This window comes from Paracoccus marinaquae, assembly GCF_018860165.1.
Taxonomy (GTDB): domain Bacteria; phylum Pseudomonadota; class Alphaproteobacteria; order Rhodobacterales; family Rhodobacteraceae; genus Paracoccus; species Paracoccus marinaquae.
Window position 1 is genome coordinate 1 of record NZ_JAHKNG010000015.1, and the last position, 54,798, is coordinate 54,798.

The 54,798-nt window shown below is 66.5% G+C and carries 59 protein-coding genes, 2 tRNA genes and 1 pseudogene (1 of these 62 only partly in view); 39 read left to right on the forward strand and 23 right to left on the reverse strand.

All coding sequences use genetic code 11. From position 1 onward, the window contains the following. From tnpA to KNW02_RS10110, 3 genes are all read left to right on the forward strand, one after another. On the forward strand, positions 1-254 hold a 254-nt coding region (tnpA, locus tag KNW02_RS10100; RefSeq protein WP_216033151.1), incomplete at its 5' end, for an IS200/IS605 family transposase. Positions 255-381: 127 nt separating this feature from the next. Next, complete coding sequence (locus KNW02_RS10105; protein WP_216033225.1) at positions 382-1,731, forward strand: glutamine synthetase family protein; 1,350 nt, start codon at positions 382-384, stop codon at positions 1,729-1,731. Then, the gene (locus KNW02_RS10110) at positions 1,731-3,053 is read left to right on the forward strand and encodes an NAD(P)/FAD-dependent oxidoreductase (protein WP_252733669.1); all 1,323 of its coding nucleotides are present in this window, start codon (positions 1,731-1,733) and stop codon (positions 3,051-3,053) included. Before KNW02_RS10105 ends, KNW02_RS10110 begins: the two co-directional genes overlap by 1 nt. A 93-nt stretch (positions 3,054-3,146) precedes the next feature. Here KNW02_RS10110 and KNW02_RS10115 read toward each other — a convergent pair whose 3' ends face one another. Next, entirely contained in the window at positions 3,147-5,036 is a 1,890-nt protein-coding gene (locus KNW02_RS10115; protein WP_216033152.1) for an AMP-binding protein, read from the reverse strand. Positions 5,037-5,287: 251 nt separating this feature from the next. Beyond that, complete coding sequence (locus KNW02_RS10120; protein WP_216033153.1) at positions 5,288-7,567, reverse strand: NADP-dependent malic enzyme; 2,280 nt, start codon at positions 7,565-7,567, stop codon at positions 5,288-5,290. 102 nt (positions 7,568-7,669) lie between these two features. Between KNW02_RS10120 and KNW02_RS10125 the strand changes: the two genes are divergently transcribed. From KNW02_RS10125 to KNW02_RS10220, 20 genes and pseudogenes are all read left to right on the forward strand, one after another. Next, positions 7,670-8,119 (forward strand): cytidine deaminase, encoded by a 450-nt coding sequence (locus KNW02_RS10125; RefSeq protein WP_256447709.1) that lies wholly within the window; start codon positions 7,670-7,672, stop codon positions 8,117-8,119. Next, on the forward strand, positions 8,116-9,405 hold the full coding sequence (locus tag KNW02_RS10130) for a thymidine phosphorylase (protein ID WP_216033155.1): 1,290 nt from the start codon (positions 8,116-8,118) through the stop codon (positions 9,403-9,405). Before KNW02_RS10125 ends, KNW02_RS10130 begins: the two co-directional genes overlap by 4 nt. Next, positions 9,398-10,585 carry a phosphopentomutase gene (locus tag KNW02_RS10135; protein WP_216033156.1) on the forward strand — a complete coding sequence of 396 codons (1,188 nt, stop codon included), beginning with the start codon at positions 9,398-9,400 and terminating at the stop codon, positions 10,583-10,585. The genes KNW02_RS10130 and KNW02_RS10135 overlap by 8 nt, the downstream gene beginning before the upstream one ends. Further along, positions 10,582-11,541: an adenosine deaminase gene (locus KNW02_RS10140; protein ID WP_216033157.1), complete on the forward strand. Its 960-nt coding sequence runs from the start codon at positions 10,582-10,584 to the stop codon at positions 11,539-11,541. Before KNW02_RS10135 ends, KNW02_RS10140 begins: the two co-directional genes overlap by 4 nt. Then, positions 11,538-12,173 (forward strand): uracil phosphoribosyltransferase, encoded by a 636-nt coding sequence (gene upp, locus KNW02_RS10145; protein ID WP_216033158.1) that lies wholly within the window; start codon positions 11,538-11,540, stop codon positions 12,171-12,173. Before KNW02_RS10140 ends, upp begins: the two co-directional genes overlap by 4 nt. Before the next feature lie 72 nt (positions 12,174-12,245). Continuing rightward, on the forward strand, positions 12,246-13,253 hold the full coding sequence (locus KNW02_RS21210; RefSeq protein WP_216033159.1) for an SPOR domain-containing protein: 1,008 nt from the start codon (positions 12,246-12,248) through the stop codon (positions 13,251-13,253). 122 nt (positions 13,254-13,375) lie between these two features. After that, entirely contained in the window at positions 13,376-14,002 is a 627-nt protein-coding gene (locus tag KNW02_RS10155) for a histidine phosphatase family protein (RefSeq protein WP_252733671.1), read from the forward strand. 53 nt (positions 14,003-14,055) lie between these two features. Further along, positions 14,056-14,131 (forward strand) — tRNA-Val (locus tag KNW02_RS10160). Between the two features lie 185 nt (positions 14,132-14,316). Further along, positions 14,317-15,750, forward strand: coding sequence for a mannose-1-phosphate guanylyltransferase/mannose-6-phosphate isomerase (locus tag KNW02_RS10165; protein WP_216033160.1), 1,434 nt, complete (start codon positions 14,317-14,319; stop codon positions 15,748-15,750). A 352-nt stretch (positions 15,751-16,102) separates the two neighbouring features. Next, complete coding sequence (locus KNW02_RS10170) at positions 16,103-16,570, forward strand: RrF2 family transcriptional regulator (protein WP_216033161.1); 468 nt, start codon at positions 16,103-16,105, stop codon at positions 16,568-16,570. 182 nt (positions 16,571-16,752) lie between these two features. Continuing rightward, positions 16,753-17,934, forward strand: a complete 1,182-nt coding sequence (locus KNW02_RS10175) for a sulfate ABC transporter substrate-binding protein (protein ID WP_216033162.1) — start codon at positions 16,753-16,755, stop codon at positions 17,932-17,934. Between the two features lie 3 nt (positions 17,935-17,937). Further along, positions 17,938-18,777, forward strand: a complete 840-nt coding sequence (gene cysT, locus KNW02_RS10180; protein ID WP_216033163.1) for a sulfate ABC transporter permease subunit CysT — start codon at positions 17,938-17,940, stop codon at positions 18,775-18,777. Next, complete coding sequence (locus KNW02_RS10185) at positions 18,770-19,072, forward strand: hypothetical protein (protein WP_216033164.1); 303 nt, start codon at positions 18,770-18,772, stop codon at positions 19,070-19,072. The genes cysT and KNW02_RS10185 overlap by 8 nt, the downstream gene beginning before the upstream one ends. Next, a complete protein-coding gene (gene cysW / locus KNW02_RS10190; RefSeq protein ID WP_216033165.1) occupies positions 19,065-19,928 on the forward strand; it encodes a sulfate ABC transporter permease subunit CysW in 864 nt (287 codons plus the stop codon). Before KNW02_RS10185 ends, cysW begins: the two co-directional genes overlap by 8 nt. Positions 19,929-19,943: 15 nt before the next feature. After that, a complete protein-coding gene (locus KNW02_RS10195; RefSeq protein WP_216033166.1) occupies positions 19,944-20,663 on the forward strand; it encodes a sulfate/molybdate ABC transporter ATP-binding protein in 720 nt (239 codons plus the stop codon). A 145-nt stretch (positions 20,664-20,808) separates the two neighbouring features. Beyond that, on the forward strand, positions 20,809-20,910 hold the full coding sequence (locus KNW02_RS10200; protein ID WP_216033167.1) for an AsnC family transcriptional regulator: 102 nt from the start codon (positions 20,809-20,811) through the stop codon (positions 20,908-20,910). A gap of 256 nt (positions 20,911-21,166) precedes the next feature. Continuing rightward, a pseudogene (locus tag KNW02_RS10205) lies at positions 21,167-21,757 on the forward strand (RBBP9/YdeN family alpha/beta hydrolase). A gap of 132 nt (positions 21,758-21,889) precedes the next feature. Next, entirely contained in the window at positions 21,890-22,057 is a 168-nt protein-coding gene (locus KNW02_RS10210; protein WP_216033168.1) for a hypothetical protein, read from the forward strand. Beyond that, positions 22,057-22,971, forward strand: a complete 915-nt coding sequence (locus KNW02_RS10215; RefSeq protein ID WP_252733673.1) for an NtaA/DmoA family FMN-dependent monooxygenase — start codon at positions 22,057-22,059, stop codon at positions 22,969-22,971. Before KNW02_RS10210 ends, KNW02_RS10215 begins: the two co-directional genes overlap by 1 nt. 144 nt (positions 22,972-23,115) lie before the next feature. After that, positions 23,116-23,862: an ABC transporter ATP-binding protein gene (locus tag KNW02_RS10220; protein WP_216033169.1), complete on the forward strand. Its 747-nt coding sequence runs from the start codon at positions 23,116-23,118 to the stop codon at positions 23,860-23,862. A gap of 376 nt (positions 23,863-24,238) precedes the next feature. On the opposite strand, the gene lexA is transcribed toward KNW02_RS10220, so the two are convergent. From lexA to KNW02_RS10255, 7 genes are all read right to left on the reverse strand, one after another. Further along, positions 24,239-24,952: a transcriptional repressor LexA gene (gene lexA, locus KNW02_RS10225; RefSeq protein WP_216033170.1), complete on the reverse strand. Its 714-nt coding sequence runs from the start codon at positions 24,950-24,952 to the stop codon at positions 24,239-24,241. Positions 24,953-25,681: 729 nt separating this feature from the next. Then, a complete protein-coding gene (locus KNW02_RS10230; protein WP_216033171.1) occupies positions 25,682-26,860 on the reverse strand; it encodes a molybdopterin molybdotransferase MoeA in 1,179 nt (392 codons plus the stop codon). Continuing rightward, positions 26,857-27,330: a cyclic pyranopterin monophosphate synthase MoaC gene (moaC, locus tag KNW02_RS10235; RefSeq protein WP_216033172.1), complete on the reverse strand. Its 474-nt coding sequence runs from the start codon at positions 27,328-27,330 to the stop codon at positions 26,857-26,859. Before moaC ends, KNW02_RS10230 begins: the two co-directional genes overlap by 4 nt. Beyond that, on the reverse strand, positions 27,327-28,130 hold the full coding sequence (trpC, locus tag KNW02_RS10240; protein ID WP_216033173.1) for an indole-3-glycerol phosphate synthase TrpC: 804 nt from the start codon (positions 28,128-28,130) through the stop codon (positions 27,327-27,329). The genes moaC and trpC overlap by 4 nt, the downstream gene beginning before the upstream one ends. Positions 28,131-28,216: 86 nt before the next feature. Continuing rightward, positions 28,217-28,852 carry a uracil-DNA glycosylase gene (locus tag KNW02_RS10245; protein ID WP_216033174.1) on the reverse strand — a complete coding sequence of 212 codons (636 nt, stop codon included), beginning with the start codon at positions 28,850-28,852 and terminating at the stop codon, positions 28,217-28,219. Next, positions 28,849-29,877, reverse strand: coding sequence for an anthranilate phosphoribosyltransferase (gene trpD / locus KNW02_RS10250; RefSeq protein ID WP_216033175.1), 1,029 nt, complete (start codon positions 29,875-29,877; stop codon positions 28,849-28,851). Before trpD ends, KNW02_RS10245 begins: the two co-directional genes overlap by 4 nt. After that, the gene (locus KNW02_RS10255) at positions 29,874-30,464 is read right to left on the reverse strand and encodes an anthranilate synthase component II (RefSeq protein ID WP_216033176.1); all 591 of its coding nucleotides are present in this window, start codon (positions 30,462-30,464) and stop codon (positions 29,874-29,876) included. Before KNW02_RS10255 ends, trpD begins: the two co-directional genes overlap by 4 nt. A 105-nt stretch (positions 30,465-30,569) precedes the next feature. On the opposite strand from KNW02_RS10255, the gene KNW02_RS10260 reads away from it, so the two are divergent. From KNW02_RS10260 to trpE, 4 genes are all read left to right on the forward strand, one after another. Next, on the forward strand, positions 30,570-31,511 hold the full coding sequence (locus KNW02_RS10260) for a hypothetical protein (protein WP_216033177.1): 942 nt from the start codon (positions 30,570-30,572) through the stop codon (positions 31,509-31,511). A gap of 1 nt (position 31,512) precedes the next feature. Further along, positions 31,513-32,688: an aminotransferase gene (locus tag KNW02_RS10265; protein WP_216033178.1), complete on the forward strand. Its 1,176-nt coding sequence runs from the start codon at positions 31,513-31,515 to the stop codon at positions 32,686-32,688. 66 nt (positions 32,689-32,754) lie between these two features. Further along, the gene (locus KNW02_RS10270; protein WP_252733675.1) at positions 32,755-34,719 is read left to right on the forward strand and encodes a peptidylprolyl isomerase; all 1,965 of its coding nucleotides are present in this window, start codon (positions 32,755-32,757) and stop codon (positions 34,717-34,719) included. 2 nt (positions 34,720-34,721) lie between these two features. Continuing rightward, positions 34,722-36,227, forward strand: coding sequence for an anthranilate synthase component I (gene trpE, locus KNW02_RS10275; protein WP_216033179.1), 1,506 nt, complete (start codon positions 34,722-34,724; stop codon positions 36,225-36,227). A 66-nt stretch (positions 36,228-36,293) separates the two neighbouring features. Here trpE and KNW02_RS10280 read toward each other — a convergent pair whose 3' ends face one another. From KNW02_RS10280 to fabI, 4 genes are all read right to left on the reverse strand, one after another. Continuing rightward, positions 36,294-37,016 (reverse strand): PRC-barrel domain-containing protein, encoded by a 723-nt coding sequence (locus tag KNW02_RS10280; RefSeq protein ID WP_216033180.1) that lies wholly within the window; start codon positions 37,014-37,016, stop codon positions 36,294-36,296. Positions 37,017-37,265: 249 nt separating this feature from the next. Further along, positions 37,266-37,763, reverse strand: a complete 498-nt coding sequence (gene gpt / locus KNW02_RS10285) for a xanthine phosphoribosyltransferase (RefSeq protein ID WP_216033181.1) — start codon at positions 37,761-37,763, stop codon at positions 37,266-37,268. A gap of 18 nt (positions 37,764-37,781) precedes the next feature. Next, entirely contained in the window at positions 37,782-38,396 is a 615-nt protein-coding gene (locus KNW02_RS10290; protein ID WP_216033182.1) for a LysE family translocator, read from the reverse strand. A 41-nt stretch (positions 38,397-38,437) separates the two neighbouring features. Next, positions 38,438-39,265 carry an enoyl-ACP reductase FabI gene (gene fabI / locus KNW02_RS10295; protein ID WP_216033183.1) on the reverse strand — a complete coding sequence of 276 codons (828 nt, stop codon included), beginning with the start codon at positions 39,263-39,265 and terminating at the stop codon, positions 38,438-38,440. Between the two features lie 79 nt (positions 39,266-39,344). Between fabI and pdxH the strand changes: the two genes are divergently transcribed. The 4 genes from pdxH to KNW02_RS10315 all read left to right on the forward strand — a co-directional run bounded on the left by pdxH (position 39,345) and on the right by KNW02_RS10315 (position 41,392). After that, positions 39,345-39,959, forward strand: coding sequence for a pyridoxamine 5'-phosphate oxidase (gene pdxH / locus KNW02_RS10300; RefSeq protein WP_216033184.1), 615 nt, complete (start codon positions 39,345-39,347; stop codon positions 39,957-39,959). Between the two features lie 165 nt (positions 39,960-40,124). Then, positions 40,125-40,739 (forward strand): cold-shock protein, encoded by a 615-nt coding sequence (locus KNW02_RS10305; protein ID WP_216033229.1) that lies wholly within the window; start codon positions 40,125-40,127, stop codon positions 40,737-40,739. A 49-nt stretch (positions 40,740-40,788) separates the two neighbouring features. Beyond that, on the forward strand, positions 40,789-41,271 hold the full coding sequence (locus tag KNW02_RS10310) for a DUF192 domain-containing protein (protein ID WP_348524710.1): 483 nt from the start codon (positions 40,789-40,791) through the stop codon (positions 41,269-41,271). 44 nt (positions 41,272-41,315) lie between these two features. Further along, a tRNA-Pro gene (locus KNW02_RS10315) sits at positions 41,316-41,392 on the forward strand. Between the two features lie 41 nt (positions 41,393-41,433). Here KNW02_RS10315 and KNW02_RS10320 read toward each other — a convergent pair. From KNW02_RS10320 to KNW02_RS10345, 6 genes are all read right to left on the reverse strand, one after another. Continuing rightward, positions 41,434-41,673, reverse strand: coding sequence for a site-specific integrase (locus tag KNW02_RS10320; RefSeq protein ID WP_216033186.1), 240 nt, complete (start codon positions 41,671-41,673; stop codon positions 41,434-41,436). A gap of 196 nt (positions 41,674-41,869) precedes the next feature. Then, positions 41,870-42,106 carry a ribbon-helix-helix domain-containing protein gene (locus KNW02_RS10325; protein WP_348524711.1) on the reverse strand — a complete coding sequence of 79 codons (237 nt, stop codon included), beginning with the start codon at positions 42,104-42,106 and terminating at the stop codon, positions 41,870-41,872. 22 nt (positions 42,107-42,128) lie between these two features. Next, the gene (locus KNW02_RS10330; protein WP_216033188.1) at positions 42,129-42,308 is read right to left on the reverse strand and encodes a DUF4169 family protein; all 180 of its coding nucleotides are present in this window, start codon (positions 42,306-42,308) and stop codon (positions 42,129-42,131) included. Then, positions 42,305-42,688: a VOC family protein gene (locus tag KNW02_RS10335; RefSeq protein ID WP_216033189.1), complete on the reverse strand. Its 384-nt coding sequence runs from the start codon at positions 42,686-42,688 to the stop codon at positions 42,305-42,307. The genes KNW02_RS10330 and KNW02_RS10335 overlap by 4 nt, the downstream gene beginning before the upstream one ends. Further along, positions 42,685-44,079, reverse strand: coding sequence for a class II fumarate hydratase (gene fumC / locus KNW02_RS10340; RefSeq protein WP_216033190.1), 1,395 nt, complete (start codon positions 44,077-44,079; stop codon positions 42,685-42,687). The genes KNW02_RS10335 and fumC overlap by 4 nt, the downstream gene beginning before the upstream one ends. Before the next feature lie 136 nt (positions 44,080-44,215). Then, a complete protein-coding gene (locus KNW02_RS10345) occupies positions 44,216-44,950 on the reverse strand; it encodes a response regulator (RefSeq protein ID WP_216033191.1) in 735 nt (244 codons plus the stop codon). 130 nt (positions 44,951-45,080) lie between these two features. Here KNW02_RS10345 and mce point away from each other — a divergent pair, with 130 nt between their 5' ends. Together mce and KNW02_RS10355 are read left to right on the forward strand one after the other, a co-directional pair. After that, positions 45,081-45,485, forward strand: coding sequence for a methylmalonyl-CoA epimerase (gene mce, locus KNW02_RS10350; protein ID WP_216033192.1), 405 nt, complete (start codon positions 45,081-45,083; stop codon positions 45,483-45,485). Then, complete coding sequence (locus KNW02_RS10355; RefSeq protein WP_216033193.1) at positions 45,485-45,754, forward strand: DUF1467 family protein; 270 nt, start codon at positions 45,485-45,487, stop codon at positions 45,752-45,754. Before mce ends, KNW02_RS10355 begins: the two co-directional genes overlap by 1 nt. Here the strand turns inward: KNW02_RS10355 and KNW02_RS10360 are convergent. After that, positions 45,711-46,427, reverse strand: coding sequence for an EI24 domain-containing protein (locus KNW02_RS10360; RefSeq protein ID WP_252733678.1), 717 nt, complete (start codon positions 46,425-46,427; stop codon positions 45,711-45,713). The genes KNW02_RS10355 and KNW02_RS10360 overlap by 44 nt on opposite strands. Further along, a complete protein-coding gene (locus KNW02_RS10365) occupies positions 46,424-46,996 on the reverse strand; it encodes a nitroreductase family protein (RefSeq protein WP_216033194.1) in 573 nt (190 codons plus the stop codon). The genes KNW02_RS10360 and KNW02_RS10365 overlap by 4 nt, the downstream gene beginning before the upstream one ends. A gap of 117 nt (positions 46,997-47,113) precedes the next feature. Here KNW02_RS10365 and KNW02_RS10370 point away from each other — a divergent pair, with 117 nt between their 5' ends. Next, entirely contained in the window at positions 47,114-47,362 is a 249-nt protein-coding gene (locus KNW02_RS10370) for a DUF167 domain-containing protein (RefSeq protein ID WP_216033195.1), read from the forward strand. Here the strand turns inward: KNW02_RS10370 and KNW02_RS10375 are convergent. Continuing rightward, positions 47,359-47,607, reverse strand: a complete 249-nt coding sequence (locus KNW02_RS10375; RefSeq protein WP_216033196.1) for a DUF8831 family protein — start codon at positions 47,605-47,607, stop codon at positions 47,359-47,361. The genes KNW02_RS10370 and KNW02_RS10375 overlap by 4 nt on opposite strands. Before the next feature lie 142 nt (positions 47,608-47,749). On the opposite strand from KNW02_RS10375, the gene KNW02_RS10380 reads away from it, so the two are divergent. The 5 genes from KNW02_RS10380 (at position 47,750) to KNW02_RS10400 (ending at position 54,139) form a co-directional block, all read left to right on the forward strand. Continuing rightward, positions 47,750-48,517: a M48 family metalloprotease gene (locus KNW02_RS10380; RefSeq protein ID WP_252733680.1), complete on the forward strand. Its 768-nt coding sequence runs from the start codon at positions 47,750-47,752 to the stop codon at positions 48,515-48,517. 440 nt (positions 48,518-48,957) lie between these two features. Then, entirely contained in the window at positions 48,958-49,320 is a 363-nt protein-coding gene (locus KNW02_RS10385) for a hypothetical protein (RefSeq protein WP_216033197.1), read from the forward strand. A 265-nt stretch (positions 49,321-49,585) separates the two neighbouring features. Continuing rightward, positions 49,586-51,340: an acetolactate synthase 3 large subunit gene (locus KNW02_RS10390; RefSeq protein WP_216033198.1), complete on the forward strand. Its 1,755-nt coding sequence runs from the start codon at positions 49,586-49,588 to the stop codon at positions 51,338-51,340. Between the two features lie 70 nt (positions 51,341-51,410). After that, the gene (gene ilvN, locus KNW02_RS10395; protein WP_216033199.1) at positions 51,411-51,971 is read left to right on the forward strand and encodes an acetolactate synthase small subunit; all 561 of its coding nucleotides are present in this window, start codon (positions 51,411-51,413) and stop codon (positions 51,969-51,971) included. Positions 51,972-52,474: 503 nt separating this feature from the next. Continuing rightward, on the forward strand, positions 52,475-54,139 hold the full coding sequence (locus KNW02_RS10400; RefSeq protein ID WP_216033200.1) for an AAA family ATPase: 1,665 nt from the start codon (positions 52,475-52,477) through the stop codon (positions 54,137-54,139). Here the strand turns inward: KNW02_RS10400 and KNW02_RS10405 are convergent, their stop codons facing one another. Next, positions 54,140-54,798 carry the 3' portion of a TAXI family TRAP transporter solute-binding subunit gene (locus KNW02_RS10405; protein ID WP_216033201.1) on the reverse strand. Its footprint extends 388 nt past the window's final position, so only the last 659 of its 1,047 coding nucleotides appear in the window; its start codon lies off the right edge, out of view — the gene reads right to left on this strand; its stop codon occupies positions 54,140-54,142.

Consider the following 54,798-nt stretch of genomic DNA (forward strand, 5'->3'; position numbering starts at 1 on the left):
TGGCGCGTGACCATGTCCACATGTTCCTGTCGATCCCGCCGAAACTGTCGCTGTCGGATGTGATGCAGCGCATCAAGGGCCGGTCGTCACGCCGCATCCAGATGGAGTTCCCGGACCTGCGCAAACGATATTGGGGCAGGCGGTTCTGGGCCCGCGGATATTTCTCGACAACCTCGGGCAATGTCACCGACGACATCATACTTCAGTATCTGGAACTGCATGGAAAACGGGATGCTACCGGCGTCAGCCGGTAGTGGTTCACTTGAGGCAAAACTCTCTCAGGTGACAGGGCGGGCAGTCCCGATGATTGCTGTTCTCAGATTGACCCGGCGAAGAAAATATATCACAATACATGAAACGATATCACAAAATGGGTGCATGATGCGACTGGGCGATGCAGAGGACTGGCTTGCCGGCCGTCCCGAAATCGAGACGATCTTTGCCTGCATCTGCGATCTGAACGGGGTCATGCGGGGCAAGCGCGTGCCCGTGGACCAGTTGGAGAAGATCCTGAAGGGCGAGTTGCGCATGCCGCTGTCGCTTCTGGGCATGGATATCTGGGGCGAGGATATCGAGGGCAACGAACTGGTCTTCGATACCGGCGATGCGGACGGGTTGTGCGATTTCACCGGGCGGCCGCTGATCCCGGTCGACTGGATCACCCGCCCGGCGGCTTTCGCCCAGCTGTGGATGCGGCAGGAGGACGGAACCCCTTTCCCGGGCGACCCGCGCCGGGCGCTGGCTGCGGTGGCGGATCGATTTGCCACGCTGGGGCTGACCCCGGTCGTGGCCACCGAACTGGAATTCTATGTGGTGGATCCGTCCGAGGCGGCGCCGCAGCCGCCCCGCTCGCCGATCACCGGCAAGCGGCTTGATTCGGATGGCGCCCTGTCGCTGGACGAGTTGCAGCATTTCGATGCCTTCCTGAACGATGTCTATGATGGCTGCCGCGCCCAGGGGATCCCTGCGGATTCGGCGATCTCGGAGAACGGGGCAGGGCAGTTCGAGATCAACCTGCTGCATGTGGCGGACCCGCTGCGCGCGGCCGACGACGCGATTCTGTTCAAGCGGCTGGTGCGCGGCATCGCCCGTCGGCACGGTTTTGCCGCGACCTTCATGGCCAAGCCCTATGGCGACCGCGCCGGCTCGGGCATGCATGTGCATTTCTCGCTGGTCGATGCCGAGGGTCGCAATGTCTTCGATGATGGCGGCGATGCGGGGACCGATCTCCTGCGCCATGCGGTTTCCGGCCTGCTTGGAACCATGCAGGAAAACACGCTTGTCTTCGCGCCGCATGAAAACTCGTTTCGTCGGCTGCTGCCGGGGGCGCATGCCCCGGCCGCGGTCGCCTGGGGCTATGAAAACCGCACCGTAGCGATCCGCATCCCCGGCGGTTCGCCCAGGGCGCGCCGGATCGAACATCGCGTCGCCGGCGCGGATGCCAATCCCTATCTGGTTCTGGCCTCGATCCTGGGCGGTGCGCTTCTGGGCATCGAAGGCAAATGGCAGCCGCCCGAGCCGGTCGAAGGCGACGCCTATGCGCTGGCGCTGGATACGTTGCCGCCGGACTGGGCTTCGGCCATCGACGCCTTCTCGCGCGGCAGCCATGTCCAGCAGATCTACAGCAAGCGGCTGAGGCGGATGTTCGTGCAATGCAAGCTGCAGGAACTGCGCCGCTTTACCCGCCATGTCACCGATTTCGAATATCACAGCTATCTGGAGGCCGTGTGATGAACGCCATGTCCCCTGTCCATCCTCATCCCTATGCCGGCGACGGCCGGCATGTCGGCAGTTATTACGCCGCCTCGGCCAATCCGTCGCCGGATCGCCCGCAACTGCTGGGGGAATACGAGACCGATATCTGCGTCGTCGGCGCCGGCTATTCGGGCCTGTCGACGGCGCTGCATCTGGCCGAGAAGGGCTACAAGGTCGCCATCGTCGAGGGGGTGCGCGTCGGCTGGGGCGCCTCGGGCCGCAACGGCGGCCAGATCGTCAACGGCCTGAATGCCAGCCTCGAGACCATCGGTCGCCGCTATGGCGCGGATACGGCGCGTTTCGTGGCCGGGCTGGTGCAGGAGGGGGGCGAGATCATCCGCGAGCGGGTCAGGACCTATGACATCCGCTGCGACCTGAAGGATGGCAATGTCTTCGCCGCGCTGACCCCCGCGCATCTGCGCGAACTGGAGGCGCGCAAGGCGCTGTGGGAAAGCCATGGCCTTCATAACCAGCGCATGCTGTCCCGCGACGAGATGCGCGGGCATGTGAAGTCCGACCTCTATGTCGGCGGCATGATCGACGTCAGCGGCGGGCACATGCACCCGCTCAACCTCGCGCTTGGCGAGGCCGCGGCCTTGGAAAGCCTGGGCGGGGTGATCTTCGAGATGTCGCCGGTCCTGTCCGTCGATCACGCGGCAGAGCGGCCGGTGGTCCACACGGCGCAGGGACAGATCACCTGCAGAACGCTGGTTCTGTGCGGCAATGCCTATCTGGGTCATGTCGTGCCGACGCTGACCTCGCGCGTGATGCCGGTCTCGACTCAGGTCATGGCCACGCGCCCCCTGGGCGAAAAACTGGCCCGCGAGCTGATGCCCACGGATGTCTGCGTCGAGGATATCCGCTATATCCTGGACTATTACCGCATGTCGGCCGATTTCCGGCTGCTGTTCGGTGGCGGGACGGTCTATGGCGGCGCCGATCCGAAGGACATCAAGGCCAAGCTGCGCCGGAACCTCGACAAGGTCTTCCCGCAACTGGCCGGCACCGAGATCGACTTTGCCTGGTCGGGCAACTTCGCCCTGTCCTTCAGCCGGGTGCCGCAGATGGGCCGGATCGGCGCCAATACCTATTTCGCGCATGGCTATTCCGGCCATGGCGTGACCGGTTCGCACACCTTCGGTCGCATCCTGTCCGAGGCGATCAACGGCGATCTGACCCGCTTCGACAGCTTCGCCGCACTGCCCTGGATTCCCTTCCCCGGTGGCCGGACGTTCCGGGTGCCCTATTCGGTCATCGGCTCGTGGTGGTATGCCCTGCGCGACCGGTTCGGCGTCTGAGCGGGTTCATCGCGGGCATTGCCCCCGGGGCAGGAAAGTCACATGCCGCCCGTTCGACCGGGCGGCATGTTCATGTCGGGCGGGTCCCGCCGCTCAGCGCTGTGGGTAGCCGAGCCCCTGCAGGGCTGTGGTGATCTCGTCCAGGATCACCGGGTCGTCGATCGTGGCCGGGGTCTTGAAGGCTTCGCCATCGGCGATCTTGACCATGGTGGCGCGCAGGATCTTGCCCGAGCGGGTCTTGGGCAGCCGGTCGACGACGCAGGCCAGCTTGAAGGCCGCGACCGGGCCGATCTGGTCGCGGACGCGCTTGACCACCTCGCGCACGACCTGCTCGTCTGGCGTGGCGGTGCCTTTCTTCAGGCACAGAAAGCCGACCGGCATCTGCCCCTTCAGACTGTCGGCCACGCCGATCACCGCGCATTCCGCAACCGCCGGATGGCCGGCCAGCACCTCTTCCATGGCGCCGGTGGACAGGCGGTGGCCGGCGACGTTGATCACGTCATCGGTGCGCGCCATGATGTAGAGATAGCCGTCCTTGTCGACATAGCCGGCGTCGCCGGTCTCGTAATAGCCGGGGAAATGATCCAGATAGGATTTCCGGAACCGGTCCTCGGCATTCCACAGCGAGGGCAGGGTGCCCGGCGGCAGCGGCAGCCGGAGGGCGATGGCGCCCAGCGTGTCCGGCCCGACCGGCTGGCCGGCCTCGTCGAGGATCTGCACGTCATAGCCCGGCATCGGCACCGAGGGGCTGCCCTTCTTGACCGGCATCGGCTCGATCCCGAAGGGGTTGGCGACGATGCCCCAGCCGGTCTCGGTCTGCCACCAGTGGTCGATCACCGGCAGGTTCAGCTGGTCCTCCAGCCACTGGATCGTGTCGGGATCGGCGCGCTCGCCGGCCAGGAACACCGCCTGCAGGCTCGACAGGTTGTAGTCGCGGATCAGTTCGCCATTCGGGTCCTCGCGCTTGACGGCGCGGATCGCGGTCGGGGCGGTGAAGAAGGATTTGACCCTGTGGTTCTGGATCACCCGCCAGAAGGTGCCGGCATCCGGCGTGCCCACGGGCTTGCCCTCGAAGACGATGGTGGTGGCGCCGGCGATCAGCGGGCCATAGCAGATATAGCTGTGGCCGACGACCCAGCCGACATCCGAGGCGGCCCAGAACACGTCGCCCGCATCGATCCCGTAGATGTTCTTCATCGTCCAGTTCAGCGCCACCAGATGACCGGCGGTGTGCCGGATCACGCCCTTGGGCTGTCCGGTGGTGCCCGATGTATAGAGAACATAGGCCGGATGATTGCCCTCGACCGGGACGCAATCGGCGGGCTCGATGCCATACTGGAAGCCGTGCCAGTTGTAGTCGCGGCCGGGGATCAGTTCGGCGACCTCCTGCTCGCGCTGGAAGATGACGCAGAAATCGGGCTTGTGCCTCGCCTGGTCGACGGCCGCGTCCAGAAGCGGCTTGTAATGGACGACGCGGCCGGGCTCCAATCCGCAGGAGGCGGCGATGATCGCCTTGGGCGTGGCGTCGTCGATGCGCACGGCCAGTTCATGCGCGGCGAAACCGCCGAAGACGACCGAATGGATGGCGCCCAGGCGGGCGCAGGCCAGCATCGCCTCGAGCGCCTCGGGCACCATCGGCATGTAGATGATGACCCGGTCGCCCTTCTCGATGCCCTTGGCGCGCAGCGCGCCCGCGAGGCTGGCCACCCGGTCGCGCAGTTCGCGATAGGTGATGCCGCGATAGGAATGGGTGATCGGGCTGTCATGAATGATGGCCAGCTGATCGCCGCGGCCGGCCTCGACATGGCGGTCCACCGCGTTCCAGCAGGTATTGACCATGCCGTCGGCGAACCATTCGCCCGCCGGTCCCTGATCGAAATAGGCGCGGCTGGGCGCGCGGTCCCAGTCGATCTTCTCGGCGGCCCCCATCCAGAACCCTTCCGGGTCGGATTTCCAGCCTGCGTACACATCTTGGTATGCCATGGTATGCCCCTCCTCGACGGTGACATTCTGTTACCGAGGATAGGGGATATCGCGCAACAGTGTTAGCGGGAGCGGAGACGTTTCGTCGCAGAGATTTTGCGAAGATCGGGCGCTGAGAGCGGCAAGATTTTGCAAACAGAAAACTGCTGCAAAACGTCGGATGACGCGCGGTTAATTTTGCAAAATTCGGGCAAATGCCGTCGCGCGGGTGATTCGCGGCCCGCCCCCCGAAAGAGGGCGGGCCATCCGCATCAACTGTAATAGGCGACCGGCGTGCCGGCCAGCGCGCTCATGTTCAGCAACCCGCGCGCGGTGATCGAGGGGGTGACGATATGGGCGCGGTTGCCCATGCCCATCAGGATCGGCCCGACCTCCAGCCCGCTGGCCTTCTGTTTCAGCACATTGCGCACGCCCGAGGCGGCGTCGCTGCCGGCGAAGATCAGGACGTTGGCCGCGCCCTCGATGCGCGAATTGGGGAAGATGCGCGCGCGCAGGGCCGGATCCAGCGCCGAGTCGACCTGCATCTCGCCCTCGAAGGTGAAATCGACCTCATGCGCCTCAAGCAGTTCCATCGCCGCACGCATCTTGCGTCCGCCGGGCGTGTCGAGATTGCCGAACTGGGAATGGCTGCACAGCGCGATGCGCGGGGTGATGCCGAAGCGGCGCACATGGCGGGCGGCGCCGATCGCCGTCTCCATGACCTCTTCGGGCGAGGGGTCGTGATGGACCTGGGTGTCGGCGATGAAGACCGGCCCGTCCTCGAGGATGATCATCGACAGCGCGCCGGTCGGATGCAGCCCGTCGCGGGCCAGAACCTGACGGATATATTGCAGGTGCCAGCTGTATTGCCCGAAGGTGCCGCAGATCAGGCTGTCGGCCTCGTCACGATGGACCATGACCGCGCCGATTGCGGTGGTATTGGTGCGCATGATCGCCCGCGCGATGTCGGGGCTGACGCCGCGCCGCGCCATCAGGCCGTGATAGGTTTCCCAGTAGTCCCGGTAGCGGGGATCGTTCTCGGGGTTGACGATCTGGAAGTCCTTTTCCGGCCGGATCGGCAGGCCACAGCGTTCCGCGCGGGTCGAGATCACGTCCGGGCGGCCGATCAGGATCGGCACATCGGTGGTTTCCTCCAGCATCGCATTGGCGGCGCGCAGCACGCGCTCGTCCTCGCCCTCGGCAAAGACGATCCGGCGCCGTGCGGTCGCCGCGGCCTCGAAGACCGGGCGCATGATCAGCGCCGAGCGGAAGACCGAGCCGTCCAGCTTGCGCTTGTAGGCGTCCAGATCCTCGATCGGCCGCGTCGCCACGCCGGACTCCATCGCCGCGCGGGCCACGGCCGAGGAGACGATGCCGATCAGCCGCGGGTCGAAGGGCTTGGGGATCAGGTATTCGGGACCGAAGGTCAGCGTCTCGCCGCGATAGGCGGCCGCGGCCTCGGCGGCGGTGGTGGCGCGGGCCAGCGCCGCGATGCCCTCGACGCAGGCGACCTCCATCTCGTCATTGATGGTCGTGGCCCCGACATCCAGCGCGCCGCGGAAGATGAAGGGGAAGCACAGCACGTTGTTGACCTGGTTCGGGAAGTCGCTGCGCCCGGTGGCGATGATCGCGTCGGGCGAGACGCTGCGCACCTCGTCGGGCAGGATCTCGGGCGTCGGGTTGGCCAGCGCGAAGACGATCGGGCGCGCGGCCATCTTCTGCACCATCGCGGGCTTCAGCACGCCGGGGCCCGAAAGACCCAGGAACAGGTCGGCGCCCTCGATCACCTGATCCAGCGTCCGCAGCTCGCTGGGCTGGGCGAAGGCGGATTTCTGCGGGTTCATGTCCTCGGCCCGGCCCTCGTAGACCAGCCCGTGAATGTCGCAGAGCCAGACATTCTCGCGCCTGACGCCCAGTTTCAGCAGCATGTTCAGGCAGGCGATGCCCGCCGCACCCCCGCCGGTCGAGACGACCTTGATATCCTCGAATTTCTTGCCGGCGACGCGCAGCGCGTTGGTGGCGGCGGCGCCCACCACGATGGCGGTGCCGTGCTGGTCGTCGTGAAAGACCGGGATGTTCATCCGCTCGCGGCACAGTTTCTCGACGATGAAACAGTCGGGCGCCTTGATATCCTCGAGGTTGATGGCGCCGAAGGTCGGCTCCAGCGCGCAGACGATATCGGCCAGCTTTTCGGGGTCGTTTTCGTTCACCTCGATATCGAAGCAGTCGATATTGGCGAACTTCTTGAACAGGACCGCCTTGCCCTCCATCACCGGCTTGGAGGCGGCGGCGCCGATATTGCCCAGACCCAGAACGGCGGTGCCGTTCGAGACCACGGCGACCAGATTGCCGCGCGCGGTGTATCGGCTGGAGGTGGCGGGGTCGGCCTTGATTTCCAGGCAGGCCTCGGCCACGCCCGGCGAATAGGCGCGGCTGAGGTCGCGGCCGTTGGCCAGCGGCTTGGTCGCGCGAATCTCCAGTTTCCCGGGACGCGGGAATTCATGGTAATCCAAAGCCGCCTGGCGCGCGGTGTCCTGTCTGCGTTCTTCCATCTTCACCCCTCCGGTCACGCAATTAGTTCAGCGTTAAACCATTTCTGCGGCGGGGAACAGGCGGGTTCTGCTGCGGCGGGGAACGGGAGGCTTCGGCTTGCGTTGTCATGGCACGAGGCGCAAGACTGCCGAGAGACGAAGAAAAGGGGGCAAGCCATGTCACTTCTGGATGCGGCGCGCGAGGTGCGCGAGGCGGCCTATGTGCCCTATTCGCATTTCAAGGTGGGGGCTGCGGTCAGGGGCGTGTCGGGCGCCATCTATCGCGGCTGCAATGTCGAGAACGTCGCCTATCCCGAGGGCACCTGCGCCGAGGCCGGGGCCATCGCCGCCATGGTCGCGGCCGGCGAAACCGAACTGATCGAGGTCGCGGTGATCGCCGACGCCCCCGCACCCTGTCCGCCCTGCGGCGGCTGCCGCCAGAAGCTGGCCGAGTTCGGCCGCCACGACACGCCGGTCCTGCTGGCCACGGTCGAGGGCGCGACCTATGCCACGACTATCGGGGAATTGCTGCCCGGACGCTTTGACATCAGCCATATGAGCCGGGCGGAATGACCGATCCGCGCCCTGTCATCGCCGCCGTGCGCGACGGTCGGGGACTGGATGGTCCGGGCGCCGCGCTGATCGCGCAGGGGCTGGCGGACGGATCGGTCAGCGATGCCCAGGCCGGGGCCTTCGCCATGGCGGTGCTGACCCGCGGCGTGGGCGAGGCGGGGCGGGTGGCACTGACCCGGGCGATGCGCGATTCGGGCCATGTGATGCAGTGGGATCTGCCGGGGCCGGTGGTGGACAAGCATTCGACCGGCGGCATCGGCGATACCGTCAGCCTGATCCTGGCGCCGCTTCTGGCTGCCTCGGGCGTGTTCGTGCCGATGATCTCGGGTCGTGGCCTCGGCCATACCGGCGGGACGCTGGACAAGCTGGAGGCGATTCCCGGCTATATTTGCGACCAGACCGAGGAACAGTTTCTTCGGATCGTAAAGAATACTGGCTGTGCCATCGTCGCCGCGACCGGGGATTTCGCACCCGCCGACCGGCGCCTCTACGCGATCCGCGACGAATCGGGCACGGTCGAATCGATCGACCTGATTACCGCCTCGATCCTGTCGAAGAAGCTGGCGGCGGGGCTGGACGGGCTGGTGCTGGACGTGAAGGCTGGATCGGGGGCGTTCCTGAAGACGGCCGAGGCGTCCGAGCGGCTGGCGCGGGCGCTGGTGCAGACGGCGAATGGCGCCGGCTGCCGGACCTCTGCGCTGATCACCGACATGGACCAGCCGCTGGCCCGGTCGGCGGGCAATGCGCTTGAGGTGGCCGAGGCGATCCGCGTTCTGCGGGGCGAAAGGGGCGCGCTGCGCGACCTGACGCTGGCACTGTCCGCCGAATGCCTGCGGCTGGTCGGGCGGGCCGGCGAGGGGCTGGCCGCGACGCTGGATTCGGGGGCCGCCGCCGAGGCCTTTGCCCGCATGGTCAAGGCCCAGGGCGGGCCGGCGGATCTGATCGACCGGCCCGAGGCGCATCTGACGGCGGCGCCGGTGATCCGGCCGGTGCCCGCGCCCGAGGGGGCGGTGGCACAGATCGATGTGACCGCATTGGGGCACACCGTCGTCGCGCTTGGTGGCGGACGCGCGCGCGCGGGCGAGAGGATCGACCATCGGGTCGGGCTGGACCGGCTGGCCCGGCTGGGTGAGGCGGTCGGCCCGGACGCGCCGCTGGCCATGGTTCACGCCGCCGACGACACCGCCGCCGAGGTTGCCATCGCCGCCGTGCAGGCGGCCTATCGGATCGGTGCGGCCGCCACGCCCGGTCCGCTGGTCCGCGACAGGATCACGGCCGATGGCTGAGAACCGCGCCTTCCTGATTGTCATGGACAGTGTGGGCATCGGCGGCGCGCCCGATGCCGACCGCTTCTTCAATGACGGCCTGCCCGATACCGGCGCCAATACCGTCGGCCATATCGCGCAGGCCCGCCCGCTGGCCATGCCGCATCTGGACCGGCTGGGGCTGGGCGCGGCGGTGCGGCTGGCCTCTGGTCTTGAGGCCCCCGGCCTTGGCGCCGAGCCTCGCGGGCTGTGGGGCGCGGCCACCGAGGTCTCGCCCGGCAAGGACACGCCCTCGGGTCATTGGGAGATCGCGGGCGTGCCGGTGCCGTGGCAATGGCACTATTTCCCCGACACCGTTCCGGCCTTCCCGTCCGAGATCACCGCCCGCATCTGCGCCCTGGCCGGCACTGATGGTATCCTTGGCGACTGTCACGCCTCGGGGACGCAGGTGATCGAGGATCTTGGCGCCGAACATATCCGTACAGGCCGGCCGATTTGTTACACCTCGGCCGACAGCGTGCTGCAGATCGCCGCGCATGAGACGCATTTCGGCCTCGACCGGCTGATCGGGCTTTGCGAAGGACTGGCGCCCGAATTGCATGCGATGCGCGTGGGCCGGGTCATCGCGCGGCCATTCCTGGGCGAGCGCCCCGGCGAATTCAGGCGCACCCCGAACCGCCGCGATTTCGCCATCGCCCCGCCCGGGGACACGATCCTCGACATCGCGGCGGGGGCCGGGCGCGTGACCCATGCCATCGGCAAGATCGGCGATATCTTTTCTCATCGCGGCATCACCCATCTGCACAAGGGCAAATCCGATGCCGACCTGGCCGACCACCTGATCTGTCTGGCGGCCGAGGCCGAGCCGGGGAGCCTGACCTTCGCCAATTTCGTCGAGTTCGACACCAATTTCGGGCATCGCCGCGACATTCCCGGCTATGCCGCGCAGCTTGAGTGGTTCGACGGCATCGCAGGCCGCTTTCTCGCGGCGCTGCGTCCGGGCGATCTGGCCATCTTCACCGCCGATCACGGTAACGATCCCAGCTGGCACGGCACCGACCACACGCGCGAGCGGGTGCCGGTTCTGGGCCACGGGCTGGGGGCGCGGGCCATCGGGCAGGTCGGGTTCAGCGATATCGGCGCCTCGGTCATGGCGCATCTGGGCCTGCCCGCGCCGCGTCATGGAAAGTCCCTGATTTGAAAAAGATAGAACTTCATCTTCATCTTGAGGGCGCGGCACCGCCCGGCTTCATCCGAGGCCTTGCCGCAGAAAAAGGGGTGGATCTGTCTGGCATATTCGATGCGCGGGGCCACTATGCCTATTCCGGGTTCGATCATTTCCTGCGCGTCTACGAGGCGGCGACCGGGGTGCTGGAAACCCCGCGGGACTATGCCCGCCTGCTGGCCGAGGTATTGGAGCGCAGCGCCGAAGAGGGCGTGATCTATACCGAGCTGTTCGTGTCGCCCGAATTCTGCGGCGGCGGCGATCTGGCCGCCTGGCGCGACTATCTGGCCGCCATGGCCGAGGTCGCGGCGCGCATGCGCGGCCAGGGCATCGACAGCCGCGGCCTCGTTACCTGCATCCGCCATTTCGGCCCCGACCGGGCGCGGGCCTCGGCGCGGTGCGCGGCCGAGACGGCGGGCGACTGGATCACCGGGTTCGGGATGGGCGGCGCCGAGGCGATGGGCCGCGCCACCGACTTCGCCTGGAGCTTTGATTGCGCGCGCGAGGCCGGGCTGGGCCTGACCTGCCATGCCGGCGAATGGGGCGGCCCGGACAGCATCCGGCAGGCGCTGTCGCTGGGCGTCAGCCGCCTCGGACACGGTGTCCGCGCCATCGACGATCCGGCCCTGATCCGCGATCTGGCCGAGGCCGGCACCGTGCTGGAGGTCTGTCCCGGCTCGAACATCGCCCTGGGAATCTGGCCCGACTGGCCCGCCCATCCGATCGCGCGGCTGGCCGAGGCGGGGGTGAAGGTCACCGTCTCGACCGACGATCCGCCCTTCTTCCACACCAGCATGCGCCGCGAATATGACCGCCTGGCCGAGGCCTTCGGCTGGGGCGAGACCGAGTTCCGGCAGATCAATCTCTGGGCCGCCGAGGCGGCATTCTGCGACGCGGACACGCGCGCGCGGCTGAGAAAGGAGTTTTCGTGAGCCAACCCCATCTGACCGTCATCACCCACCCGCTGGTCCAGCACAAGCTGACGATCATGCGCCAGAAGGATGTCTCGACCGCCGGGTTCCGCCGGCTTCTGCGCGAGATCAGCCTGCTTCTGGCCTATGAGGTCACGCGCGAACTGGAACTGACCACCATGCGCATCGAGACGCCGCTTTGTGCGATGGACGCGCCGACGCTCGAGGGCAAGAAGCTGGCGCTGATCTCGATCCTGCGGGCGGGCAACGGGCTTCTGGACGGGATCCTCGAGATGATCCCCTCGGCCCGGGTTGGCTTCGTCGGGCTGTACCGCGATCCCGAAACCCTGCAGCCGGTGGAATATTACTGCAAGGTGCCCAGCCTGCTGGATCAGCGCATGACCATCGTCGTCGATCCGATGCTGGCGACGGGCAATTCATCGGTCGCCGCCATCGACATGCTGAAGGCGCGGGGCGCAAGGAACCTGCGCTTCCTGTGCCTGCTGGCCGCGCCCGAGGGGGTCGATCGGATGCGGCAGGCCCATCCCGACGTGCCGATCTTCACCGCGGCGCTGGACGATCGTCTGGATGATCACGGCTATATCGTGCCCGGGCTGGGCGATGCCGGCGACCGGATGTTCGGAACCAAATAGCCGCTTAACCCCTGCTTCAGTCTTTTCGCCTATCTCTGGGCGAAAGGGTCGATTCGCGGGGGAAGGATGCGGGTGTTCTGGGCTGCCCTCGGGGTGTTGTCGGTTGCTGCCGTCGCCGGACATGCGGGGCCGGTGCCGCCGCCGCCCGAGGATTATGGCAGCACGCAATATGTCGATGGAAACGGCTGCGTCTATCGCCACGAGGACGGGGCTTGGGTGGGCCTCGTCGATGCGACCGGCGCGGCCGTCTGCGGCTTTCCCCCGACCGTCTCGCTGCGCGCGGCCACGACCGGCGCCGAGTTTCCGCGCGACCCCGCCGATCTCTTGGCCGAGACCCTGGCCGCGGGGCTGCGGCAGGGCGAATATCTGGGCGATCCGCGTCCGGTCGAGACGAAGACCTCGCCCGACCTCGCCGCGCCTGCCGACCCGATATCCGAGGAACTGGCGGCGCTCGCGCGGAACGAGGCCGCTTTGCGCAGCGCCCTGATCGGCGGCGGTGGGGGTTCGGATCTATGCCGGTTGCTGGGCTATCGGCCGGACCCGGAACCGCGGCCGGTGCTGGGGCAGGATGTCACCCGGGGCCTGTGCCCCGGAATGCGCGCACCGCTGCCCGAGGAACGGATCTCGGCCGCTGAGGCGGCGATGCCCGCGACGGCACCGGCGCCGGCGGCGGTGCTACAGCCGGCAGCGTCCGCGGAGGCCCGCGTCACGAGGCCGCAGACACGGCCCGTTACGGCAAAGCAGGGTGCGGACACCGGCAAGGCCGCGATGTCCCTGGCAAAGGCGCCGTCCCTTGTCCGGCGCGGTCCGACGGATCCGGCGCCGGAGGATCCGAGCGTCGAGATGATCCCCGCTTCGGCGCGCTTCGTGCAGGTCGGCGCCTTCGCTGACGACGCGAACGCAACCATCGTGATACGCCGCCTGTCCGAGATGGGATACCGGGTCGGGCAGACCCGATCACGGCATGACGGCAAGCCGGTCCGCGTGATCCTTGCCGGGCCGTTCACCGACCGCCGCTCACTGGTCGCGGCCCTGAACCGATTGCGGGCGCAGGGCTATCCGGGGGCGGTGGCCCGCTGACGGGCGCCGGGGAAGCCGTGGCCGGGTATCAGTTTGAAGCCCTGGCCCATGCATGACGGCGCTTGCCTGCAACAACTCATCCCTGTTGCGTCCCTTTAGGGGTGGCCTGGTCCGGATCGCCCATGGACATCCGAGGTGGCGCGGGCCAGGAACGGCAGGGCGGCGCAGGGCGGGAATGGCCAGGGATGTATTGCGATCTCTATCTGATGCGACACGGGCAGACGCTCTGGAATGCCGAGGGGCGGATGCAGGGGCGCCTCGATTCCGCATTGACGGATCTCGGGCGCCGGCAGGCACGGCAGCAGGCCGCGCTGGTCCGCGGGATCGATGCGATCCGGATCAGCAGCCCGCTTGGGCGCGCGGTCGAAACGGCAGAAATCGTTTTCGGCGGGGCCTCGTTCCTGACCGACGACCGTCTTGCAGAGATCGATATCGGCCGGTTTTCGGGGCATCTGATCGACGATCTGCGCCGGCAGGAGCCAGAGTTCTTCCGGGGCGATCGTCTGGCCTGGTACGATTCTGCGCCGGGCGGCGAGCATTTTCGGGGATTGCAGCACAGGGTCGGCGCGTTTCTTGCCGAACTGAGCCAGCCGGCGCTGATCGTGACCCATGGCATCACCCTGCGCATGCTGCGCGTTCTGGCGATGGGAACGGGCGCTGACCGGCTTGGCGAACTGACGGTCGAGCAGGGGGCGGTCCATGTCGTCCGCGGCGCCCGGCACGAGGTCTGGCGCCCGCGCGATCCGTGATCCTGGCGGCGGGGCTGGCATATGCGCGCGCCGCAGGCTAGAAGCGGCGGCAAGGGCGGTTAGCTCAGTTGGTAGAGCGCTTCGTTTACACCGAAGATGCCGGGGGTTCGAGTCCCTCACCGCCCACCAGGACCGCAGAGGGTGCGCAGATCAGTCGCGGCGTGGCGGCGTGGCGTTTACTCATTGCTTTCTTTGGCTCTAATTCGCGCGATCCCCGGCTTGGCGCGGCGTCGATCGTGGGCTATCCCTTGCGTAATCGGCCATGAGCGGCGCATCCGTGCCGCCAGAAGATGCCAAACGCGAGGAGGCTCGGAATGGGCAGGATAACACCGGTTCTGATGGCGGGCGGTTCCGGCACGCGGCTCTGGCCGGTCTCGCGCAAAAGCTTTCCAAAGCAGTTCGCGCCCCTGATCGGCGCCGAATCGCTGTTTCAGGCCTCGGCCCGGCGCCTGTCGGGCGAGGGCTATTCCGATCCGGTGGTGATGACCAATGCGGATTTCCGCTTCATCGTCGCCGAACAGCTGGACCAGATCGGCATCCGGCCCGGCGCCATCGCCATCGAGCCGGCCGGTCGCAATACCGCCCCCGCAATCCTGGCCGCGGCGCTGATGGCCGCGCAGGAGGATCCCGCTCGCCTGCTGCTGGTGGCGCCGTCCGACCATGTGATCCCCGATGCCGAGGCCTTCGCCCGCGCGGTGGAGGCCGGAGCCGAGGCGGCGGCTGCGGGACGGATCGTCACCTTCGGCATTACACCGGATCGCCCGGAAACCGGATACGGTTACCTGGAACTGGCCGGGCAGGGCGAGGGGCCGCAGCCATTGGCCCGGTTCGTCGAAAAGCCGGACGCGGCCCGTGCCGCCGAGATGCTGGCGCAAGGCAATTTCCTCTGGAACGCGGGCATCTTCCTGTTCGGCGCCGGAACCATGATCGAGGCCTTCCGTGCCCATGCCCCGGACTATCTGGCGCCGGTGCAGGCGGCGCTGGACGGGGCACGAACCGATATCGGCTTCCTGCGACTGGCCCGTGAACCGTGGGAGCGGCTGGCCGACAATTCCATCGATTATGCGGTGATGGAAAAGGCCGAGAACCTGACCGTCGTGCGCTATTCGGGCCGCTGGTCGGATCTGGGCGGATGGGATGCCGTCTGGCGCGAGGAACTGGACCGGGCGCCGGCGGCCGACGGGGTGGTCGCGGATGCGAATTCGACCGCGATCGACTGCGCGGATGTGTTGCTGCGCTCGGACAGCGAGGATTTGCAGGTCGTCGGCATCGGGCTGAAGGACGTGATGGTCGTGGCGACGCATGACGCGGTCCTGGTGGCCGAAAAATCCCGGTCGCAGGATGTGCGGCAGGCGGTCGTGGCGCTGAAGAAGAAGAACCGCAAGCAGGCCGTGGCCTTTCCCCGTGACCACCGCCCCTGGGGCTGGTTCGAGACGCTGGCGCTGGCCGACCGGTTTCAGGTCAAGCGGATCGTCGTGAAGCCCGGCGCCGCACTGTCGCTGCAAAGCCACGTGCACCGGTCCGAGCATTGGATCGTGGTCAGCGGCACGGCCCGGGTGACCGTGGATGAGACGGTGACGCTGGTGACCGAGAACCAGTCGATCTATGTGCCCCTTGGCGCCGTGCACCGGATGGAAAATCCAGGCAAGGTGCCGATGGTTCTGATCGAGGTGCAGACCGGCGCCTATCTGGGCGAGGACGACATCATCCGATACGAGGATGTCTATGCCCGCAGCAGCGGGGATTAGGAAATCCGTGGGCGGGACGACCGTAGACCGATGTCTTCGACCGTGATTCCCTGATTCCGGCAAGGGTCAGGAGGACGACAGGCCCGGGCGATTACGGTCAGGACCGGCACGCAGGTTGATGCGACGATCAGCACCCCGGTCAGCGAGGGCGATGGCAAGGTGCGCTGGCTCAGGCACAAGGGCAGGACGGGCATTGCCGCCTGTCCGAAAAGCGCGAGAGTAGTTTGCGGCTCGCAGTCAGTTCGCCATAAAGCTCAGCGAGCGCTTCGGCGCTCAATCAAAACTCCCTTTGCCGCTCGGTTCCTGCTAATGTTTATCGGAACAGTCGTAATATCTGCATGGCAACCTTGGAATGATCACCCAGAAGACGAAATACGCGCTCAAGTCGCTCATGGTCATGGCAGATGAACAGGCGAACGATGGTGCGGCCTTGCGGATCGAGGAAATCGCGGAACGATCGGGGGCGCCGAAGCGGTTTCTGGAACACATCCTTCTGGATCTGAAGCGTGCGGGGCTGATCGGCAGCCGGCGGGGCCGGAAGGGCGGCTATGAACTCATCAAGGATCCGGAACGGGTTTCCCTTGCCGAGATCCTGAGGCTGATCGATGGGCCGATGGCGCCCTTGCCGTGCCTTTCCCGCAAGGCCTACCAGCGCTGTGAAGACTGCAGGGATGAAAAGACCTGCCGCGTGCGTGCCGTCTTCGGCGGTTTCTACTCGGCCTATATTCTGATGATCGAGTCGCTCACGCTGGCCGATCTGATGGAAGACTCGCGGCCGCTCGAGCGTTTTGCCCTGCCCGAGGTCGCCGCGGAGGAATGATCTTCCAAAATCACGACGAAAATAGACGTGATTTTTCCTTTGCAAAACACGATTAAATCTGTCGTAATTAACGTGTCAGATGCCGCCGGAGACGTGCCGGGTGCGGAGCCGAGCTTCGCCCAGGCCCGTCAGCCCGGCCGGTCTGGCGCCGGAATTCGACAGGGATCAGCAAGGGAAACCACATGTTTCGCACCATCCAGATCGGCGCCCATGTGCTGGCGCAGGGCACATATATCCGAAGTTTCAACGACGGTCGCATCGAGATTGCAACCGGCAGGGATAGTCGTCTGGCCGGGCTGCCGGTCCAGCCGGGCGTAAGCCACGGGACGCACGGAGGCGCCGGCCAGAAAGAAATGAACGGCAAAGGCCGTGGCCGGATCTTTGCCGCACTTGCCGCCATCGGTCTGGCCTTCGCGGGCAGCACACCCGCCGCGGCACAGGATCAGGTCGAGATCCTCAATGTCTCCTACGACCCGACGCGCGAGCTTTACCGCGAATATAATGAGCTTTTTCACGCGTGGTGGAACGCGCAGGGCCATGCGCCCGTGACCGTAAGCCAGTCTCATGGCGGCTCGGGCGGTCAGGCGCGCGCGGTGATCGACGGGCTCGAGGCGACCGTGGTCACGCTGGCCTTGTCCGCAGACATCGACGCGATCGCCGAGCGCACGGGACGCATTCCCGCCGACTGGCAGGCGCGGCTGCCACATAATTCATCGCCCTATACATCGACGATCGTGTTCCTGGTGCGCGACGGCAACCCCAGGGGCATCGAGGACTGGGATGACCTGATCCGCGAGGATGTGGCCGTCATCACGCCGAACCCCAAGACCTCGGGTGGCGCCCGCTGGAACTTTCTGGCCGCCTGGGCCTATGCCGAGCGGAATGGGCTCGACCCGGCCGAATTCGTCGGCGCCATGTTCCGCAACGTGCCGGTGCTGGATACCGGAGCCCGCGGATCGACCACGACCTTCACCCAACGCGGGATCGGAGACGTGCTGCTGGCCTGGGAGAACGAGGCTTTCCTTGCGCTCAAGGAACTCGGCGAGGATGCCTTCGACATCGTGGTTCCTTCGGTCTCGATCCTGGCCGAACCGCCGGTGACGCTGGTGGATGGCAGCATCACCTCTGACAAACAGCGCGCCGCGGCCGAAGCATATCTCGAACATCTCTACAGCCCCGAGGCGCAGGCGCTGGCGCTGCGCCATTACTATCGCGCCTGGGACACCTCGCTGGCGGCACCCGAGGATTTGGCGCGCTTTCCCGATCTGGAACTGGTCACCATTTCCGATTTCGGCGGCTGGCCGGTCGTGCAGCCCAAGTATTTCGGAGACGGCGGCATCTTCGATCAGATCTACGAGGAATAGGCCATGAGGGCGGGCATTCTCCGCTCGCCCTCGCCCCTTCCGGGGTTTGGGCTGAGCTTCGGGATCATGATGGCGGTCCTGTCCGTCGTGGTCCTGCTTCCGATCGGGGCGCTGCTGGGCCGCGGCCTGATGATCGGCGCGGCGGATCTGTGGGACATGGTGAACTCGCGCCGGATCTGGTCGGCGCTCACCCTGTCCTTCCGGGCGGCCCTGATCGCGTCGCTTTTCAACCTCGTCTTCGGGCTGATGCTGGCCTGGGTGCTTGTGCGCTATCGCTTCTGGGGCCGGCGCTTCGTCGATGCGGCCGTTGACCTGCCCTTTGCGCTGCCGACTGCGGTTGCGGGCATTGCGCTGACGGCGCTCTATGCGCCCAGCGGGGTGTTCGGGCAGGCGCTGGCGCCGCTCGGAATCCGGGTTGCCTATACCGAGACCGGCATCTGGATGGCGCTGATCTTCATCGGCCTGCCCTTCGTGGTCCGCACCGTGCAACCGGTCATCGAGGAACTGGACCGCGAGGTCGAGGAAGCCAGCGCGACGCTTGGGGCACCCCGCAGCTATACCTTGCGCCGGGTGGTCCTGCCCACGCTGACACCCGCGCTGCTTACGGGCTTCGCCCTCGCGCTGGCCCGCTCGGTCGGGGAATACGGCTCGGTCATCTTCATCGCGGGCAACATCCCGAACCTGACCGAGATCGCGCCGTTGCTGATCGTGATCCGGCTTGAGGAATACAATTACGATGCCGCCGCAGCCATCGGGATCGCCATGCTGGTGATCTCATTCGCCATGCTGCTGGGCATCAACGTCATCCAGATCTGGAGCAGAAGGAGGATTGGCCTTGTCTGACAAGCCATGGAACGGATGCGGTCGCGCCCGGGAAGATCGCCCGCCACCGGGATCGGGCTTTGCCTTCGCCCTCCTGCTGGGATTGGGCGGGATACTGCTCGGGGTGATGTCCTATGTGGTCAGCGGCTCGCTGCCTGTCGCCACCCTGATCGGGGTGCTTGCCAGTCCGCTGCTGCTGGCGCTGGACGCGGCGATCTTTTTCCACCGCCGGGCCCGGCAGGCCGGCGAGGGCGATGAGGCGAATGGCCCGGTTCCCGCCTTCGCCGAGCAGGCTCATGGAGTGCTGAATGTCTGACCTCGCCCTTTCCCGTCCCGCGGCGGTGACGGATGAGCCGCGCGCCACCCGGTATCTGCTGATCGGGATCGTGCTTGTCCTGATCTCGCTTCTGTTGTTCGCGCCCCTGGTCGCGGTCTTTTCCGAGGCGATCCGGCAGGGCTGGGCGGCATCGATCGAGGCGCTGACCTCGCCCGATGCGCGGTCCGCCATTCGCCTGACGGTGATCGTTGCCGCCATTGCCGTTCCGCTGAATGCCGTCTTCGGCATCGCCGCCGCCTGGGCGATCACGAAATTCGACTTTCGCGGCAAGGCGTTCCTGATCACCCTGATCGACCTGCCGTTCTCGGTCTCGCCGGTTGTCGCGGGCCTCGCCCTCGTCCTGCTGGTCGGCGCAAACTCGTCGCTCGGCGCCTGGCTCGTGGCGAACGACCTCAAGATCGTCTTCGCCTTTCCCGGCATCGTGCTTGCGACCATGTTCGTGACCTTCCCCTTCGTCGCGCGCGAGTTGATCCCCGTCATGATCGAGCAGGGCCGGGCCGAGGAGGAGGCGGCACTGACCCTCGGCGCAAACGGCTGGCGGACATTTTTCACCGTGACCCTGCCCAATATCCGCTGGGCACTTCTCTACGGGGTGCTTCTCAGCAACGCCCGCGCCATGGGCGAATTCGGCGCGGTCGCGGTCGTCTCGGGCAAGATCCGGGGCGAAACCACGACCATACCGATCATGATCGAGATGCTCTACAACGAGTACCTTTCGGTTGCGGCCTTCTCGCTGGCCGCCGTTCTGGCGCTTCTCGCCCTGATCACGCTGACCCTGAAATCCCTGCTGGAATGGCGCCATGCCGATGTCCTGGCCGCCACGCGGCGTCATTGAGAAAGGAGCCGATCGATGAATATCGAATTCGAAGAGCTGGCCAAGGAATTCGGCACCTCGCGGGCGCTGCATCCGGTCTCCCTCGCCATTCCCTCGGGCGCCCTGATCGCGCTGCTCGGCCCCTCGGGATCGGGTAAGACGACCCTGTTGCGCATTCTGGGCGGGCTCGAATTCCCGACTTCGGGGCGCGTTCTGCTGGGCGGGCAGGATGCGACGGGCCTGTCGGTGCAAGAGCGCCGCGCGGGTTTCGTCTTCCAGTCCTATGCGTTGTTCAGGCATATGACCGTGTTCGAGAACGTGGCCTACGGTCTGCGCGCCCGCAAACGGCACGAGCGTCCGACCGAGGCCGAGATCGGCCGCCGCGTGAACCGGCTTCTGGACCTGATCCAGTTGCCCGATATCGGCGGTCGCTATCCCAGCCAGCTCTCGGGCGGGCAAAGGCAGCGGGTCGCGCTGGCGCGTGCTCTGGCGATCGAGCCGCGGATGCTTCTGCTTGACGAACCCTTCGGCGCGCTGGACGCGAAGGTGCGCAAGGAACTGCGTCAGGGTCTGCGCGAGATCCATGACCGCACCGGCCTGACAACAGTCTTCGTGACCCACGATCAGGAAGAGGCCATGCAGCTTGCCGACCTTGTCGTTGTCATGTCGATGGGGCGAATCGAACAGGTGGGCAGGCCGGCCGATATCCTCGCAAGACCCGCAAGCGATTTCGTGCGGGCGTTCACGACGGCCTGAGGCGGCGCGAACCCGCGGGATTTTCCGAGGCACGCGCCGTCACATAGCCCCGGAGATACCCGGTCAGATCGTTCGTATGTGGCAGAAAAACGACCCTATGAACGGCTTGCTGCGCCGTGGGGTGAACTGCAAAGGGAGGCCGCCTGTGAGCAAACCCGAACTCGACAGGATCGACCGAAAGATCCTGCGCGAACTCATGCATGACGCCACGCTGAGCACCACGGCATGGCCGATTTCCATCCAGTGACGTCTTGGCAAAGGCACGGCCGGGGCAGGGGGGCGATGACCTCGGGGCGCAGCATCGAATGAAGTTTTGTGACCGTGGGTCGCTTTTTCGCCGGGCAGGACAGCCGCCGGGCGGTGGAAACGACCCACAAGGTATCTGATCTGGCCTTCGATCGGGGCCGATCCTTTCTCGGAGAATGCCCTTCTCCGAACCGGGTCAAGTTTGGAATTCATATACACGATCACGTCAGTAGTCTTTTAGGTGAAAGGAGATTGCCATGATCAGGACATTGTTGATTCCCGGCCTCGATGGCTCCCCCGCGCCGCACTGGCAGCATTGGTGGGCCGCAACCGACCCGACCGCGAAAATCGTCGAGCAGCATTTGTGGTCGGATCCGACGCCCGAGGCCTGGCTGACCGAGATCGCCGCCGCGACGCTGATCCATCCCGGATCGGTTCTTGTCGGCCATTCCCTGGGCGCGTTCGCCATCGTTCGGCTTCTTGCGAACTGGCCGCAGATTCGCGTGGCGGGGGCATTGCTGGTTGCCCCGGCCGAGTCGTCCCAAGGCCGCAGGACCAAACGATTCGGCCCCATCCCCGAGCGCGACCTCGGCGTGCCCTCCATCGTTGCCGCCAGCCGCAACGACCCGTGGATGGAGCAGGATCGCGCCCGCGCCCTGAGCGAAGCCTAGGGCGCGGATCTGATCGACATGGGAGAGGCCGGGCATATCAATGTGGCTTCGGGATACGGGCCCTGGCCCGAGGGCAAGGCCTTGCGCAACCTTCTGTGGCCCATGCGTGGCCGGTTGCCCACCCAGGTCTTGCGATCGCCGTCGGTTTCACAGCGCCATGCGCAGGTGTCTCCATGAATCCGGGCAACCTGGTTGATGCGGCGCGGCGCGCCGTGCCGATGGCGGTCTTCGCCCTCTGCTACGCCTCGGCGATCGCCGTCGTCATTTTCACCTGAGGCCGGCGCGCGCTCGACCCAAAGGAGACCACACATGTTCTGCTGTTATGGATACCAACCCGGGCTCGCCGCCCATCTGGGCAACGATCTGACCGCACAAGCAGGCCGGACGCCGAATGATGATCGCCGCGACCGCAACTGCGCCGTCATTTCGATTACACTGGCCGGGCTCTATCTCGGTCTCTTTCTCATGGTGAGGTGATGGATGGAAACACGAACTGGGCGAATACTGTGACGGCCTACGACGATCTGCCCGAACCCCTGCAGCGCCTCGCCGAAGATCTTCGCGACAAGGAAGGCGGCGTCTTCTTCGATACCTCGAAGCTGCATCCGGTCGGACATGAAGGCGAACATTTCAGGGTGCGCGGCCCCCTCAACGTGTCGCGCTCGCCTCAGGGTCGTCCGGTCATTGCGCAGGCCGGCCAGTCAGAGGATGACCGGGGCCTTGCCGCGGCAACCGCCGAGGTGATCTTCACGGCGCATCAGACCCTCGCCAACACGCAGGAATTCTATCGCGATATCAAGGCGCGCGCGGCGGCGCACGGGCGCAACTCCGATCACGTCCTCATCATGCCGGGCGTTTTGCCCTTTGTCGGCCGAACCGAAGCCGAGGCGCGCGAGAAATATGACCGGCTGACCTCGCTGATCCTGGAAGAAGACGGGATCGCGCTGCTGAACGGGTTGACCGGTGGAACGCCGGACCTGCGCGACCATGATCTGGACGGGCCGCTGCCGCCGGCACCGTCGACCGAGGGTATGAAGTCGCGGCAGGCGCTGATCCGGCAGATCGCGGGCGAGAACGGGTTTACCACCCGGCAGCTTTACAGTTGGGTTGCCTCGGCCCGTGGCCATTACACGGTCGTCGGCAGCCCCGCGCAGGTCGCCGACCAGCTTCAGGAATGGTTCGAGAACGAAGCCGCTGACGGGTTCAACATTCTCCCGCCATGGCTGCCGACGGCGCTTGATGACTTTGTCGATCTGGTGATCCCCGGGCTTCAGCGGCGCGGATTGTTCCGTACCGCCTACGAGGGGCGGACGCTGCGGGACAATCTCGGGCCGCCCTTCCCGGTCGATCGCAACGCGGCCCTGCGCTGTCGGGCGCATGCCGTTGAATGAGGCGCTGGCGATGACCTATCAGATCACAAGCAAGAACCTGCGGGCCCGAAGTGACCCGGACATCCGGGTCTTGCTGGCGCGGTCCGGGCGCGTAGCGCGCAACCTGACCGCGGATTACGGCCTGCTGGTCGGCTTTTTCGCTGGTTGGCAGATCCCCAGCACCGCGACCTTACCAAGACCTTCACCATAGACGGCGAAGCGCTGACGGTGCTGAAGAACATCAACCTCGACATCCGCGCGGGCGAGAGCCTTGCCATCGTCGGGGCAAGCGGTTCAGGCAAGACGACGCTTCTGCGGGTGTTGGCCGGGCTTGAGGAACCCGATGATGGCGGCGGTTTCATCGACGGGGCACCGGTCCTCGGCCTTGCTCGTGAACGCGCCGTCATCTTTCAGGTGCCGCGGCTTCTTCCCTGGCTGCGCGTCCTCGGCAATGTTGCCTTCGGGCTGGAATTGCGGGGTGTTCCGCGTGCCGAGGCCGAGGCGAGGTCGCGACATTACCTCGATCTGGTCGGGTTGGGATGCTTCGAGGCGGCCTGGCCGTGGCAGCTTTCGGGCGGCATGGCGCAGCGGGTCGGGATTGCCCGCGCCCTGACCATGCAGCCGGAAATCCTGCTGCTCGACGAGCCGTTCGGGACGCTGGATGCGATGACCAGGATCACCATGCAGGATGAATTGGTGCGGATCTGGACCGAGGAGGCGGTGACCATGGTGCTTGTGACCCATGATTTGGAAGAGGCGATCTTCCTTGCCGATCGGGTCCTGGTGCTGCCGAGGTCGAAGGGCGGGGTGTTCCGCCTCATCAAGGTGGACCTGCCGCGTCCGCGGGACCGAAATGACGCGGAATTCGTCCGGCACCGGCGGCAACTGATGGCCGAGTTCGGCCTGCATTGACCCGAAAAAGGGCCGGGTTGGACGGCCGTCACGACGGCCGGGGGATCAATCCGTCGCTTTGCGCAACAGGGCAACGCGCGTTGCCTGTGCGGCTCTGGCCGGCAACCGCCCGGAATTCCCAGCAAATGCTGGATATGGCGCGGCACGGCGCGTGCACCGGGGCGGCACCACCCGTGCACAGCGTGTACACAGCTTGCGGGCTGTGGTGCGGAATCCGGTTAAGGAATTGGCCGTCGGGGCGGTCGGGGAGGTCTGGTGGGCTGACGGATGCTGCGCATGGTTCGAAGCCGGGCGATCGCAGGTTCACGCCGCCGGCCCGTCTGGGGTTCGGCAAGCGGGCCGTCGTCCAGAGTTGGAAGGTCGGGCCCGGGGCGGTTCAGTAGCTGCGGATGAGGCCGACCAGACGGCCCTGAACGCGGACCGAGCCTTCGGGAAGGATGCGGGTTTCATAGGCCGGATTCGCGGCCTCGAGCGCGATCATCGCGCCCTTGCGGCGATACCGCTTCAGCGTGGCCTCGTGACCTTCGATCAGGGCCACGATGATATCGCCGTTCTCGGCGCTGTCCTGTTCGCGGATGACCACGACATCGCCGTCATTGATTCCGGCTTCGATCATCGAATCGCCCCTGACCTCCAGCGCATAGTGGCACTCGCGCCCCGTCAGCATCGTGCCGGGAACCGAGACATGGTGCGAAATCTCGGAGATGGCCTCGATCGGGACGCCGGCGGCGATGCGGCCCATCAGCGGCAGTTCGACCGCGGCGCTGTCGGCAATGCTCAGAGCGCCGCGCGGCCGGGTGGGGGCGTCGTTCGAGATCACCCGCGGGGTAAAGCCAGCCGTCTCGGCCGGGGCGTCGGTCGCCGGATGGGTCAGGGCATCGGGAAGCCGCAGGATTTCCAGCGCGCGGGCGCGATGCGGCAGGCGACGGATGAAGCCGCGTTCCTCCAATGCGGTCACAAGGCGGTGGATGCCCGATTTCGAGCGCAGGTCCAGGGCATCCTTCATCTCGTCGAAGGAGGGCGGCACGCCGTCACGCGCCATGCGTTTCTGGATGAATTCCAGCAACTGGATCTGCTTTCTGGTCAGCATCTGCCTGCCCCTGCTCAGACGTGTTCATAGAATGTTCTAACCTGCGGCGCGAATCGCGTCAACAGCAAGAGCAGGACGGCCTGCAGGAAAGGACAGGCCTCTGTGCGATGCAGCATAGTTCCCGTCCTTGAACACCATAGTTGCCGTATTGGCTCCAAGGCCGCCCGGAACCCGCCGTTCATGAAACATGCGACGAATGCCGGGTCAGAGCCCTTTGCGGACGGTCGGTCGTAGCTTAACGTGAACCGAAAAGTGGGTTTCATAAGCACGATGGGCGAGGCGTCTACCTCATTTCCTGCAAGAGTTCTGCGCAAAGAGGACTTTCTTCCCCGCTATGTCGTTGTGAAACCCGAATATGTGCGCGGTCGCACACAGTCTTTTCCCGCTGACGTGCTACTGAATGATGTAGGGCCATTCAGGCGGAACATCCGTCCTTGGGGCAAGGGCTCGGATGTATTCTTCTTCAACCTTACCGCCCCTCAATGCGCCAAGGCAGGAGTCGAAACAAACGACGAGTGCATGGTCACGATCATCCCGAAGGAGTGATCGTCGGACGTGACTGGCCGCTTCGTCCGCATCGGCGACATTCTCGCCCCGCGCAGCGAAAGTCGGCAGAGTAGAACCTTGCCGCGATAAACGTATGTCTTTTCGCGTTTTTTACCTGTCGATGCATGGTTCTCCGGAGAAATCCGACCCGTCAGTACGAAAACCATGATGCGCACCAGAGCCTCAGTGCGGCAGGCGCAGAAAGCAGACGATCTCTCCGGGTTCGCGGGCGCTGTCGCCGGCGGGGCGGATCAGCAGCGCATCCGCCCGCGACATCAGCGACAGGCGGGCCGAATCCTGATTGGGAAACGGGGTGATCAGGGGCAGGTCGGGGCCGTCCTGCAGCGTCGCGCGCAGATAGTGCTGCCGCCCGCCCTCGGGTGAAATGGCGACCGCCAGCCGCGCCTTTTCCGGCGCGGAAACATCCTCAAGTCCCTGCATCTTCCGGATCAAAGGCTGCATGAACAATGTCCCGCAAACCATTGCCGATACGGGGTTCCCCGGAAGGCCGATTATCGCGCCGGGGCCGAGCCTGCCGGCCAGCAGGGGTTTGCCCGGGCGCATGGCGATCTTGTAGAAGGCGCGCTCCATCCCGAGATCGGCGGCGACCTTGCCGATCAGGTCATGGTCGCCGACCGAGGCGCCGCCGATGGTCACCACGAGATCGGCACCCCGGGCGGCCTCGAACCCCTCGTGCAGGCTTGTCTCGGTATCGCGGGCGATGGGCAGGATCTGCGCGATGCCGCCGGCTTCGCGGACCTGAGCGGCGATGGCGAGGTCGTTCGAACTGATGATCTGGCCCTCGCCGGGGGGCGTTCCGGGCCGCACCAGCTCGTCCCCGCCGGCGAGGATGGCGACGCGGGGCCGGCGGGCGACGGTGACCTCGGGCACGTTCATCGCCGCAAGAAGGCCGATATCGGCGGGAGAGAGGCGCCGGCCGGGCGCCAGCGTATCGCCGGCCGTGAAATCGCCGCCGCGCCTGCGGATATTCGGGCCGCCCGACGGATCGGTGACGGTCAGGACATCCTGCGCGCGGCTGGTGTGTTCCTGCATGATGACGCGGTCATAGCCCGCCGGCACGGCGGCGCCGGTGAAGATGCGGATGGCGGTTCCCGGCGCGGCCTCGCCCCGCCAGGGATGGCCGGCGGCGGATTCCCCGATGATCCGCAGCGGCCCGCCCAGATCGTCCGAGCGCAGCGCATAGCCGTCCATCGCGGAGGAATCGAAGGGGGGCTGGGTCAACCGGGCGACGGCAGGTTCCAGCAGGACACGGCCGGCCGCCTCGTCCAGCGTGACGGTTTCGCCCTCGGGGGGGGCGGCCAGTGCCAGCACTCGGCTCAGCGCCTCTTCGACCGATATCATTCGTCTGCCCTGTAGTCGCCGGATTTTCCGCCGCTTTTCGTCAGCAGCCGGATGCCCTCGATGCGCATGGATTTCTGGGCCGCCTTCAGCATGTCATAGACCGTCAGGCAGGCGGTCGAGACGGCGGTCAGCGCCTCCATCTCGACGCCGGTGCGGCCGGTGGTGCGGACGGTGGCGGTGACGCGGATGCCGGGCAGGGCCGGGTCGGGGGTCAGGTCCAGCGCGACCCTGGCGATCGGCAGCGGATGGCAGAGCGGGATCAGCTCGGATGTGCGCTTGGCGCCCATGATCCCGGCCAGCCGCGCCACGCCCAGAACATCGCCCTTGGCGGCGCCGCCCTGGGCCAGAGCCAGGGTTTCGGGCGACATGATCACGCAGCCCTCGGCCACGGCTTCGCGCGCGGTCTCGGGCTTGCCCGAGACATCGACCATATGCGCCTGTCCGGCGCTGTCGAAATGGGTCAGGCTCATGCCGCACCCTGGGTTCTGACATCGAGGATCTGCCGCGTGGCGGCGGTCACATTGGCCTGCCGCATCAGGCTTTCGCCGATCAGGAAGCGGCGGGCGCCGACCTGCATCATCGCGGCCAGATCGGCGGCGGTGAACAGGCCGCTTTCGCAGACCACCTCCCGGTCGGCCGGAATGCGGGGCGCCAGCGCGCGGGTCACATCGAGGCTGAGATCGAAGGTCTTGAGATTGCGGTTGTTGATCCCGATCAGCGGTGATCTCAGGCGCAGCGCGCGGTCAAGTTCGGCGGCGTCATGCACCTCGATCAGCGCATCCATGCCCCAGTGGCGGGCGGCGTCCTCAAGCTCGGCCGCCAGCGCGTCATCGACCGAGGCCATGATGATCAGGATGCAGTCGGCGCCCCAGGCGCGGGCCTCGGCCACCTGATAGCTGTCGTAAAGGAAATCCTTGCGCAGCACGGGCAGGTCGCAGGCCGCGCGCGCCCCGGTCAGGAATTCGGGTGCGCCCTGAAAGCTGGGCGCATCGGTCAGCACCGACAGGCAGGCGGCACCGCCGGCCTGATAGGCGCGGGCCAGCGTGGGCGGGTCGAAATCGGCGCGGATCAGGCCCTTGGACGGGCTGGCCTTCTTGATCTCGGCGATCAGGGCGGCGCCGGTCGCGGCCCTTTCGCGCAGCGCGCGGGCAAAGCCGCGGGGGGCATCGGCGGCGCGGGCGGCTGTTTCGATATCGGCCAAGGGACGCGCCGCCTTGGCGGCGGCGATCTCGTCCAGCTTGTAGGCCCTGATCTTGTCGAGAATATCCATGGTCCGCTTCTAGCCCTCCGTGGGCGGCGAGGGAAGGGGGCGGTGCCGCCAGCCCTGCCGAGCTCCCCCGGGGGACCAGCCGGGGATCAGATCCATTCGATGGGGCTGCGGTCCTGCGTGGCCAGCCAGTCGTTGATGCGGCTGAAGGGGCGGCTGCCGAAGAAGCCGCGCCGCGCCGACAGCGGCGAGGGATGGGCGGTGGCGATCACCAGATCCTGCGGGCGCGGCAGGCCGGCGGCCGCCTTCCGGGCGTGATTGCCCCAGAGCAGGAAGGCGATGGGACCATGCGATTGCGCCTCGGCGATCGCCTGCCGGGCAAGGCGGTCCCAGCCCCAGCCGGCATGGGTGCCGGCTTTGCCCGGCAAGACCGACAGCGAGGTGTTCAGCAGCAGGACGCCCTGCGCGGCCCAGGACGACAGATCGCCGCTGGCGGGGGCCGCACCCAGATCGCCCTGCAATTCGGCAAAGATATTGGCCAGCGAGCGCGGCAGGGCGATGCCGGGGGCGACCGAGAAGGCCAGACCGTTGGCATGGCCGGGCGTGGGGTAGGGATCCTGTCCGAGGATCACGACCCTGACCTTTTGGGGCGGGACTGCGGCGAATGCGGCGAAAATCCGGCCGGGGCCGGGCAGCCAGCCGGGCGCGGCCTCCAGTCGGGCGCGGATCGGCGGCCAGTCGGTGCGGAAGAAGGGCAGATGCGCCCAGGCCGGGGGCGGGGTCACGCCTGCGCTTCGGGCGGGCCGGTCACCTCGGCCAGTTGCGTCAGCCGCGCCCGGGCGGCACCGCTGTCGATGGACTGGGCGGCGATGGCCGCCCCCTCATGCAGATCGGCCGCCTTGCCGGCGATCAGCAGCGCCGCGGCGGCATTCAGCAGGACGGCATCGCGATAGGCGCCCGGCTGGCCGTCCAGCAGCGCGCGGAAGGCGGCGGCGTTCCGCGCGGGTTCGCCGCCGATGATGTCCTCGAAGGGATGGCGCGGCAGGCCGGCATCCTCGGGGGTCACGGTGAACTCGCTGATCGTGCCGTCCTGCAGCGCGGCGACGCGGGTTTCGCCGGCGATGCTGATCTCGTCGGTGCCGTCGCTGCCATGGACCAGCCAGGCCGCGTCGGATCCCAGATCCTGCAGCACCTCGGCCATCGGGCGGATCCAGTCGGCCGAGAAGGCGCCGGTCAACTGGCGCCGCACCGAGGCGGGGTTGGTCAGCGGGCCCAGCAGGTTGAAGACGGTGCGCGTGCCCAGCTCGGCCCGCGGCGGGCCGACATGGCGCATGGCCGGATGGTGCATCGGCGCCATCATGAAGCAGATGCCGGCGCGGTCCAGCGCCTGCTGCGCCACCGCCGGGCCGCCCATGACGTTGATGCCCGTCTGGGTCAGCGCATCGGCGGCCCCCGATTTCGAGCTGAGGTTGCGGTTGCCGTGCTTGGCCACCGGCACGCCCGCGCCCGCCACCACGAAGGCAGTCGCGGTCGAGATGTTCAGCGTGCCCTTGCCGTCGCCGCCGGTGCCGACGATGTCCATCGCCCCTTCGGGGGCGTGGACGCGGTTCATCCGCGCCCGCATGGCGCGCGCCGCGGCGGCGATCTCGTCCACGGTCTCGCCGCGCACCCGCAGCGCCATCAGCAGCCCGCCGATCTGCGCCGGCGTCGCCGCCCCGTCGAACAGGGCCGAAAAGGCCGCCTCGGCCTCGGGGCCGGTCAGCGGCCGGCTGGCGGCGATGCCGATCAGCGGGCGGATATCGGTGCTCATGCGGCGGCTTCGTCCTTGCGGCAGCGGGCGAGGAAATTGCCGATCATCTCGTGGCCATGTTCCGAGGCGATCGATTCGGGATGAAACTGGACGCCCTCGACCGGCAGCGCCTCGTGCAGCAGCCCCATGATCGTGCCGTCATCCGAGGTCGCGGTGACGCGCAGGCAGTTGGGCAGGCTTTCCGGCTCGACCGTCAGCGAGTGATAGCGCGTGGCCTTCAGGGGCGAGGGCAGGCCGGCGAAGATGCCGGTGCCGTCATGGCTGATCGCATCCACCTTGCCGTGCAGGATCCGGTTGGCGCGCACGACCCTGCCGCCGAAGGCCTCGCCGATCGCCTGATGGCCGAGGCAGACGCCCAGCAGCGGGATCCCGCGCTCGGCGGCGGCGCGGATCAGGTCGAGGCAGATCCCCGCCTGCGCCGGATCGCAGGGACCGGGAGAGATCACGATGCCGTCAGGCGAGAGCGCCAGCGCCTCCTCGACGGTGATCTTGTCGTTGCGATGCACCACCACCTCGGCCCCGGCCTCGCCCAGATAATGCACGAGGTTCCAGGTAAAGCTGTCATAGTTGTCGATCAGAAGGATCATCGCGGAGGCCTTGGCTTGGGGGCGGTTCCCCCCCGGAAACGGGTCCGCTATAGATGGGCCAAAGCGCGCCGGGGGGTCAAGCCCGGCCGGGGAAAGAAGAGGCGCATGGCACGCAGTTTCTGGACAGGTTTGGGGCATGGCGCGGCACTGGGTGGCGGGCTTCTGGTGCTGATGTCGCTGGTCTGGCCGCTGCCGGAACCGGAACCGCCTGCGCTGCCGGGCGAGGCGGTGGTGCCCGGCAGCGTTGACCCGGGCGCGCCTTCGCCCGACGACTCGCCCATGGCTGCAATGCCGGATGACCAGCCCGCCGCAGCGGCAGAGGCGCCGGTTCCGGCCGCACCGGACATGCCCGAGGTGGAAACGGCCGCCCCGGCGGATGAGGCGCCCGCCGTCGAAAGCCCCGCAGCGGAGCCTGGGACGGAATCCGCCGCCGCCGGGGCGGGGCAGGACCTGCCTTCCGTCGAGGCGGCCGCGCCGGTGACGCGGCCCGAGGGCGCGCGCCCCGAGGCCGAGGCGGTCGGTCTGCCGGTGGGATCGGAATTCGGGCGTGGCGGCGATGTCGTGCCGCGCCTGCCAACGCCGCTGACGGTGCCCTCGGCGCGGCTGGACCAAAGCGACGCGCCGGCGGTGCGCGCCCCGGCGGCTGAGCCCGCCCCGGTCACCGTGACCGGCAGCAATGCCCGCCCCGAAACGCCGCAGGACCGGTCGGCGCCGCAATCGCCCGCCGTCGGCGAGGCAACACCGCAGATCACGCGCCCCGACAGGCTGGATCTTCCGGTGCTGGGACTGGCGCCGGCACTGGGACCGTCGGACCAGCGCGACCGGGTGCCCGGGCCGTTGCCGGTCGCCGCGCCGCCGGACCAGCGCCTGCCGCAGGCCAAACCGGAGGAACCGGCCACCGCCGCCGGCACCGCGCAGGCGGCGACCACGCCGGCCCCGTCCGTGCCGGTGTCCGTGCCCGCGCCCACACCGGCCATGCCCACACCCGCGCTGGACCTGTCCCTGCCCCCGGATCTGTCCGATCTGCGCAGTCTGGAGCGTAACTGACATGGCCCATCTGAATCCGGCGCTGCTGGCCACCTTCCCGCCGCCGGTGATGGAGGCGCGGCGCTGGCTGCAGGATGTCAGCTTTCCCCCCGACCGTCCGCTGATCAATGTCAGCCAGGCCGCGCCGGTCGATCCGCCCCCCGAAGCCCTGCGCCAGGCCATCGCCGAAGCCGCGCTGAGCCGGCCCGAGGCGCATCTCTATGGTCCGGTGCTGGGCAATCCCGATCTGCGCGAGGCGGTTGCGGCCGCGTTCTCGGCCGCTTACGGCGGGCCGGTCGGGGCGGGGCAGGTGGCGATCACGCAGGGCTGCAACCAGGCCTTCTGCACGGCGATCTCGACGCTGGCCGCGCCGGGGGACGAGGTGATCCTGCCGACGCCGTGGTATTTCAATCACAAGATGTGGCTGGACATGCAGGGCCTGATCACGCGGGTCCTACCCTGCGGCGCCGACCTGCTGCCTGACCCCGGCCGGGCCGAGGCGCTGGTCGGTCCCCGGACCCGCGCCATCGTGCTGGTGACGCCGAACAACCCCTCGGGCGCCGAATATCCCGCCGGGCTTGTCGGTGCCTTCTTCGATCTGGCACGGCGTCACGGGATCGCACTGATCCTTGACGAGACCTATCGCGACTTCGACAGCCGCGCGGGCGCGCCCCATGATCTGCTGACTCGGCCCGGATGGGACGAGACGCTGATCCAGCTTTATTCCTTTTCCAAGGCCTATCGCCTGACCGGACACCGGGTCGGGGCGATGATTGCCGCCGGGGCGCGGTTGGCGCAGGCCGAGAAGTTCCTCGACACCGTGGCCATCTCGACCTCGCAGCTGGGCCAGATCGGCGCGCTCTGGGGGATGCGGCATCTGCGCGACTGGCTGGCCGGCGAACGCGCTCAAATCCTTGCGCGATGCGCGGCGACCCGGCGGGCGCTGGCGGCGGTGCCCGGCTGGCAGCTGAAAACTGCGGGCGCCTATTTCGCCTGGATCGCCCATCCCTTCGCCGAAAGCTCGGCCGATCTGGCGCTGCGGCTGGTGCGCGAGGCCGGCATCCTCGCGCTGCCCGGAACCATGTTCACGCCCCCGGACGATCCCGTCGGCAGGGGTCATTTCCGGCTGGCCTTCGCCAATGTCGATTCGGACGGAATCGTACAACTGGCCGAGAGGCTGCGCCGGTTCCGTCCCTGAAGGCTTGTCGCGGCCCCGCGCCCGTCCTAAAGACGGCGCGAAGACGACCCCAAGGAAGGCCGCGGCATGAAGAACCTGCGTACGCAAGGAAAATCGACCATCGTCTGGATCCTGATGGGTCTTCTCATTCTGGGGTTGGGCGGCTTCGGCGTGACCAGCTTTTCGGGCGGCTCGGCCGAGATCGGCTCGGTCGGCGAGACCAAGGTGACGGCGGATCAGTATTACCGCGCCATGGTCCGCCAGATGAATGCCTATCGCAGCCAGACCGGCCAGCCGGTCAGCATGGCGCAGGCGCAGGCGGTGGGCCTGCCGCAGGCCGTGCAGGCGCAGCTTTTCACCGGTGCCGCGCTGGAGGAACAGGCGCGGCGTCTGGGCGTCTCGGTCGGGGATGACCGGGTCGGGCAGGCGATTCTGAACAGCGAGGTCTTTCAGGGTCCGAATGGCAGTTTCGACCGCACCGCCTATGCCCAGATCCTGAACCGCGAGGGCCTGTCCGAGGCCGAGTTCGAGGCCGAGGTCCGCAAGGACGAGGCGCGGCTGCTGATTCAGGCCGCCGTCACCGGCGGTGTCGTCGCCCCCGACGCGATGGTCGAGCAAAGCGCCCAGTGGCTGCTGGAGACCCGCGATATCGCCTGGCACGAACTGACCGAAGACCAGTTGCCCGCCCCCGTGGCCGATCCCGACGAGGCGACGCTGACGGCCTGGCATCAGGCCAATGCCGACCGGTTCACCGCCCCCGAGATCCGCAAGCTGACCTATGTCTGGCTGACGCCCGAGATGCTGGCCGAAGAGGTGCAGCTGGACGAGGATGCGCTGCGCGCCGTCTATGACCAGAATATCGACCAGTACCGGCAGCCCGAACGGCGACTGGTCAGCCGGCTGGTCTTCCCGACCCCCGAAGCGGCGGCCGAGGCGAAGGCGAAGATCGACGCCGGCGAAGAACCGTTCGAGACCTTCGTGCTGCAGCGCGGGCTGACGCTTGAGGATGTCGATCTGGGCGAGATGACCCGCGAGGAGCTTGGCGCCGCCGGCGCGGCGATCTTCGCACTGAGCCAGCCGGAAGTCGTCGGACCGATCGAAACCGATCTCGGGGCAGCACTTTTTGCCATGAACGGGATACTCGATCCGGTCGAGGTCAGCTTCGAGGAGGCTCGCGACGATCTGCGCGCCGAGGCGGCGGCGGATCGCGCCACCCGGATGATCGAGGACCGCATGGCGGATTTCGAGGATCTGCTTGCGGGCGGGGCGACGCTGGAAGAGGTGGCCGAGGAAACCGCGATGCAACTGGGCCAGATCGACTGGCCAAGCGACGGGAACCGGCCCGAGGGTGGCGTCGCCGGCTATCCGGCCTTCCGCGACGCGGCGGCCGCGGTGACCGCCTCGGACTTTCCGGAACTGTTCCTGCTGGATGACGGCGGCGTCTTCGCCCTGCGCCTTGACGAGATCGTGCCGCCGGCGCTGATCGCCTTCGACGAGGTCCGTGACCGGGTGGCCGAGGACTGGCATCAGGCCGAGGTCCGGCGCCAGCTGCTGGCGATGGCGGAAGAGGAAAAGGTCGAGGCCACCGCAGCGGCGGCCCCGCCGCCCGAGGCGATGCCGCCGGCCGATGCCGCCTCGCGCGTTGCCACGCCCGAGATCCCCGCCGAGGCCGGGCCGGACGCCGTCACCGAGCCGCAGCCGACCCCCGAGACCCTGCCCGCGCCCTGGACCATCGAGACCGGCCTGCGCCGCGATGGCTGGATCGACGGGGTGCCCGTGGATCTGGTCCAGCGCGCGTTCACCATCGCCCAGCCCGGCGAGATCGAGATCGTCGATGCCGAGGGGCGGGTCTTCCTGCTGCGCCTCGACGCCGTTCACGCGGCCGATCTTCAGGACGAGGAGGCGCTGCGGGTGATCGACATCATCGGCCAGCGCCTTGGCCAGGCGCTGCAGGCCGATCTGTTCGACTATTACGCCCGCGCCGCCCAGATCGAGGGCGGGCTGCAACTGAACCAGTCGGCGATCAACGCCATCAATGCGCAGGTCCAGTAGTGATGGATCTGACCCCCGATTTCCCGGCCTTCGAGACCGCGTGGAAGGCCGGGCAGAACCAGCTTGTGACGATCCGTCTGGCCGCCGATCTGGATACGCCGGTCAGCCTGATGCTGAAGCTGGCCGAGGCCGCGCCGATGTCCTTCATGCTGGAATCGGTGACCGGGGGCGAGGTGCGCGGCCGCTATTCCATCGTCGGCATGAAGCCCGACCTGATCTGGGACTGCCGTGACGGCCGCGCCCGGATCAACCGGCAGGCGCGGTTCTCGGACGAGTTCGCACCCGAGGACGGGCCGGCGCTGGACAGCCTGCGGGCGCTGATCGCGGAAAGCCGGATCGAGGCCATGCCCGAGGGCGTCCCCCCCGTTGCCGCCGGCCTCTTCGGCTATCTGGGCTATGACATGATCCGGCTGGTCGAACATCTGCCCGATGTGAACCCCGACCCGCTGGACCTGCCCGATGCGATGCTGATGCGGCCCTCGGTCGTCGCCGTGCTGGACGGAGTCAAGGGCGAGGTGACGCTGTGCGCGCCGGCCTGGCACGACGGATCCGACAATGCCCGCGCCGCCTATAGCCGCGCCGCAGAACGGGTCATGGACGCGCTGCGCTCGCTGGACCGGCAGCCATCCGAGCCGCGCGCCCTCGGCCATGATGCCGCCGTGGGCGAGCCGGTGTCGAACTTCACCCGGCCCGGCTATCTGGCCGCGGTCGAGCGCGCCAAGGATTATATCCGCGCGGGCGACATCTTCCAGGTCGTGCCCTCGCAGCGCTGGCGGATGGATTTTCCGCTGCCGCCCTTCGCGCTCTATCGGTCGCTGCGCCGCACCAACCCGTCGCCCTTCATGTTCTTCCTGAACATGGGCGGTTTCCAGATCGTCGGCGCCAGCCCCGAGATCCTCGTGCGGCTGCGCGACGGCGAGGTGACCGTCCGTCCGATCGCCGGCACCCGTCCGCGCGGCGCCGACGAGGCCGAGGACCGGGCGCTTGAGGCCGATCTGCTGTCCGATCAGAAGGAACTGGCCGAACATCTGATGCTGCTGGATCTGGGCCGCAACGATGTCGGCCGGGTGGCGAGGACCGGCACCGTGCGCCCGACCGAGCAATTCACCATCGAGCGTTACAGCCATGTCATGCATATCGTCTCGAACGTGGTGGGCGAGTTGCGCGAGGGCGAGGATGCCCTGTCGGCGCTGCTGGCCGGGCTGCCGGCCGGCACCGTCTCGGGCGCGCCGAAGGTCCGGGCGATGGAGATCATCGACGAACTGGAGCCCGAGAAGCGCGGTGTCTATGCCGGCGCGGTCGGCTATTTCGCCGCCAATGGCGAGATGGACATGTGCATCGCCCTGCGCACCGGGGTGGTGAAGGATGGCGCGCTGTATATCCAGGCGGGCGGCGGGGTGGTCTATGACAGCGACCCCGAGGCCGAGTTCGAGGAAACCGTGAACAAGAGCCGCGCCCTGCAGCGTGCGGCCGAAGGTGCGGCCAGATTCGTGCGCGGCAACGGCTGAAACGCGAAAGCGGCCCCCGCGAGGGGGGCCGCCGGCAGATCATCGGACGGGACGGGATTGCCGGTGTCAGTTGCCGGCCGGGTCGGCCGGGGCGCCCTCGACCGCGCGTTCCATGGGTTCGGCCTCGGTCGGGGGCGTCTCCATGGCATCCGTGCCCATGGTTTCAGCCTCCATCGGCATCTCGCCGTCCATCGCGCCGCCTTCCATCGGCATGGCGTCGGTCGCCGGCGCGGGTTCTGCGGCCGGATCGACGGTCGCCGGAACCGGGGTCAGCGCAGGCGCGGCCTCACGTTCGCGGAAAACGTATTCCGGGGCCGCCTCGGCCTCTTCCTTGGTCAGGTCGCTGGTGATTTCCTGCGCGTCGTAATTGACCGTCAACTGGTCGAAGGGCACCGCGATCTGCTTTTCGCCGATGCCGAGGAAGCCGCCGACCCCGATGATCGCCGCGATCATCTGCCCGGTCTCGCCATCGACGATCAGGTCGTTGATATCGCCGATGCCGCTGCCGTCGGGGGCGGTCACGGTGGCGTCGGTGATCCAGTCCAGACGCAGTTCATTCGCGGCCTGCTGCTGGGCAACCTTGCCGCTGGCAGCCACCTCGGCCGCCATCGCCTCCTGCGCGGCCGCGGGATCGGCGGTCATTTCGGTCGTGCCCGCCGCCGGATCGGCCGGCAGGGTGGTCGCCTCGCCGGGCATCGCCGGATCGTCCGTGCCCGCCGCATCCTGGGCGAGGGCAGGGCCGATCGCCAGCGGCAGAGCGATGATCGTGGTCATGAGAAGCTTGCGCATCTTCATCCTCCATTGTGGTCCATACGCGGCACCGGCACGGCCGGCGACGCGCTTCGGGGACCAAATGACCGGCACCCGTCACGGGTTCCTGCGGGTTGAATGTGGCGGGCAGGACTTCGCCCGGAGGCGGTGCCTCAGAGCTGAGGAAAGGCACCCGTCATGTTGTAATTATCTGAAATTAATCAGATGGTTCCATCCGACAATGAAGGTCCGGCGGAGGTTTGCCGGCCGCCCCTCGCGCGGGCTTTCTCAATCCTCGCCGCGATAGGGCTGGACATATTGCAGCGCCATGTCCCAGGGGAAGAAGATCCAGGTATCCTGGCTGACCTCGGTGATATAGCTCTGCACCATCGGCCTGCCCTTGGGCTTGGCATAGACGGTGGCGAAATGGGCCTTGGGCAGCATCTCGCGGATCAGTTCCAGCGTGCGCCCGGAATCGACCAGATCGTCGACCACCAGAATGCCCTCGCCATCGCGCATCAGTTCGGGATCCGGGCGGTTCAGAACCTCCAGCTCGCCCTGGCCGGCCTCGGCGCCGACGCCCTTGTAGGACCGGATCGAGATCGTGTCGATCGTGCGGATGTCCAGTTCGCGCGCGACGATCATCGCCGGCACCAGCCCGCCGCGCGTCACCGCCACCACCGCCCGCCAGGCGGTCCCGTCCAGCCGCCAGGCCAGCGCGCGCGCATCGCGGTGCAGCTGGTCCCAGCTGACGTGAAATCCCTTCTCATGGGGCAGGCGATCCATCCTTGGTCCTCTCTCGGTTCAGTGCCGCAGGATCAGCGACAGGCCCAGCAGGCCAATGGCCAGCCCGGCGCCGCGGTCGATCCAGAACTTTGCCGCATAATAGCGCCGCCGCAGCAAAGGCAAAGCCATCAGGCAGGCCAGTGCCGTATAAAAACTCAACTCGACCGACAGGGCGGTGGCATAGATCGCCGCCTTGTCGGCCAGGGACAGCGTCGCGGGAAAGATCGACAGCAGCACGGCGGAATAGAACAGCGCCGGCTTGGGGTTCGAGAGGTTCAGCGCCATGCCGCCCCAGAAGCTCATCCCCAGCCGCGATTCGGCCGGATCGGGCAGCGGATCGGGGGCGTGGCGCCACATCTTCCAGGCCACCCAGACCAGATAGGCGCCGCCAAGGAATTTCAGCGCGGTGAAGGTCCAGGGAAAGACCCGGAACAGCACCGTCAGCCCCAGCAGGGCGGCCAGACACCACAGCGAGGCACCAAGCGCCAGACCCCAGGCATAGGGCAGGGCGCGCCGCCGCCCCATGGCAAAGGCCGACTGGCTGACGGCGATGATGCCGGGGCCGGGCGACAGGATCGCCACGGCCAGCGTCGCCACGAACAGGCTGATCTGGTCGGCCGTGACCTGCAGCATGATGCGCCCCTGCCAGCCCGGCCGGTTCCAAAGCCCGCCGGTCAGTCCTTCTTGATGGTCGAGATGTCGGGCGCGTCCACCGCCTTCATTCCGACGATGTGATAGCCAGCATCGACGTGATGGGTCTCGCCGGTGACGCCGGCGCCCAGACGCGACAGCAGGTACAGCGCCGAATTGCCGACATCGTCGGTGGTGACATTGCGGCGCAGGGGCGAATTCAGCTCGTTCCATTTCAGGATATAGCGGAAATCGCCGATGCCGCTGGCGGCCAGCGTCTTGATCGGCCCGGCCGAGATGGCATTGACGCGGATCCCGTCCTTGCCGAAATCCTCGGCCAGATAGCGCACGCTGGCCTCGAGCGCGGCCTTGGCGACGCCCATGACGTTGTAATGCGGCATGATCCGCTCGGCGCCGTAATAGGTCAGGGTCAGCATGCTGCCCCCGGCCGGCATCAGCGCCGCCGCGCGCTTGGCGACGGCGGTGAAGGAATAGACCGAGATGTCCATGGTCATCATGAAATTGTCGCGGGTCGTGTCGGCATAGCGGCCGCGCAGCTGATCCTTGTCGGAAAAGCCGATGGCGTGAACAAGGAAGTCGAGGCCGCCCCAACCGTCGGTCAGCGCGTCGAACAGCCCGTCGATCGAGGCTTCGTCGCCGACATCGCAGGGCAGGACCAGATTCGAGCCCAGCTGCGCGGCCAGCGGCTCGACCCGTTTCTTCAGCGCCTCGCCCTGATAGGAGAAGGCAAGCTCCGCGCCCTCCATGGCCAGCGCTTTCGCGATCCCCCAGGCGATGGACTTGTCATTGGCCAGCCCCATGATGAGACCGCGTTTCCCGGCCATCAGACCGGCATGCTGCTCGCTTGACATGTGCTGCCCCTCGCGCTTTCAACCCTTTTAGACGTGATTAGGCCAAGAGTGCTGCCGCATCAAGCGCAAGGGGGCGATGATGAGCGACCGGACCGGAATCTTTGCGGGCGACGACCCGTTCGCCATCGCCCGTGCCTGGCTGGCCGAGGCCGAGGCGGTCGAGCCGAACGACGCCAATGCCATCGCGCTGGCGACCGTGGATGCCGAGGGCCTGCCCGACGCGCGGATGGTGCTGCTGAAGGATATCGAGGGCGCCGGGACCGAGGGCGCCTTCGTCTTCTACACCAATTACGACAGCGCCAAGGGCCAGCAGATCGCCGCCACCGGCAAGGCGGCCTTCGTGATGCACTGGAAGTCGCTGCGCCGCCAGATCCGGGTGCGCGGCACCGTCACGCGCGAGGAGGGGCCGCAGGCCGATGCCTATTTCGCCAGCCGCTCGCTGCAGAGCCGGCTTGGGGCATGGGCCTCGCGGCAGTCACGCCCGCTGGACAGCCGCACCAGTTTGATGGCCGCGGCCGCGAGACAGGGCCTGGTCCACGGAACCAACCCGCCGCGCCCGCCCTATTGGGGTGGCTTTCGCATCGCACCGGTGCAGATCGAATTCTGGAGCGACGGAGCGTTTCGCTTGCACGATCGCTTCAGATGGAGCAAGGTGGCGGATTGCCGCTGGGAGGTACAACGATTGTGCCCTTGAGGCTTGACCGATTGGGGTTCCGGGTCGAAAATTGATGATTGCTATGGTAAGCTATATGAACAAACACCTATCTCCGCATGATTTTCCGGCAGTCAAGGCGATTGAACCATTTGGCATCGAGGCGTAGTGTTCAAGATGGCGTACGAGTTGCGCGATAACGGTGAGATGATGACGGAAGAAAGCGGCATGAAGCTGATCTCGGGCCAGGTCAAGTGGTTTGACCCGGCCAAGGGTTATGGCTTCATCCTGAACAGTGATGGCGGGCCTGATATCCTGTTGCACGCCAATGTGTTGCGGAATTTCGGCCGCAGTTCGGTTGCGGACCAGTCGCGGGTGACCGCCTGGGTGCAGCCGACCGCGCGCGGCCTGCAGGCCAGCGAGGTGGTCGAGATCGAGCCCCCCGCCAGCGATGGCACCCCGCCCATCGCGGATATCGACAGCACGGTGATCGAGCATCTCGAATCGCTGCCCCTGCGCCCGGCGCGGGTCAAATGGTTCGACAAGGGCAAGGGCTTCGGCTTCGCCAATATCTTCGGCCACCCCGATGATGTCTTCATCCATGTCGAGGTCCTGCGCCATTCCGGGTTTTCCGATCTGGCGATCGGCGAGGCGATCGGTATCCGCGTGGTCGAGGGGCCGCGCGGCCTGATGGCGGCGCAGATCACCAGCTGGCATCGCGGGGGCGACCAGTCCGATCTTGCATTGACCCCGGCGCCGCCGCGGCACGATATCGAAGACCGGGACGAATTTCTCGCGCATGTCGCGCATGTGGCCGAATAGGCTGCGGGGCAAGCCCCGATCTTGCCAAGGGACGCTGCGCGCTCTTTCGGTGCTGTCCGCCCTGATCCTGGCCGGTACTTCCGTCGCGGCGGCTCCGCCGCCAGCGGATTGCGCGCCGGATCGGGCGATCTTTCTGACCTCCGAGGGGACCGAGACATTCCGGATCGAGATCGCCGATACGGTCGAGGAGCGCGGCCAGGGTCTGATGTATCGCCGCAGCCTGCCTGCGGGCGAGGGGATGCTGTTCATCTATGACGAGCCGGCGGAACTGTCCTTCTGGATGCGCAATACATTGATTCCGCTGGACATGATCTTTCTGGATGAGAAGGGCGTGATCCGTCATGTCAAGCGCGAGGCGCAACCACTGGATGAGACGCCGGTTCCCGGCGCGGCGCCGGGCGATCCCGACCCCGAGCGCCTGATGGTGCTTGAGATCGCGGGCGGCGAGGCCCTGCGCCTCGGGCTGGCACCGGGCCAGCCGATGGCGCATCCGCGCCTCGACCCTTCCCTTGCGGCCTGGCCCTGCCGCTGATGCCCCTTTTCCCGGCCCGGCCGATCCGCTAGAAGCGTCGTCGTCGGGGCGTAGCGCAGCCTGGTAGCGCGACGGTTTTGGGTACCGTAGGCCGGAGGTTCGAATCCTCTCGCCCCGACCAACACTTGGCTTGTTTTCAAGAACTCCGTTTTACAAAGTCTTTTACACCTTTGTTCTGGATTCGGCCTGCCGCAGCTCCTCCGCGAGGCTGTCCGACATGGCTGGCGACAGGACGACATAGCGCTCGATCACCTCGGCGGCGTGCTTGATCGACCACCCCATATGCTTGGCGATTTCCTTCAGGTCAGCCCCCACCTCAAGAAGCCTCGTCGCAGCGGTGCCCCGCGCGTCATCCGCGCTCTTCTCCACGAGCGCACGCAGGTTCATCATGTCGTCGGTCATCGGTGGTCCTTCCGAGCAGGAGCCGGTATCGACAACGAGACCCAAAACGAGACCCAACCGGAAAGCGCCGATGACCACTGCGCTTCCTAGCTACACCACCCCCAGGGACGTCACCGACAAACCCTCCCTGATTGAAAGGAATTACGGTCAACAATCCAGCGGAAGTACAAACGATCCAGCGTTTGGGCGAAAGACTCTAGGGGCGCGGGCCTTCGGATGCCTGTTCGAGAGATCCGGCCTCTGCTTCGGCCAGGACGAACAGCCGGATCGCGGTGGCCAGCCCCACTTCGGGCGGGCGGGCGTGGTCGATGCGGCCGATCAGCACGGCACGGGTGATCTCCTGCGCCTCTGCCGCCCGACCGAGCGCGGTCCAGAAGGCGTCTTCCAGCGACACCGAGGTCCGGTGCCCGTCAATCGTCACCGACCGTTTCATCGGCGGCGTCATCGGGGGCAGATCACGCGTCATCGCGCCGATGGGCCTCGTGCGTCCGGGCGCTGCGCTCGGCCTCGGCCTTGCGGGTGTTGCGCGCGTTCCGGGACTCGCCGAACTTCGCGGCATTGGCGTCGCCCTCGGCCAGGCGCTCGGCACGGTCGCGCTGCTTGCGGGCCTGCCGCAAATTGACGATCTTGGTCATGGGCCTCCCTCCGCTGCCAGCATGATCTGCCAACTGACGCCGAACCTGTCGGCGACCCAAGTATAGCGCGGCGAGAAGGGATATTCATCCAGCGGCATGAAGACCTGCCCGCCTTCGTCCAGAATCGCGGCGAGGCGATCCACATCGGCGGCCTCCTCGCAGCTGATCAGCAGCGAGATTGACGGTGTGAAGCCGAAATCATGCACCGGCGGGCTGTCGAACAGGATCAGCGGCTGCCCGGCGATCAGGGCCCGCACGCGGGTCGGCCTGTCGTCGCCGTCCAGTCTCTCGACCTGCATGTCGGGGAAGGCGCGGGACCAGAGCGCAATGGCATCGGCCATCGCGCCCTGGAACATCAGTTGCGGGATCGCGGCGATCACCCTTTCGGGCCGATCATGTCCTCGGGCCGGACGATCCTGTCGAAGGTCTCGCCATCGACGAAGCCAAGCGCGATCGCCTCTTCGCGCAGGGTGGTGCCGTTCTTGTGCGCGGTCTTGGCGACCTTGGTGGCGTTGTCATAGCCGATGGTCGGGGCCAATGCCGTGACCAGCATCAGCGATTCCTTCATCAGCTTGTCGATCCGGGCGGTATTGGCCTGCGTGCCCGCCACCATGTTGTCGGTAAAGCTGCCCGCCGCGTCGCCCAGAAGCTGCATCGACTGGATGACATTGTAGGACATCATCGGGTTATAGACATTCAGCTCGAAATGGCCCTGCGACCCGGCGAAGGTGACGGCGGCGTCATTGCCCATCACATGCGCGCAGACCATGGTCAGCGCCTCGGCCTGGGTCGGGTTCACCTTGCCCGGCATGATGCTGCTGCCCGGCTCGTTCTCGGGCAGGATCAGCTCGCCCAGGCCCGAGCGCGGCCCCGAGCCCAGAAGCCGCAGGTCGTTGGCGATCTTGAACAGCGAGGCGGCGACGGTCTTCAGCGCGCCCGAGAAGAACACCATCGCGTCATGGGCGGCCAGCGCCTCGAACTTGTTCGGCGCGGTGACGAAGGGCAGGCCGGTGATCTTCGCGATCTCGGCGGCGATGGCCGTGTCCCAGCCCTTCCTGGTGTTGAGGCCCGTGCCGACGGCGGTGCCGCCCTGCGCCAGTTCATAGATCTGCGGCAGGGCCAGCCTGACGCGCTCGATCCCCATCTTCACCTGATGGGCATAGCCGCCGAATTCCTGTCCCAGGGTCAGCGGCGTCGCGTCCTGCGTATGGGTCCGGCCGATCTTGATGATGTCCTTGAATTCCTCGGATTTCGCCACCAGCGCCTTGTGCAGCTTTTCGAGGCCCGGGATCAGCACGTCGCGGGCCATCATGCCGATGGCGACATGCATCGCGGTCGGGAAGGTGTCGTTCGAGGACTGGCCCATGTTGCAGTGATCGTTCGGGTGAACCGGCTTCTTGCTGCCCAGCTCGCCGCCGAGGATCTCGATGGCGCGGTTGCTGACCACCTCGTTGGCATTCATGTTCGACTGCGTGCCCGAACCCGTCTGCCACACGACCAGCGGGAAATTGTCGTCGAACCGGCCTTCGAACACCTCGGTCGCGGCCTGTTCCATCGCCTTGCCGATGCCCGGATCCAGATCGCCACTGGCCTGATTGACCCGTGCCGCCGCCAGCTTGATCGCGCCCAGGGCGCGGATCACCGCAACCGGCTGCCGCTCCCAGCCGATGGGGAAGTTCATGATCGAACGCTGGGTCTGTGCACCCCAGTATTTGCTGGCATCGACTTCCAGCGGGCCGAAGCTGTCGGTCTCGGTGCGGGTCTTGGTCATCGCATGGCTCCCTCGCGGTTTCGCCGCGATTACTAGACCGCAACAACGGGATTCGCAAATGGTATGCGAATGTATGCCGATCTTTGCTTCCGCGCTTCCCGAGGGATCGGCAAGCCGTTCGGAAGCCGTGCGGACCCTACATCTCGGCCACGGTCGCCAGCCGGTCCTGGACCAGACCGCTGATCCGGGCCAGATCGGCGGCCAGGGCATGGCCGGCCTGATGATCACGGGCCAGCGCCGTCGCGGCCTCTTCCAGCGCGGTATCATGCGCCGAGCGGGCGACACCGGCAAGGAAGCGGGCGATATAGTCGATGGCGGCAGTATCGTGGGCATTCGACAGGATTTCGGCGACATGGGTCAGGTCGTCGCGCAGACCCGAGGTATCGGGCTGGATCAGATCATCGGGCAGCGCCCGCGGTCCGATGCTGCGGGCTTCGGCCGGCAGCGCCGACAGGATCGCCTGCTGGAAAACCGCGAGGCTTTCGACGGGCTTGGGCAGGAAGCCGTCCGCCCCGGCCTTCATCGCGGCGTCGCCCGCCTGCGGATCGCCCGAGATGCCGAGGACCACCGGCACCCGCGGTTCGGTCGCGGTGATCTGGCGGATCAGCCCGGCGCCGTCGCCATCCGGCAGCCCGAGATCGACGATGACGACGGCGGGCCGGTAGGTCTGCAGGTGTCTTGCCGCCGAACGGAGGCAGTCGGCGCGCCGGATCCGCGCCCCCGACCGCAGGCAGAGCAGGCGCACCGCCTCGCTGGCGAAACGCGAATCCTCGACCACAAGCACGGTCAGGCCGGTCAGCGGACGCCCCGGCAGCGACATGCGCCACAACGGCAGGGTTTCTTTCGGTCCAGCCCCAAGATCGGTCAGCATCTCGTGTTCCCGCGCCAAATGACTTTCGACCCAGATAAGCGGCTCTTCCCTAAGAAGCGGTTAACGGCGCCCGGTTTCCCTTTCGCTCGGTGGCCGAAGCGCCTAAGAAGGCCCGAAAATGGAGGTCGCCATGATCGGACGTCTGAACCATGTCGCCATTGCCGTGCCCGATCTTGAGGCCGCGGCTGCGCAATATGCCAATACCCTGGGCGCGACGGTGCGCGCGCCGCAGGACGAGCCGGATCACGGCGTGACCGTGGTGTTCATCGAACTGCCCAACACCAAGATCGAACTGCTCTATCCGCTTGGCGAGAACAGCCCGATCGCGGGGTTTCTGGACAAGAACCCTTCGGGCGGCATCCATCACATGTGCTTCGAGGTCGAGGATATCCTGGCCGCGCGCGACAAGCTGAAATCCGAGGGCGCCCGGGTCCTTGGCACGGGCGAGCCGAAGATCGGCGCCCATGGCAAGCCGGTGCTGTTCCTGCATCCCAAGGATTTCAACGGCTGCCTGATCGAGCTGGAGCAGGTCTGATGAACCTGACCGGCGGCATCATTCTCTATGCCGTATTGTGGTTTCTGACCCTGTTCGTGGTCATGCCCATCGGCCAGCGCAGCCAGCAGGACGCCGGCGAGGTGGTGCCGGGCACCCCGGCGGGGGCGCCCGCCGATCCGCCGTGGCGGCGCAAGCTGGTGCTGACCACGCTGATCGCGGCGGCAATCTGGGCGGTTCTGGCCTGGATCATCCTCGGCGGGATCATCAGCCGCGACGATATTGCGGATCTGGACCGGCTGTTCCGCTGACAAGGTGGAACAGGTGGGTGAAGGCGGCCGCTGCCAGCAGCGGCACCGCGATGTTCAGCACCGGGATCGTCAGGGCGATGGCGACGAGGGCACCCGCCGCGGTGATCGTGCCGATGTTGCGGCGCCGGATTTCGGTCGCCTGCGCTTCCTGCAGGTGTCGGCGCGCCGCCATCTGGAAGAACTCGCGCCCCAGCAGCCAGCCGTTCGCGGCATAGAACAGGATCGGCGCCAGCGGTCCCAGAAACGGCGTCAGGATCAGTGACAGCAGCGCCACGCCGATGACCGCCGCCATCACCGCAAGCGCTTCCAGAAGCCCGTCCATGAAATCCAGCGGCTGACCACGGCGCGACGGATAGTGGATCGCCTCGACGGCCTCGGCCACCCGCTCGGTGAACAGGCCGGCGAATCCTGCGGCCACGGGCGCCATCAGGAAGAAGCCCATCAGCGGGAACAGCGCCAGCGATCCCCAGGACAGGGCGCCGGCGACCTCGACCGTGCCGATCCAGGGCAGCGACAGGCTGTCCGGGGCCAGCAGGCGGATCAGCCAGAAGGCGCCGGCCTGAAGGACGACGAACAGAAGCAGCGTTAGCCCGACGCCGGCCAAGGCCAGCGACAGGATTCTTGGCCGCAGCAGGTCGCTGCAGCCAAGCGCAAGCGCCCGCGGAACGATCATTCCAGCCAGCTTGTCTTTGCGCCGATGTCGGGGCGGGGGCGTTCGGGCGGGGTTGCGCCGCGGCTGCCGATATGGATCAGCCCGGCCACGCGCTCGCCTTCGCGCAGGCCCAGATGGGCGCGGCCGAACGCCTCGCTGACCGCCGCGTGACCCGTCAGCCAGGCCGCACCCCAGCCCGAGGCCAGCGCCGCGTTCAGCAGGCCGAGGCAGACCGCGCCTGCCGACAGGATCTGCTCCCATGCCGGGATCTTCGTGCCGGGTACGGGGGCCGAGATCACTGCGACGATGACCGGCGAGGCAAAGGCCGAGGCGGCCTTGTCCGCTGCCGCCGCATCCTGTCCCTCGGCCAGCATCTCGCGGTGCAGGACCGGGGCCATCCGGTCCAGCGCCGCACGCTCGAGCACGACGAATCGCCATGGTTCCAGTTTGCCGTGATCGGGCGCGCGCGCGGCCAGCGTCAGCAGGCGCAGGATCTCGGCCCGGTCGGGGGCGGGTCCGCTCAGCGTCTTCGGCGGATGCGAGCGGCGCGTCGCGAGAAAGCCCAATGCGGCGTCGTTGCGGTGATCCATGCGCGTCTCCTTCATCCTGGCCCGAGCAGGGCGGGCGCCGCCGTTTTCACAGAGGACGGGCGGGCGTGCAAGCCGTCATGTCTTGCCCCCGGACCGCAGCCGGGCAAAGCTGCGCCCATGACCGATCTATCGCATCTGGCGCGGCAGGGAGAACTGATCGCGCTGCGGGTCACGCCCCGGGCGCGGCGCAATGCCGTCAGCCTCGATGACGGCGTGATCCGCGTCCATGTGACCGCGCCGCCCGAGGATGGCAAGGCCAACGACGCGGTCGTCAGGCTGCTGGCCAAGGCCATGGGGGTGGCCAAGTCGCGGCTGGTCCTGGTGCGCGGTGCCAGTTCGCGCGACAAGCTGTTCCGGCTGGATTAATCGGACCGGTTTTCCAGCCGGTAGTTTCCTTCGGGCAGGTTCAGGGCCAGGCGCAGTTCGGTCAGTTGCTGCAGGGTGAAGACGATCCGGGCGACCTCGTCGCCCTCGGGGTTCATCTGCTCGACCACCACCCGGTCGTCGAAGGTCAGGATGACGACATCCTCGTTCAGGGGGCGTGTGTTCGGCTCGGCCTCGTCGATCAGGGTGATGACGGTGGCGTCGAAGTCATGCTCGATGGTGAACATTCCGGTCTCCTTGCGTTGCCGTGACAATCGCGCGAAGCGGCGGGCACGGCAACCCGGCGGGGTTTGCACACGGGAAACCGGCGCGATAAGCTGACATGAAAGCCGCGAACAACGCGGCTTCGGCATGTCACGAGGCGAAGCCATGAGCAGGGGCATCACCATGCGGCGGGTAACGGGCGCCATTCTGGCCGGGCTTCTGGCCCTGTCGGCCTGTGCGCCGATCCCGGTCGAACAGACCCGGGGCCAGCCCCCCGCGCCGGGAACCGGACCGGCGCCGGATTACCGCAATGACGGCTCGCCCGAGGGGACCGCGCGCACCTTCATCGCGGTCATGCGCCGGATGGAGCCCGCGGTCGAGCGTGAATGCCTGCAGCGGCGCACCCAGCCGATCAACTGTGACTTCCAGTTCGTCGTTGATGACCGGCCGGGGCTTGAACCCAATGCCTTCCAGACCGTCGATGACAGCGGCCGGCCGATCGTGGGCTTTACCCTGTCGCTGATCGCGGCGACCCGGAACGGCGACGAGATCGCCTTCGTGGTCGGGCACGAGGCCAGCCATCACATCCTGAACCATCTTGACCGCAAGGCGGGGGCCGCGGCTGCCGGCGCGGTCATCTTGGGCAGCATCGCCTCGATCTACGGAAGCGATGCGGCAGCCGTCGAGGCGGCCCAGCGGATCGGGGCGTCGGTCGGGTCGCGCTATTATTCCAAGGACTGGGAACTGCAGGCCGATTACCTGGGCGCCATCATGACGCTGAACGCCGGCTTCGACCCGGTGAATGGCGCGCGCTTCTTCGAGCGGATCCCCGACCCGGGCGACCATATCCTGGGCACCCATCCCTCGCGTGCCGCGCGGCTGGCGCAGGTCAACCGCGCCGTGGAAGACATGCGCAACGGGCTCGCGCGCTGATTCGTCAGATCAGTTTCGGCTTTCTGTAGCGCGCTTTGCGCGCCTGAAGGCGCCGCTGTGCCGCGGTCGAGGCCATCTGGCGAGTCGGATCGTCGCGATGCTGTCATCATGTCTTTTTAGCACTAAGCAAAAAATCGCCATATGCGCGAGCCGGGATCTTTGGGTATCGTGCCCGGGAAGATTGATGCGGGACCTTGTTGTTGTTGCAATGAAGCCGCAAGCCAATGGCCGCGTTGGAATTTGTGAATTATTATAATTTATATTCATATAGTTATGATAAATTCCAAGAAATTCTTGGATCAAACGGAAAAAGATGGACCTCTCAGTGCAGAAAAAGCTGGCATATCGGCGGTTTTTTGCTCTACTCACTTTAGCATGCGCATAAGAAAGATGATGGGTCGCGTTCATCTGATGTGCCGAGGTGAGGGAGAGAGGTGCCCATGATCGGGGTGGTTGTTTGGAGCAATGCGGAAAAAGAGAAGGCGGTCGTCTGGTGCGAGGATCAGGCGTCACTGGCCTATCTGCAGGGCCGCGTTGAGCTTCTCGCCCCCGGAAGATGGCCGGAACCCGGTGATCTGGTCGAACTTGACAGCGAACTGATCGGCAACCTGCGCCATGCGCGCCGCGTTTCGGTCCTGTCCGAGCGGGGCTGTCCGCAACTGCCCGAACTGCTGCGCAGCTCCGGCGGCGAGCGCGGCCGGGAATCGCATCTGCGGCTTGTTCCGGCCAGCGAACGGAAAGAGCGTGGCGGCTGCACCCCGCCTTTTCCGCCTCTGCCCGTGCGCGCCAGCGCGGGGCGCTGACACCGCGCGGCACAGGCCACGCGACCCTTGCGGAGGCCGGGCCATCGGGGGGGGCAGGTTGACCTGTCTTTCCCGAAATGAGCGATCTGCGCGTCGGTTTGCTGACTGCGACGGCTAAAGCGCGCAAGATAATTTCAAATCCCGCCCGCCCCGCGTCATTTTATCCACAGAACCCCATTGACCATGCCGGGGCGTCTCCATAGTTTGCGCCGACGCTCGCGCGGAGAACCGCCGGGCGGAGAGCTTGTCTGATGGAGTAGAGAAAATGTCCCGAATGATGACGGGTGCGAGAATGGTTGTCGAAGCGCTGCGCGATCAGGGCGTCGATACCGTATTCGGCTATCCGGGCGGGGCGGTACTACCCATTTATGACGAGATTTTTCAGCAGAACGACATCACCCATGTCCTGGTCCGCCACGAACAGGGGGCCGTTCACATGGCCGAGGGCTATGCCCGTTCGACCGGCAAGCCCGGCGTCGTTCTGGTGACCTCGGGTCCGGGCGCCACCAATGCCGTCACCGGGCTGACCGATGCGCTGATGGATTCGATCCCGCTGGTCGTCCTGAGCGGGCAGGTCCCGACCTTCATGATCGGCACCGACGGTTTCCAGGAGGCCGACACCGTCGGCATCACCCGGCCCTGCACCAAGCATAACTGGCTGGTCAAGGACACCGGCAAGCTGGCCGAAACCATCCACAAGGCGTTCCATGTCGCCACCTCGGGCCGGCCCGGTCCGGTTCTGGTCGATATTCCGAAGGACGTGCAGTTTGCCACCGACGAATATATCAGTCCGAAACAGGTCGCGCCCGCCCGCTATCAGCCGGTGAAGAAGGGCGATATCGCCGCCATCACCCGGCTGGTCGAACTGATCGAACAGGCCGAACGGCCGGTCCTCTATACCGGCGGCGGGGTGATCAATTCCGGCCCCGGAGCCAGCCAGCTGCTGCGCGAACTGGCTGACGGGACCGGCTTTCCGGTCACCTCGACGCTGATGGGTCTGGGCGCCTATCCCGCCTCGGGCAAGAACTGGATCGGGATGCTGGGCATGCATGGCCTCTACGAGGCCAATCTGGCGATGCATGACTGCGACCTGATGATCAATATCGGCGCCCGTTTCGACGACCGCATCACCGGGCGGGTGGCCGATTTCAGCCCCGGATCGGTCAAGGCGCATATCGATATCGACCCGTCCTCGATCAACAAGGTCATTCATGTCGATCTTCCCATCGTCGGCGATGTCGGTCATGTGCTGGAAGACCTGCTGAAGATCTGGAAGTCGCGCGGCCGCAAGGTGAACAGCGCGGCCATGGGCAAGTGGTGGGAGAAGATCGAGGGCTGGAAATCGAAGAACTGCCTGTTCTTCCACAACAGCGACAAGATCATCAAGCCGCAATACGCCCTGCAGCGGCTGGAGGCACTGACCAAGGGGCATGATCGCTATGTCACGACCGAGGTCGGCCAGCACCAGATGTGGGCGGCGCAATATCTGGGCTTCGACGGGCCGAACCGCTGGATGACCTCGGGCGGTCTGGGCACGATGGGCTATGGCTTGCCGGCCTCGATCGGTGTGCAGATGGCTCATCCCGAGGCCCTGGTCATCAATGTCGCGGGCGATGCAAGCTGGCTGATGAACATGCAGGAAATGGGCACCGCGGTGCAGTTCCGCCTGCCAGTCAAGCAGTTCATCCTGAACAACGAACGCCTTGGCATGGTGCGGCAATGGCAGCAATTGCTGCATGGCGAGCGTTACAGCCAGAGCTGGTCGGACAGCCTGCCCGATTTCGTGAAGCTGGCCGAAGCCTTCGGTTGCAAGGGGGCGCAGGTCCGGGATCCGAGTGATCTGGACGATGCGATCCAGCAGATGATCGATTATGACGGGCCGTTCATCCTCGACGTGCTGGTCGAGAAGCATGAGAACTGCTTTCCGATGATTCCGTCGGGCAAGCCGCATAACGAGATGCTGCTGGGCGATGCCGAAACTGCGGGCGCGATCAAGTCCGACGGGGCGGTGCTGGTCTGAAATCCGGGCAGCGGGGGCTGGCCTCCCGCACCACCCGGGGATACTTCTGCACAGATGATAGGGGCAGAGCATGAATGCGTTGAACATCCACAAGGGCGCGACGAGCCATTCGGCCTATGACCTGCGCGACCCGAATGCCGAGATCGAGGAAAGCCATACTCTGGCCGTGCTGGTCGAGAACGAGCCCGGTGTACTGGCCCGCGTGATCGGGCTGTTTTCGGGCCGCGGCTACAATATCGACAGCCTGACCGTGGCCGAGGTGGACCATACCGGCCATCAGTCGCGGATCACGCTGGTGACGCGGGGAACGCCCGCAGTGATCGAGCAGATCAAGGCGCAACTGGGGCGAATCGTCCCGGTGCATGACGTGCATGACCTGACCGTCGAAGGACCGTCGGTCGAGCGTGAACTGGGCCTGTTCAAGGTCAGTGGGCAGGGTGAAAAGCGGGTCGAGGCGCTGCGGATCGGCGATATCTTCCGCGCCAATGTCGTCGATTCCACGCTCGAGAGCTTTGTCTTCGAGCTTGTCGGAACGCCGGGGAAACTGGATGCCTTTGCCGATCTGATGCGCCCCCTCGGCCTGTCGGAACTGGCCCGGACCGGGGTGGCGGCGCTGGCGCGGGGCGCATGACGGGCAGGGCCGCGCGCCCTCGCCGGCAGAAGCGAGTTTTTCCTGCCAACTCGGATCGTTAACTGATCTGCACATTTGGCAGGGCCAATTTATGAACGCGCCAGAGAGCCGAGCCGTGGCATAAACATGGAACGGACAGGCTGTCGTCTTTCGGCATTTCAAAACCGCCCGTCCTGTAATCAAGTTGCTGATAATCATTGTATATTTTCCATGAATTTTGGGAATATATGGATTATGCAATGAAATCTGGGATATCAGGTCTATTGAATGACTTCGATTTGCCTCGATTTCTTGACCGATATTTTGATTGGAGTATTCTGTTATATGAAATCAACTTGAACCGGCTCAGCAGCGCGGGCCTTGGATAATTGGATAACCGCCCCGCGGCGACAGCCTCCGGTAATACGCCCATGCTTCAGAATCGGCCCGTCACATCACAAGGCCCCTCCGGCCCGATCCAACTGGACGGGCGGCAAAAGGCGGGTTTCTGTCCGGCCTTGCGCGTGGTCCATGATCCGGCCTGGTTCTATCCGGCCACCGAACATCGCCGGGCGGTGATCCGCGCCGAGACCGCGATCGAACAGCCCCGCCCGGTCACGTTGCTGATCGGCGGGGCCGGGATCGGCAAGACGCTGCTGCAGCGGATGCTTGCCGCAAGATGCCGCGACAGGTTCCTGATTGCGCGGATCGATCGCCACGACCGCCTGCACAAGCAGCCCCTGCAAGCGGCCCTTGAGGCGTTCGGATTGAAGGTCGCCGATGCGCCGCCGGCCGAGTTGCTGGATCAGGCGAGGCTGTTCCTGCAGGAAGGTCAGCGCGACGGTCTGCGCCCATTGTTGATCGTCGACGATGCCCAGATGCTGTCCGAGCCGGATCTGGCGCAGATCAGGGTTCTGGCCGAGGCCGGAATGGCGGTACTTCTGGCAGGCCGCGACGACTTGTCGGGGCGGCTGGAGGCGTGGCGTGCCGACGACCTGATTGCCGATCAGGTTGACGTGCCGCCGTTCCGGGATTCCGAAACCGCGGGTTATGTCCCGCATCGTTTCGCGCTTGCCCGATGCCCCTGTCATCGCGGGATTTCGCCCTTCGATGTCGGCAGTCTGAAAGTCCTGCATCACTGGTCGGGCGGTGTTCCGGGGGTTCTGAACGACTTGATGCAGCATTGCCTGCGGGCCGCCGGGGCAACCGGAACGGCGGTGATCGGCGCCGGATTTGTCGATAACTGCCTTCGGGGGACGGCAATCGCGCCGCCGGTCGTCCTGTCGCCGGCAAAAGCGGACACAGGACAGGCGAAACCTTCCGCCGATCGGTCAGCGGCAGATGCCGCCCCGATCGATGACCCGAAAACCCCTTTACCTCCGCTGCGCGCCGTTCCCGCCGGCTATCTGGTCTCTGCCGAGACTTCCGGACGCTGGCCTGGCGCCGCGGGGCTGATCCTGCTGGTTCTTCCGGTGCTGGCCGTGGTCGGCCTTGGCCTGTGGTGGCTGCAGCGGCCGGATCCGGCGGGGGAGGTGCCCGAGGCCATCGCCATCGCGCCGGCGACAATCGCGGACCGGTCCATGGGGTCCGAGTTGCCAGAGGTGGCGGATGCGTCGCCCGATGCACCTCACCTGCCGCCCGTGACCGAACTTTCGACCCCGCCGGATCCGGTTGTGCTGATGGACGAGGCTCTTGCCGCCGGACCGGATCAGGCGGCAAGGGCCGCCCTTCTTTATCAGCGCGCGGCGTTATGGGGGCAGCCGCGGGCCGCCTATTATCTGGGGCAGGCCTTCGAGACCGGCGAAGGTGTCAGCCCCGACCTCAACCGTGCGCGCGGCTGGTACAGCCTTGCCATCGGCGTCTGGGGGGCCGAGCAGCGTCTCGGGGCACTGGCCGGGAATGCCCCTCCTGCGGGCAGGGTTGCAGCACCAGTGCCGACCATGCAGGCCGCCTATCCCGATGGTCGCGTCGAAATCCACTGGCAAAATGGCGAGGGCGACAGCCCGGCAGGGTTCCTGATCGAATATGTGACGGCCGACGGAGGCGGGGAGATCCAGCGGATCGAGACCGAACGCACCGCGATCCTGCTGCCGGGGCCGGTCGAGCGTTGGCGGGTGATCGCCTTGGGCAGAACCGCAGCAGACGCGGAGGCGAGCGGTTGGAATACCGCCTCGCCGCCGCAGCCCTGATCAGCAGCCCATCACCTCGCAAATGCTACGACGATAGACCTCGTTGGCTTCGCTTTCCGGGCTGTTGTTCGTCGTCGGCGCGGTGCAGCTGGCCACATAGCCCGGGCTGATGCCGCGGTTGACGCAGCCGCTGATATCCCAGCCCGGCGGGATCGCGGTCAGGTCGACATCCTGCCATTTCGGATGGCCGCTTGCCTTCAGTTCATCCAGATTCGTCAGGATCAGCGAGGACAGATCCGAGACGGCGCCGCAGGCCGCCCGGTGATAGGCATTGCCGTTCATCTGGTATTCAAAAGTCATCAGCACCGCCTTGACCGAGACCAGATCGACCGGTTCGGTCTGGAACGGATAGGTGTTCGCCGGCAGGGTCGAGGGGGTATAGACGCTGCGCAGGGTGTCATCGGCGATCGGTACCAGGTGGAACTGAGCGCCGTCGATGGCATTCTCGGAATAGAGCGAGGCGGGCGCGCCGGCGACATAGAAGAAGGCGTCGATATTGCCCGCCTTCAATTGCTCCAGCCCGTCAGCCGGCCCGATCAGCACCTTCTCGGCCGGCTCGACCCCCGCCAGCGACAGCATCAGCGAGGCGGTCAGGAAGGTTCCGCTGTCCTCGACCCCGATTGCCACGCGCTTGCCGGTCAGATCGCGCAGTCCGGAAA

What these genes read in the sequence shown, in the direction of transcription:
- KNW02_RS10130 (WP_216033155.1), top strand. Translation starts at nt 8,116, where the DNA reads ATGACCGATCCGCGCCCTGTCATCGCCGCCGTGCGCGACGGTCGGGGA.
- gpt (WP_216033181.1), bottom strand. Translation starts at nt 37,763, where the DNA reads ATGGATCGCCTGCCCCATGAGAAGGGATTTCACGTCAGCTGGGACCAG.
- KNW02_RS10360 (WP_252733678.1), bottom strand. Translation starts at nt 46,427, where the DNA reads ATGATCGTTCCGCGGGCGCTTGCGCTTGGCTGCAGCGACCTGCTGCGG.
- fumC (WP_216033190.1), bottom strand. Translation starts at nt 44,079, where the DNA reads ATGACCAAGACCCGCACCGAGACCGACAGCTTCGGCCCGCTGGAAGTC.
- KNW02_RS10305 (WP_216033229.1), top strand. Translation starts at nt 40,125, where the DNA reads ATGATGACGGAAGAAAGCGGCATGAAGCTGATCTCGGGCCAGGTCAAG.
- KNW02_RS10370 (WP_216033195.1), top strand. Translation starts at nt 47,114, where the DNA reads ATGACCGATCTATCGCATCTGGCGCGGCAGGGAGAACTGATCGCGCTG.
- KNW02_RS10135 (WP_216033156.1), top strand. Translation starts at nt 9,398, where the DNA reads ATGGCTGAGAACCGCGCCTTCCTGATTGTCATGGACAGTGTGGGCATC.
- KNW02_RS10255 (WP_216033176.1), bottom strand. Translation starts at nt 30,464, where the DNA reads ATGATCCTTCTGATCGACAACTATGACAGCTTTACCTGGAACCTCGTG.
- KNW02_RS10385 (WP_216033197.1), top strand. Translation starts at nt 48,958, where the DNA reads ATGATCGGGGTGGTTGTTTGGAGCAATGCGGAAAAAGAGAAGGCGGTC.
- ilvN (WP_216033199.1), top strand. Translation starts at nt 51,411, where the DNA reads ATGAATGCGTTGAACATCCACAAGGGCGCGACGAGCCATTCGGCCTAT.
- KNW02_RS10120 (WP_216033153.1), bottom strand. Translation starts at nt 7,567, where the DNA reads ATGGAAGAACGCAGACAGGACACCGCGCGCCAGGCGGCTTTGGATTAC.
- KNW02_RS10165 (WP_216033160.1), top strand. Translation starts at nt 14,317, where the DNA reads ATGGGCAGGATAACACCGGTTCTGATGGCGGGCGGTTCCGGCACGCGG.
- KNW02_RS10290 (WP_216033182.1), bottom strand. Translation starts at nt 38,396, where the DNA reads ATGCTGCAGGTCACGGCCGACCAGATCAGCCTGTTCGTGGCGACGCTG.
- KNW02_RS10325 (WP_348524711.1), bottom strand. Translation starts at nt 42,106, where the DNA reads ATGAAACGGTCGGTGACGATTGACGGGCACCGGACCTCGGTGTCGCTG.
- mce (WP_216033192.1), top strand. Translation starts at nt 45,081, where the DNA reads ATGATCGGACGTCTGAACCATGTCGCCATTGCCGTGCCCGATCTTGAG.
- KNW02_RS10265 (WP_216033178.1), top strand. Translation starts at nt 31,513, where the DNA reads ATGGCCCATCTGAATCCGGCGCTGCTGGCCACCTTCCCGCCGCCGGTG.
- KNW02_RS10215 (WP_252733673.1), top strand. Translation starts at nt 22,057, where the DNA reads ATGGATGGAAACACGAACTGGGCGAATACTGTGACGGCCTACGACGAT.
- KNW02_RS10280 (WP_216033180.1), bottom strand. Translation starts at nt 37,016, where the DNA reads ATGCGCAAGCTTCTCATGACCACGATCATCGCTCTGCCGCTGGCGATC.
- KNW02_RS10155 (WP_252733671.1), top strand. Translation starts at nt 13,376, where the DNA reads ATGGACATCCGAGGTGGCGCGGGCCAGGAACGGCAGGGCGGCGCAGGG.
- KNW02_RS10375 (WP_216033196.1), bottom strand. Translation starts at nt 47,607, where the DNA reads ATGTTCACCATCGAGCATGACTTCGACGCCACCGTCATCACCCTGATC.
- KNW02_RS10260 (WP_216033177.1), top strand. Translation starts at nt 30,570, where the DNA reads ATGGCACGCAGTTTCTGGACAGGTTTGGGGCATGGCGCGGCACTGGGT.
- KNW02_RS10210 (WP_216033168.1), top strand. Translation starts at nt 21,890, where the DNA reads ATGTTCTGCTGTTATGGATACCAACCCGGGCTCGCCGCCCATCTGGGC.
- KNW02_RS10365 (WP_216033194.1), bottom strand. Translation starts at nt 46,996, where the DNA reads ATGGATCACCGCAACGACGCCGCATTGGGCTTTCTCGCGACGCGCCGC.
- KNW02_RS10345 (WP_216033191.1), bottom strand. Translation starts at nt 44,950, where the DNA reads ATGCTGACCGATCTTGGGGCTGGACCGAAAGAAACCCTGCCGTTGTGG.
- KNW02_RS10230 (WP_216033171.1), bottom strand. Translation starts at nt 26,860, where the DNA reads ATGATATCGGTCGAAGAGGCGCTGAGCCGAGTGCTGGCACTGGCCGCC.
- KNW02_RS10115 (WP_216033152.1), bottom strand. Translation starts at nt 5,036, where the DNA reads ATGGCATACCAAGATGTGTACGCAGGCTGGAAATCCGACCCGGAAGGG.
- KNW02_RS10390 (WP_216033198.1), top strand. Translation starts at nt 49,586, where the DNA reads ATGTCCCGAATGATGACGGGTGCGAGAATGGTTGTCGAAGCGCTGCGC.
- KNW02_RS10195 (WP_216033166.1), top strand. Translation starts at nt 19,944, where the DNA reads ATGAATATCGAATTCGAAGAGCTGGCCAAGGAATTCGGCACCTCGCGG.
- trpC (WP_216033173.1), bottom strand. Translation starts at nt 28,130, where the DNA reads ATGGATATTCTCGACAAGATCAGGGCCTACAAGCTGGACGAGATCGCC.
- KNW02_RS10270 (WP_252733675.1), top strand. Translation starts at nt 32,755, where the DNA reads ATGAAGAACCTGCGTACGCAAGGAAAATCGACCATCGTCTGGATCCTG.
- trpD (WP_216033175.1), bottom strand. Translation starts at nt 29,877, where the DNA reads ATGAGCACCGATATCCGCCCGCTGATCGGCATCGCCGCCAGCCGGCCG.
- cysT (WP_216033163.1), top strand. Translation starts at nt 17,938, where the DNA reads ATGAGGGCGGGCATTCTCCGCTCGCCCTCGCCCCTTCCGGGGTTTGGG.
- KNW02_RS10175 (WP_216033162.1), top strand. Translation starts at nt 16,753, where the DNA reads ATGTTTCGCACCATCCAGATCGGCGCCCATGTGCTGGCGCAGGGCACA.
- pdxH (WP_216033184.1), top strand. Translation starts at nt 39,345, where the DNA reads ATGAGCGACCGGACCGGAATCTTTGCGGGCGACGACCCGTTCGCCATC.
- KNW02_RS10320 (WP_216033186.1), bottom strand. Translation starts at nt 41,673, where the DNA reads ATGACCGACGACATGATGAACCTGCGTGCGCTCGTGGAGAAGAGCGCG.
- KNW02_RS10110 (WP_252733669.1), top strand. Translation starts at nt 1,731, where the DNA reads ATGAACGCCATGTCCCCTGTCCATCCTCATCCCTATGCCGGCGACGGC.
- trpE (WP_216033179.1), top strand. Translation starts at nt 34,722, where the DNA reads ATGGATCTGACCCCCGATTTCCCGGCCTTCGAGACCGCGTGGAAGGCC.
- fabI (WP_216033183.1), bottom strand. Translation starts at nt 39,265, where the DNA reads ATGTCAAGCGAGCAGCATGCCGGTCTGATGGCCGGGAAACGCGGTCTC.
- moaC (WP_216033172.1), bottom strand. Translation starts at nt 27,330, where the DNA reads ATGAGCCTGACCCATTTCGACAGCGCCGGACAGGCGCATATGGTCGAT.
- KNW02_RS10380 (WP_252733680.1), top strand. Translation starts at nt 47,750, where the DNA reads ATGAGCAGGGGCATCACCATGCGGCGGGTAACGGGCGCCATTCTGGCC.
- KNW02_RS10355 (WP_216033193.1), top strand. Translation starts at nt 45,485, where the DNA reads ATGAACCTGACCGGCGGCATCATTCTCTATGCCGTATTGTGGTTTCTG.
- lexA (WP_216033170.1), bottom strand. Translation starts at nt 24,952, where the DNA reads ATGCTGACCAGAAAGCAGATCCAGTTGCTGGAATTCATCCAGAAACGC.
- KNW02_RS10330 (WP_216033188.1), bottom strand. Translation starts at nt 42,308, where the DNA reads ATGACCAAGATCGTCAATTTGCGGCAGGCCCGCAAGCAGCGCGACCGT.
- KNW02_RS10170 (WP_216033161.1), top strand. Translation starts at nt 16,103, where the DNA reads ATGATCACCCAGAAGACGAAATACGCGCTCAAGTCGCTCATGGTCATG.
- cysW (WP_216033165.1), top strand. Translation starts at nt 19,065, where the DNA reads ATGTCTGACCTCGCCCTTTCCCGTCCCGCGGCGGTGACGGATGAGCCG.
- KNW02_RS10105 (WP_216033225.1), top strand. Translation starts at nt 382, where the DNA reads ATGCGACTGGGCGATGCAGAGGACTGGCTTGCCGGCCGTCCCGAAATC.